This is a genomic window from Salinivibrio sp. PR932 (assembly GCF_001996125.1).
Lineage (GTDB): Bacteria > Pseudomonadota > Gammaproteobacteria > Enterobacterales > Vibrionaceae > Salinivibrio > Salinivibrio proteolyticus.
Genome location: NZ_MUFM01000007.1, coordinates 56960 through 114630, shown reverse-complemented (window position 1 = coordinate 114630; position 57671 = coordinate 56960). Strand labels below are relative to the sequence as shown.

Genomic DNA, 57671 nt, shown 5'->3' with positions numbered 1-57671 from the left:
ATATGTCGCTATGGCAAGGACGGACCGATCCTGAAGATGGCGAGCGCGGGCTACGTTTGCATCAACGTATTCAAGCACTGAGTGACGAGAGTTCGCGTGCGGGGACTGTCTTATTTGGCTTTGCGTGTGATGAAGGTGTCGCGCGCAACAAAGGCCGTCAAGGCGCGGCGCTGGCACCGGATGCTATCCGTCAATCACTCGCAAACCTCGCTTGGCATCAATGTCCGCCATTATTTGATGGTGGCACTATCGCCTGTGACGACGGTGATCTTGTCTTAGCACAGCAAAGCCTAAGCGCACAGATTGCGAATGTCCTTCCCCACCACAATGTACTGACATTGGGTGGCGGGCATGAAACCGCATGGGCAAGCTTTCAAGGCTTATCGAGTTATTTGTCGCGCCAATCGTCTGAAAACGGCCAGCGCGCTCCTAAAATTGGCATTATCAATTTTGATGCGCACTTTGACCTGCGTACGCCCCAAGGGCTGAGTCAGGAAGGTAGCTCAGGGACGCCCTTTGCACAAATTGCGCAATTTTGCCAACAACGAGACTGGCCATTCCATTATGCTTGCTTAGGCGTCAGCCGCACCAGCAATACCCAAGCCTTATTTGATAAAGCAGAGCAGCTTAATTGTTGGGTCGAAGAAGACACCCAGATGCACACTGACGCACTGCCGGCACTTAAAACCAAGCTCACACAATTTATCCAAGGGTGTGATTATCTCTACCTCACTCTCGACATGGATGTATTCCCAGCCGCAAGTGCTCCCGGCGTTAGTGCGCCTGCCGCTTATGGTGTGCCCGTTCATGTCATCGAGCCTTTGCTCCAACACATCTTTACCGATGCCCACCAGCAGGCCATCCGTATTCCTGTGTGTGACATCACCGAAGTGAACCCAAACTATGACCGCGACCAACAAACCAGCCGCCTTGCCGCACGCATGGCATGGTCAATGTTGCATGCATCGCCGAACCGTATCGACAATCAAGGAGAGTAACCATGACGGATCCACGTTTTGACTCACGGACCATCCAAGCACCAACAGGTACGAAACTAAACGCTAAAAGTTGGCTGACCGAAGCGCCTTTACGCATGTTGATGAATAACTTACATCCAGATGTCGCCGAGCATCCGCATGGACTGGTGGTTTACGGAGGTATTGGTCGAGCCGCACGCAACTGGCAATGCTATGACAAGATTGTCGAGGTGCTAAAACGCCTTGAAGATAACCAAACCTTACTCGTGCAATCCGGTAAACCCGTTGGAGTCTTTACCACTCATAAAGATGCACCTCGTGTTCTGATTGCCAACTCAAACTTGGTGCCTCATTGGGCAAATTGGGAACACTTTAACGAGCTCGATAAGCAAGGCCTGATGATGTACGGCCAAATGACTGCAGGAAGCTGGATCTACATTGGCTCGCAGGGCATTGTGCAAGGCACTTACGAAACCTTTGTTGCGGTTGCTAAAAAGCACTTTGGCGGCGACGCCAAGGGACGTTGGATCTTGACGGGGGGTCTGGGTGGCATGGGTGGCGCTCAGCCACTTGCTGCAACCATGGCGGGTTTTTCGATGATTGCGGTTGAGTGTGACGAAAGCCGTATTGATTATCGTCTGCGCACCGGCTACGTCGATCGCAAAGCAACGTCACTCGATGAAGCGCTTGGGATAATTGAAGACGCCAAACAGTCCGGTAAGCCCGTCTCTGTCGGTCTATTAGCCAATGCTGCCGATATCTTCCCTGAACTGGTAGCACGAAACATCACGCCTGATGTAGTTACCGATCAAACGTCAGCGCACGACCCTCTGAACGGCTACTTGCCGCGAGGCTGGACGATGGAGCAAGCCGTCGCACAACGAAAAGACAACGAAGCTGAGGTCGTTAAAGCGGCAAAAGCATCGATGGCCGTCCAAGTTAAAGCCATGCTTGAACTCCAATCTCGCGGCGCGGCGACGCTAGATTACGGCAACAATATTCGTCAAATGGCATTAGAAGTGGGCGTTGAAAATGCGTTTGATTTTCCGGGCTTTGTCCCTGCGTATATTCGTCCTCTGTTCTGTGAAGGTATTGGGCCATTCCGCTGGGCAGCCTTATCCGGCGATCCGGAAGATATCTATAAAACTGACCAAAAAGTAAAAGAGCTGATCCCCGATGATCCGCACCTACACAACTGGCTCGATATGGCAAAAGAGCGTATTCAATTCCAAGGGTTACCTGCGCGCATTTGTTGGGTTGGCCTTAAAGATCGGGCGCGCTTGGCGTTAGCTTTCAATGAGATGGTAAAAAATGGCGAACTCAAAGCGCCTATCGTGATTGGTCGCGACCATCTGGATTCTGGCTCGGTTGCCAGCCCTAACCGTGAAACCGAAGGCATGATGGATGGCTCTGATGCTGTCTCTGATTGGCCTTTACTCAACGCTCTTCTTAATACCGCATCAGGCGCGACCTGGGTGTCACTTCACCACGGTGGTGGCGTCGGTATGGGCTTCTCGCAACATTCAGGGGTCGTGATCGTGTGTGATGGTACCGATGACGCCCATGCACGTATTGGTCGAGTGCTCCATAACGACCCTGCAACTGGAGTGATGCGCCACGCTGACGCGGGGTATGACATCGCGATTAATTGTGCCAAAGAACAGAACCTAGATTTACCGCTGCTGGATATTCCTAACCAGCCGCTGCGCTAAGGAGAGCAAAATGACCACATTGACGTTACAACCGGGCGAGCTCACGCTTGCCCAGCTACGCCAAGTGAGCCGTGAACCGGTAAAGATTTCATTTGCAGATGGCATTGAAGCCACCATGAAAGCAAGCACAGACACAGTTGCTGAGGTCCTTGACCAAGGACGTGTGGTTTATGGCATCAACACGGGGTTTGGCTTACTTGCCAATACCCGTATCGAACTTGATGATTTGGAAACACTGCAGCGCTCCATCGTGCTATCTCACGCAGCTGGCATTGGCGAGTTTATGGATGATGCCACAGTACGATTGATGATCGTGCTCAAAATTGCCAGCCTGGCGCGTGGCTATTCGGGTATTCGCTTTAGCGTCGTCGAAGCATTGGCAGCACTGATTAATCACGAAGTGTATCCCTGTATTCCCAAGAAAGGCTCTGTTGGCGCTTCAGGCGATCTCGCGCCTTTGGCGCATATGAGTACGGTGTTACTGGGGGAAGGCCAAGCACGCTACAAAGGCGAAGTGATCTCAGGTGAAGCCGCACTCAAAATTGCTGGACTGTCCCCGATCACGCTTGGGCCTAAAGAAGGCCTTGCGCTACTTAACGGTACGCAAGCATCCACGGCATTTGCACTAGAGGGCTTGTTTGAAGCCGAAGATTTGTATGCCGCCGCCACTGTGTGTGGTGCCCTATCTGTCGAAGCGGCATTGGGAAGTCGCCGGCCGTTTGATCCTCGCATTCATGCTGTACGTGGACATCAGACGCAAATGGATGCCGCCGCTGCCTATCGTCATCTACTGGGTGAAACCAGTGAAATTGGCGATAGCCACCAAAACTGTGAAAAAGTGCAAGACCCATACTCGCTGCGCTGTCAGCCGCAAGTAATGGGCGCATGTTTACAGCAAATTCGCCACGCTGCCGACGTATTGACCACCGAAGCCAATGCAGTGTCTGATAATCCTTTGGTTTTCCCGGAAGATGGCGACATCCTCTCTGGGGGCAATTTCCATGCTGAGCCGGTGGCGATGGCAGCGGATAACCTCGCATTAGCCATTGCCGAGATTGGCAGCTTATCTGAGCGTCGCATGGCCCTGCTTATCGATAGCAATCTCAGCAAGCTACCTGCATTTTTGGTTAACAATGGTGGCGTTAACTCGGGCTTTATGATCGCGCAAGTCACCGCCGCCGCGCTTGCCAGCGAAAACAAAACCTTAGCGCACCCAGCCTCGATTGACAGCTTGCCCACATCGGCCAACCAAGAAGATCATGTATCTATGGCTACCTTTGCCGCCCGTCGCCTCAAAGACATGAGCAGTAATACACGTGGGATCCTCGCCGTTGAGTTGCTTTCTGCTTGCCAAGGTATCGACTTCCGAGCACCGCTGAAAAGCTCAGAGAAATTGGAGCAGGCGAAGGCGGAGCTACGTGGCGTCGTGCCTTTTTATGACAAGGACCGTTACTTTGCCCCTGATATTGAAAAAGCAAACGCACTCCTCCAAACAGGTACCTATAATCGTCTAATGCCTGCTGGCGCGTTGCCAAGTTTGCATCAATAAGTTGCGCGTTATCTGCATAATCTAATCATTAATAAAACGGCCCTGTCCTAACGATTCGTGTTAACACACGCATTACTAAGGATTTGGGTCGTTTTTTATATAAAGTGTCGCCATCTCCACAGATATTGGGCGAAATCATAGGCTAATATATAACCAATCGCTGTTACTTCCCCCTGACCTCGATGTAACGGAGTCGCTTATGTGGCATGCACTGTCGGTTCACCTTTCAGATCAACTCAATATTGATTTTGAAATCACAGAGAAAACGCCGGTTTCTGGCGGTGATATTCACGACGCTTATTGTGTCAGTGACGATAAAGCACAGCGGTTCTTCGTTAAAATTAACGAACGCGAGTGCCTACCCGTTTTTGAGGCCGAAGCAGAAGCACTGCGACAACTGGCTATCAGTGAACAAATACAAGTGCCACAGGTCCATTATGTTGGCCCAGTGAAAGATCAAGCGGCATTAGTATTAAGTTACCTGCCGATTAAACCTCTCGATGACACCCAAGCCTATCTACTGGGCCAACACCTCGCTCGCCATCACCGTTGGGGCGAACAGGTTGAATATGGTTTTGATGATGATAACTACATCGGCATGACGGAGCAGCGTAACTGCTGGCACCGTAAATGGTGTCAGTTTTTTGCTGAGCAACGGATTGGCTGGCAGTTGCAACTTGCTGCCGAAAAAGGCCTCCATTTCGGCGATATAGAAGCCATCATTCAAGGCGTAAAAATCGCTTTGGCGGGCCACTCTCCCAAGCCATCTCTGCTACATGGTGATTTGTGGCATGGTAATGCCGGATTATCGGTGAACGGCCCAGTCGTGTTTGATCCTGCCAGTTACTGGGGCGATCGTGAAACCGATATCGCACTGACGGAGCTGTTCGGCGGCTTCCCTGAAAGTTTCTACAATGGCTATCACGCCGAATGGCCGTTAGATGAAGGCTACCAACAGCGTAAAGACATTTATAACCTTTATCATGTACTCAACCACGTAAACCTATTCGGCGGCCCTTATTTAACGAAAACAGAGCAGTTGCTGACAAAACTGGGACTGACGGTGTAGCATGCGCTATCCATGCATACAGATAGAGGTTGGCAATGTTATCTGCCGCAGTTTTCGATATGGACGGCCTTTTGGTCGACTCAGAACCCTTCTGGCAACGCGCTCAAATCGATGTACTGAGCGAGCTAGGGGTTTCCATTAGTTTGCAAGACACCCGTGACACCACTGGTGTTCGCATCGATGAAATTGTTAAATACTATGCACGTACGCAACCTTGGCAAGGCCCTTCTAATACCGAGGTTAGAGAGCGTATCGTCGCGCGTGTGGTCGAATTGGTTCAGCAAAAAAAACCCATGATGCCGGGCGTGAAAGAGGCATTGGCCATTTGTCGCCAAGCCGGCCTTAAAATCGGGCTTGCGTCTTCGTCACCCCTGTCGCTCATTCACCCAACGCTAGATGCATTAGGGTTAAGTGATCAGTTTTCTATTATTGAATCCGCCGGTGATTTAAAGCACGGAAAGCCCCACCCAGAAGTCTACCTGAATGCCGCGCAAGCACTAGACGTTGAGCCTGAGCAATGTATCGCCTTCGAGGACTCGTTCACTGGCCTACTCGCCGCCAAAGCGGCCTCGATGAAAACCATTGTCGTACCGGCCGCCCATGAATGGAACGATCCACGCTTTGTCATTGCGGATCACAAACTTGAGAGTCTTAGCAACTTTACCCCAGAGATGCTGTAGCACCGATATCGTTCATTGGCGTTTCCATAAGGCGGCATTGGCCGCCTCTTTTATTTCCATCACTTTGCCAGCTCCCTCAGCACCTCGATACACTTTGCCCGAGGAGGGCCGCGCCTCGTCATCTCTTCTATACTTCTAGTGAAAGCCGTATGGGGAAAGAAAGTGACGTCCCATCATGAGGAGGAATAATGAAAGACATCACTGACCGGATCGTGAGCTGCCCGCATTGTGGGCACCGTTTTGATATTACGCTTGATTTAAGCGGCGGAAACCAAGAGTTCTATGAAGATTGCCCAAATTGCTGCAATGCCATTCACTACAATATGCAGATTGATGAATTGCATAAAACGGTCAATTTATTTGTCGATGCAGACGACGAGCAAATCTTTTAACTGATAAGACGCTCTCGGGCCTATCTAACGCGACACACTCAGCGTTGTCCCGTCTGTCAGAAATACAGGCGCCGTGCCGAGTTTTGCTTTCTCTTTCACCGCTCTAGCACGTATAATCTCCCTCGTATTATCTGTTCCCTCCTTCCCTTTTAGACAACCGTGTTGAGGCAGTCGTGCAGCAGTATCGTGATGAAGCGAGCGCTATAGTTAGGCTCAGTATTCCAGTGTTTATCGCGCAAATCGCGCAAACGTCGATGGGCTTTGTCGACACCGTCATGGCCGGTGGCTATAGCGCGACCGACATGGCCGCGGTCGCCGTAGCATCAAGTGTGTGGATGCCAGCTATCTTGTTTGGTATTGGTCTGTTGATGGCCATGGTCCCAATGATTGCTCAGCTTAATGGCGCAAGCAAAGACGATCAGATCCCTTATCAGTTTCAGCAAGGCCTCTATATGGCCCTATTGCTGAGTGTCCCCATTTGTTTGGTTTTGTATAAAGCCGGCGTCATTATCAACCTGATGGATGTCGAAGCCGCATTGACCGATAAAACAATTGGTTACTTGCACGCGGTTATTTGGGCGGTTCCTGCCTTTTTGGTGTTCCAAGCGATTCGTAACCTTTGCGAGGGTATGTCAATGACCATTCCCGCGATGGTCATTGGTTTTATCGGCCTTGCCGCCAACATTCCGTTAAACTGGATGTTTGTGTATGGCAAACTCGGTGCGCCTGAGCTTGGCGGTGTCGGCTGTGGGGTCGCAACCGCTATTGTGTATTGGTTGATGGCCGTATTGATGTGGCTTTATGTGGTATTCAGTAAAAAACTGAGCACTTTGCAGCTGTTTGTTTCGCTATATGCGCCCGCGCTTAAAGAGCAAGTCCGCTTGTTCCGTCTCGGTTTCCCTGTTGCCGCGGCACTCTTTTTTGAAGTGACCTTGTTTGCAGCCATTGCGATTTTGATTGCTCCACTAGGGCCGATTACCGTGGCCGCTCACCAAGTTGCGATTAACTTTTCGACCATGATTTTTATGCTACCGATGAGTCTCAGTGCAGCGGTCAGTATTCGCGTGGGTCATTTGCTGGGCAAACGCACCACGGTAGGTGCGGGCAATTCGGCCAAAATTGGTATTTGGCTTGGCGTAAGCACCGCGTGTATTACGGCTATCCTTACCGTTTGSCTCCGCGACCCCATCATCGCACTCTACTCGGACAATGTGGAAGTGGCGACACTGGCCTCATCCTTGATGTTATTGGCAGCGGTATATCAAATTACCGACTCTATTCAAGTGGTTGCCGCCGGTGCACTGCGTGGTTATAAAGATATGCGCGCCATCTTCCAACGAACATTGGTGTCTTACTGGGTGTTTGGTTTGCCACTCGGCTACGTATTAGGCATGACAGATTGGCTGGTACCGGCAATGGGCGCTCACGGTTTTTGGGTTGGGATCATTATTGGTATTTCCACCGCCGCGCTCTTGCTCGGTCTGCGATTATTTTGGATGCGAAAACAATCGCCTGAGTTTCAACTTGCGATGTCAGAGCGCTAACCCTCTCGCCCTGCTGAGGTTTTCTTTCAGCAGGGCAACCTCCTCTCCTACCTTTAACTTATCCCCAACTTAAAATCGTCCAATTGGGCTGGTCGGCTTGGGCGCGTAACTGCGAACAAGGGTTGACCAAGTAGACATAATCAGCGTACTGGCATAAAGGTAAGTCGTTAATCGAGTCAGTGAAAAAGTGAATCGCTGAATAGTCGGTTGACTGAGCATTTAGCCATGCCTTTAGACGTGCCACCTTCCCTTCTCGATAGCTTGGTACGCCGGATATGGTAGCAGTATAGCGATTGTGTTCTGTCACTAAATCAATCCCCAAGGCGTCCGGGATCCCAAGGTGGCGCCCCACCGCCTCGACAAGAAACGTAACGCTGGCTGAAATAATCACCCTATCGATGTCATCACGGTCTAACTGCGCCAGCAATGTTTTCGACTCGGCAAACTGCTTAGGTAAAATTTTGATGTGCAAACACTCTTCTACCAACGCATGGACCTGTTCGACGGATAAGTCGGTCAGGGGCGCCATCGCAAATTGAAGGTAGCTCGCCATGTCGAGCTTTCCTTGCGTATAAAGCTGCATTAAACGCTGATCTTCCTTTAAAAAATCGGCTTGCGTCACCACGCCTTTTTCTACCAAAAACGCGTTAAACAACATGGCACAGTCACCATTAATCAAGGTATCGTCCATATCAAAGACGTATAAAGGTGATGACATGGTTAGGGCCTTACCGGTTGGAGTTCATTTAGGTTAAAAAGCAGCTCGAGCTGACTACCATTTGCCAACAAACGCTCAGACGAGCGATTGAGTAGATCCACTGTGAGCTGGCAGTCATCGACCGCCACTTGATAGCGAATCACATTGCCAAGCAGTTGATGGTTATGGATCCGGCCTACCCGTGGCGCAGAAATATGCGAGCCGTATTGGCGTCCCGGCTCTTTGATATAAATAGACTCAGGGCGAATCGCCACTTTCCACTCGGTATCCAGATTAAACAGCTGTTTCGCTTTCTTGGCCTCTACCAAGTTGTAATGGCCCATAAACCCAGCGACAAACTCATTGGCCGGCTGGGTATAGATTGCTTCTGGCGTGCCCGCTTGTACGATTTCACCTTTGTCCATCAAGAAAATACGATCTGACATGATCATCGCTTCTTCTTGGTCATGGGTAACAAAGATCGTGGTCAAATCCATCTCTTTCTGAATGTCACGGATTTGTTGGCGAAGGTGTTTGCGAATTTTAGCATCCAGTGCCGAGAGTGGCTCATCCAGCAACAAAATTCGCGGTTTCACCACCAAGGCGCGAGCAAGGGCGACACGTTGACGCTGTCCGCCAGATAATTGGTGTGGATAGTGTTTTTCCTTCCCCGTCAGATCAACCAGCGCAATAACCTTAGCCACTTCACGTTGGATGTCAGCCGTCCCCCACCGCTTCATTTTCAATCCAAAAGCAATATTGGCTTCAACCGTCATATTGGGGAACAAGGCGTATGACTGAAACACCATGCCAATCCCTCGTTGCTGAGGTGTTTGGTGAGTAATATTTTCACCATTTACCCATATCTCACCATCATCAACGGGGTTCAAGCCAGCCAGGCTGCGTAGTAAGGTTGATTTACCGCAACCACTCGGTCCCAACAAGGTAATAAATTCACCTTGCTCAATCGTGAACTCAATGTCTTCAAAGACAGTATTGTCGCCAAAGCGTTTCGTCAGGTTATTGGCACGAACGTAACTCATTATTTCACCCCTCGACTAAAACGACTTGCGAGCCAAGTCAGTAAGAAAATAAACAGGAAGTAGGTCATGACCAAGGCGGAGGTAAAGTGGCCACTGGTTTGACGCATGTTGTAGAGATAGATTTGCAGTGTCTCGTAACGCGTTCCCACCAAGATATTGGCGAAAACAAACTCGCCGAGCAGAAACGAAAACGACAAGAACAGCGACGCCATGAGGCCTTTTTTTACATTCGGTAGTACGATCAGTAAAAACGCTTGGCGGGTACTCGCGCCGAGTAAATGAGCAGCATCCATCAGATCATGCAGGTGAATTGCCTCGAAGCTATTGGCTATCGCACGGTACATAAAAGGCAACGCAATGGTGAAGTAGGTGCCAATCAAAATCCAAGGGGTGCCAATCAGTGCAATCTCGCTGTCGGCATAAAGCTGAAGTAATCCCACTGAAGACACTACAGGTGGCACGGCAAAGGGCAGCAAGATCAGCACATTCATTAGCTTATCGAGGGATGGAAAGTAGTAAAACACCACAAAGATTGCCGGCAAGATCAACACCACACTGAGCGTCAACGCGGCAACACAAATAAACAGCGAGCGACCAAATGCTTCTAAAAAACGCGGATCGGTCACCAGCTTTAGGTACCAATCAAACGTAAATCCATCGGGTAACACTGTGGCGCCCCAACGCGATGAGAATGAATAGATTAAGGTCGCCAAGATCGGAACTAGCATCACGCCAACAATGCCGTAAACCACGGTTTTGTGGTATCGGGTATTCATCGTATCCATCGCTATTTTCTCCCCTTTTTGCCTGCGTAGCTTTTTGCAATAAGCCATTGGTTAACGACCGTAATAAACGCCAGTAACACCATCAAAATGACAGAAATTGCCGCAGCCAGATTGGGCTCAAGGAATAAATCGCCCGATACCAAACTGGCAATGCGCACGGTGACAAGGTTGTAATTCCCTGACGTTAGCGCATAAACACTGGCATATGCGCCGATAGCATTGGCGATGAGGATAATAAAGGTGCCAAATAACGCGGGAGAGAGAACAGGCAAGGCCACCCGAGCCCAGTATTGCGATGTGCGAGCTCCCAACAGTGCGGCGGCGGCTTGCCAGTCATCACTCAACGCATCAAACGCGGGATAGAGAAGCAACACCGCAAGTGGAATTTGAAAATAAATATAGATCGCCAACAATCCCCACTTGCCGTAAAGGTCAAACTCGCCCAGTACACCATATTGCTTGAGGAGCAAGGTAATGGCGCCATTGGTGCCCAAAATAATGATAAAGGCAAACGCCAATGGCACGCCAGCGAAGTTGCTGCTCATATTGGTAAAGGCAATCACGCCATCACGAAGTTTAGAATCGACACGACGCAGCGAAGACACCAACAGCGTTGCGATGGCCAACCCCACCACACTCGACCAAAACGCTAACCACAAGCTATTGCCAAACGCCTGAAGCATAAACGCTGAGTCGATGATTTCGACATAGTTATCGACGCTTAATGTGTCATCGTAAATAAAGCTATTAATGAACACCCAGACCATGGGCGCAATTTGAAACAGATAGAAAAAGCAGCCAAAAGGAACTAACCACAGCGCGGGTTTCAAACGTTTAAGTCGAGTCACCCAAGCTTTCTTGGTTTGGGTCGGTGTTTGGGTGTGCGAGGGGGTAAGAGAACTGTCTATCATGCTAACAATTCCTGAGTAAAAGGTTTGTGGTGGTCGAGCTGCAATAGCTGACACACAGTGCCGCACAGTTCGGTTTGTTTCACCTGACAGGCTTGATGGCTAAAACGCTCACCGATAACAAACAAAGGCACATTGCGCTCTTCTGCCAACGTACCACCGTGCGACCTGTCATTGTTCATCCCGTGATCGCTGGTGATCAGCACTTGATAACCGTCGCCTACCCAAGCTTCGATGTAATTTGAGAGCAAACTATCGATATGCCGTGCACCATTACGATATTGATGAGAGTCCAAGCCGTGTTTGTGCCCGAGGTCATCCATATTCATGGGATGAATGAGCAAAAAGTCGGGCCCGAAAGTACGACGTAAATACTCTGCGTCCAACAACAAGGCTTCATCTGGATAATGATCCCAATGGTAGAAACAGCCATGTTGAATATTGAGTGACACATCATGCGTAAAACGATCTCTGACCGGTTCAAAAGGCGCACGATTATAGAGCTCGCTGATCCAATGATACGCCGCAGCCGCGGTTACCTTGCCTTGTGCGCTCGCCAAGCTAAAAATCGAATCATGCTTGGATAAACGCACAATCGCATTGTTGACGATGCCACTTTCTATCGGGCGGATCCCAGTTAAGATGCACTCATACAAAGGGCGAGACATGGATGGCAATTCACTTTGCAGCTGATAAAGCGTGGTGCGCAGCGCTGATTGGGAATGAGGTTGTTCTACAAGACCGTTCAGATAGCCCATGCAATCACGGGCTACCTGATAATTCAGTCCGTCGAGAACAACAAGGATCACCTTATTATTCATACTAACCGACTTCTATTGCTGATGGATAAGCACACTTTCTTGCCATTGACGAGGTAGACGTCGCGCTGACTTTTCCCATGCAGAGAAGTTCGTCACTGGGCGCACATTGCTGTATTGGTCATTGGCGATCAATTTGTCTTGAATCGACTGAGGTAAGGTGACATTGGTACGAATCGGACGAGCATACCCCTCAGCAAGATTAATTTGCCCTTGGTCACTAAAAATGTACTCACGCGCCAACTTCGCCGCGTTGGGATTTTTCGCGTACTTATTGATAATGGTGGTGTAACCAGAAATCACGGAGCCATCTTGAGGAATATTTACTGTGAAACGCTCACGATCAATTTTGTCGCGGTAATTCAGCGCATTGAAGTCCCACATAATAGCCACTTCAATTTCACCTTTTTCCAAGTTCGCAATGCTTGGGTTGGTGAACGATAAGCGTCCCTGCTTGGCCAGTTTTGCAAAGAAATCGATCGCAGGTTTTAGGTTGGATTCATCACCGCCATTGGCAAATGAAGCCGCTAAGACAGCATTGTTTGCCTGAGACGCAACGCCGACATCGCCAACTGTGACCTTGTAGTCCCCTTCAAGTAGGTCCTGCCACGATGTTGGTGCATCTTTCACCAAGTTATTGTTGGCGATAAACGCGATCGTGCCGGTATAAGCCAACGCCCAGTGACCCTCTTTGTCTTTTGCCCAGTCAGGAATATCATCCCAAGTACTCGGCTTATAGGGCTGGGTGACGCCCTTTTTCACCGCTACACGCGCAAATGCAAAGCCGACGTCACCAATATCCGCGGTGGCATTTTTCTTCTCAGCTTCAAATTTGGCAATTTCTTGTGCCGAGCTCATGTCAGTGTCTTGGTGGGTTAACCCATAATTTGCCTTTAAATCCGCCCACGTGTCTTTCCAATTCGCCCAACTGTCGGGCATACCTACGCTGTAAACTGCGCCTTCTTGCTGGGCAGCCTTGGTCAAAGATTCAAGGTTGGTCTCTTTCGCCACCGTCGGAAACGCCAGTGTTGCGGCGATCAGTGCTGCTGGCACCATACGCTTCGCCGGTAAAGCAACGGAACGACTTAGCAAAGTTTTCATTGTCTCCATCCTTCTGGACTAGGTCAGTAAGTTCACTTTGAATGCTAGGGCGAGAATATGACGATTAGGCATCAGTAGATTGACATTTCCGCTTACATTTCATGTCAGTTTTATTGCAAGCACCCTATGTCCAAGCAACTGATAGCTGTCATATTTCTGTTAACTCTGTGACTTATCTTGCGGGGATACTCTTTACTGGACTAGATCACTAATGAGCGTGACGACAACTCGCCAATACGGTACGCAACTGACATACATCAAGCAGAATCTGCGAGAGCAAATCCAAGCAGGTGTGATACATCAAGGACAGAAACTCCCTTCAGAACGCGAACTCAGTGAGCTCTACGGCACCACGCGTATTACGGTCAAAGACGCCTTGGTTTCACTGGAGACTGAAGGGCTGATTTATCGCGAAGAACGGCGAGGTTGGTATGTATCGCCCGAGCGAATTGTCTATAACCCTTTATCTCGGACCCACTTCCACCAAATGATCCGCGAACAAGATCGCAGCGCGGATACTCGATTACTCAGAGTGCGCAACGAAGTCGCATCTAGCGAATATGCTCGTGCACTGGACGCAGGCTCTATGTTGCCCATTCATATCATTGAGCGGTTACGTTATATCGATGGTCGCGCGGTACTGTTTGTCGAGAATGTGCTTAAAGCCGCTTTGTTTGAAGGTATCTTAACTGAGGATTTAACCCAGTCACTGACGGGGATTTACCGAGACAAATATCACTACGAAACGAAACGCTCGCGGTTTGAAGTCATCCCCACCTCAGCCCCCGCTCACGTTGCCAAAGCATTGAACCTTGCCAACGGGCAACCCATCCTCAAAATCTGCCGAATCAACTACAAGCAAGATGGTGAGCTGATGGATTGCGAATTTGAATATTGGCGACCTGACGCGGTGGTGATCCGTATCGACAGTGTCGACCCCACTGTTCTATAGTCGGCCTTGTCGGTTCGATCTCAATGTGACGGGAATAAAGCCTTAGGACTGACATAAACTCAGTAAGTTGCGTAAACTATGAGGCAAGGCGATCGGGTTGCGGGTCGCCTTCGTATCGACTGGCATCGACGCTAAAGGAATCACCGTGTTATGCGCTTACTCGCTCCCCTTCTGATTGTTCTATCGATGAGCTTACTGACCGCTTGTGAGCCAGCCGATCCAGCTAAAGCCATGATGGCCGACTACCAACAACGCCTCGGAAATGTGTTGGATGCTGAACCCTCTCCCCTTAGCCTACCGGCACTACCTTCTTTACCTCGTAAACGGGAGCTGATACAGCCCATCGCCGATCTCCGTTTAGGGTTACTCGATGCCTATGAACTGCGCCAATGCGGGCTGTTTAATTTAATTGCCGAGCGTAATTCCTCACTGGGAAAAGTCGCCGATCGCTTTCGTCAGCTTGATTACGAACTCAGTTTTATCCGTGTCGCTAAGCAATGCCTGCCACAGGTGAAAGATGACAGCATCCAAACCGCGCTCAATGACGCCATCGTAAGCAAAACCCAGCAACTTCCCGCCGTTATCTGGAATACGCTGATTGATAGCAGCGCCTGGCAAGCACAGTGGTCATTACCGATTCACACCTTACCGGTTGAACTTCCCGCGCATAGCAATGCGGTCAGCGCGATGACACAATTCGGCCGCTTGGTTCAACAGCCATCGTCGACTCATGAAAGCATTCTTGAGTGGCAAGAAAGTATTGAAAAACAACCGATTTTAGGCGCATTATTCGTCAGTCTGACAGCGCATACGGATTGGCTTAATCAAACCAGCCAGTTGATTGCCGACAATCAATCCAAAGTGCTGTGTGGTGAAAATTTTGATACCACCCGCCTCGAGCGACTAAAAACCGTGTTTTACAAATATTATGTTGGTGAAGTGCAACCTTATTTGGCGCGCGTCGACGGCTTGTATCGTGATGTGTCACCAACATTAAACCAACTTGCCTCCTTAGAAACGCCTCCACCTTTTTCTGCGTATAAATCCGCCTACTGGCAAGGCGAGGCATACACGGCATATAAACAAGCCATTCGTCATCATGCCGATGTGTGGCAACAGCTGTTCCAACGCTGTAACGTGACTTTGGCGAGTAAGTGTCCGGCTTTCACGCCGCGATCATTAAGAAAAATGGTGAAAAACCATCAATTTGACCACCAAATCGCCAAACAGACGTCAATGTGCAAAAAAGTGCGCTCAAGCGCTTGCGTGACACAGATGAACTCGCTACTATTCATCCCGCTTTCAAGCACTGTGCGTCCGTAGCTCAGCTGGTTAGAGTATCGCCTTGACATGGCGGGGGTCGGTGGTTCGAGTCCACTCGGACGCACCACTTTGCTTGAAACACTAAATTATGCGTCTGTAACTCAGTTGGTTAGAGTGTCACCTTGACATGGTGGAAGTCGGTGGTTCGAGTCCACTCAGACGCACCACATTTTGAAATTCGCGTCCGTAGCTCAGTTGGTTAGAGTACCGCCTTGACATGGCGGGGGTCGGCAGTTCGAGTCTGCCCGGACGCACCATTTCCAGAGAGCCTGCTTTTAAGCAGGCTTTTTTGTTTTACGCAAAGACCGCTACTCGTTCCTTAAAGCGAGGCAGGCACAAACACCCACCCCATTTGTTCATGCTTGTTCGTTTTACGCTACGGCGCTATCCGCTGCTAACACAAACTTTTCAATCGCTTTGGCCACACCGTGCTCATCATTGCTCTCGGTAATGTAATCCGCGATTTGCTTGGTTGCTTCCATAGCATTCGCCATCGCAATGCCAAGGCCTGCGTATTCCAACATTGCGTGATCGTTTTCAGCATCGCCCATGCAAATCACTTCATCAGGTTGAATGCCTAGATGCGCTGCAATGGCAGCTACCCCCGCCCCTTTATTACTAGCAGGGTTTAAAAACTCGAGGAAGAAAGGCGCACTTTGCACTACCGTAAATTCCTCGCGTAGCGCGGATGGTAACGCACTGATCACTTCGTTTAACTTGCTTGGGTCTGCCACCATCAACACTTTGATAATCGGATGATCATCGCTTAGGGTCTCGAAATCCATCACGGTAATATCTAGGCCGTTGATCTTGCCTTCAATCTCGGTATACGGATTCTGTGCTGGTGTAATCAAACCGTGCTCAGTACTAAATGCATGCACATAAGCACCCAGTGCCTCGGCATGCTGAGCCAGCGCTTTGGCGGCTTTTCCGTCAAGCCCTTTTTGCAAGATCACCTCATCGGTCCCTACGTTTTTCACCATCGAGCCGTTGTAATACAGCACAAAGTCTTTATCCGACCCGATTCCCAGTTCGTCTAGCTTAGGCTGCATGCCCTCAAGCGGCCGACCAGACGCCAATACCACAGTCACGCCTTTCTCACGCGCGCGGGCAATGGCTTGTTTATTCTCAGCAGATATTGCTTTCTCGCTGTTTAACAAGGTGCCGTCCATATCTAGGGCGATTAATTTGTACATCGTTTACTCACTTCAACATCAAAATAAAATCAGAAACTGTCCCAGAACTGCAAACTAAACGCCGTGCCTACAACAACATATCGTCTTCAATCGCAATAAAGCGATCGACACTGTTCACCAAGGAATTAGCCGTTAGGGAAGGCACACCAAGCACGATCGCTTCAGTGTGATAGCGCGCGCGGATTTTGTTCATCAGCAAGTCAAAATCTCCGTCTCCTGATAACAGCACCACGGTATCAACCTCGGGCGCGGATTCCATCACATCAATGGCAATCCCCACATCCCAATCCCCTTTGGTGCTGCCATCAGCACGTTGAATATAGGGTTTTAGCTTGACGGTAAAGCCAATGTGGCGCAGGGCATCTTGAAATTTGATTTGCTGATCGTCATCGCGGCGAATGGCATAGGCATACGCAGTTACCACCTCCCCCATATCATTGAGGGTTTGCCATAACTGGCGATAGTTAAACTGACGTCCGTAGGCTTGACGTGTGGTGTAGTAGATATTTTGAACGTCGACAAAAACCGCGATTTTTTTCAAGTCAGGCTCACAGTCGGTGGGAGAATTGAAGCCAGAGAGGATACCACATCACACGACCGTGAAGATAATCACAAGCGCGGCCGCATCTAGCAAAAACAAAAAAGCCGCTGACAACAGCGGCTCTCACGAGGGTTAGTATCATTAACTCAACCCAATAATATTACCTTCATCATCGAGGTCGAGATTCATAAACGCCGGTTTTTCCGGTAGGCCGGGCATAGTCATCACGTTGCCGCATAAGGCATAGACAAATCCGGCACCCGCGCATAATTTCAACTCGCGGATCGGTACATCAAAGCCTTTGGGAGCACCTTTTATCGCACCATCGGTTGAAATAGACAGCGGCGTTTTCGCCAAACAGACTGCCAAACCGTCATACCCTTGCGCTTTAAATTGTTGCAGTTGCTGTTTCGCGGTCTCACTTAACGTCACGCTTCCCGCGCCATAACCAACTTCCGCAACCGCCATCAACTTTTCTTCCAAGCTTTGCTGGGCATGATACAAGGGCGAGAATGATGCGTTGGTTTCACATTGCGCGACCACTTGCTTCGCCAGTTCACGCGTACCCTCGCCACCTTGGGCAAAGCCTTCACTGATCGCTACTCGCACCTTGTTGGGCAGTGCTTCAATCATCGCCTTGAGTGTCGCAAGCTCCGCATCACTGTCTTGTGGAAAGCGATTAATCGCCACCACCGCCGGCACACCATATTGAGTCACGTTATTGATATGCCATTTGAGGTTTTCGAACCCTGCTGCTAATGCTTCATCATCATCCGCAAAGAGCGCGTCGGGCATAGGCTGACCAGGCTGTAAATTGTAGTGACCCGAGTTGGCTTTTAAGCCGCGCAATGTCGCCACAATCACTGCACAGTCTGGCGCTTTACCGGATGCTTGCGCTTTGATATTGCAGGCTTTTTCAAACCCCATGTCCGAGCCAAAACCGCCTTCCGTGACGGTATAATCACCCAACTTTAGCGCAATGTTATCGGCGATAATCGACGAATTGCCATGGGCAATATTCGCAAACGGACCAGCGTGAATCAGTGTAGGCACGCCTTCTAGGGTTTGCATCAAGGTGGGTTCAACCGCTTCTTTCATACTGACCGCCATCGCGCCAGCCACTTGCAAATCTTCGGTGGTGATCGGCTCACCAGTATGGCTATAAGCCAACACGATACGGCCGATGCGCTGACGCAAATCGCGAAGATCGCTCGCCAACGCCAGAATCGCCATTAGCTCAGAGGCAGCCGAGATATCAAACCCGCCCTCACGCTCGTAGCCGTTGATGGTTTTACCCGGCTCGTTTTTACCCACAGTCACCATGCGCAAGGCGCGATCGTTATGATCCATCACCCGCTTCCACACCACGCGACTTGGGTCAATTTTTAACGCTTTTAAGCCACTGCGCGCCTCAAAATCGTCATAACCTCGACGTTGCTCGTGATAGATTCGCGCATCAATAGCCGCAGCAGCCAAGTTGTGCGCCGCGGTCACCGCATGAATATCTCCCGTCAGGTGGAGGTTAAGCTCCTCCATCGGAGCCACTTGCGAATAACCACCGCCAGCTGCGCCACCTTTCACACCAAATACGGGCCCCATCGAAGGCTGACGAATACAGGCCGTTACAGAATGATTCAGCTTAGCCAAGCCTTGCGCCAGACCAATGGTGGTGACGGTTTTGCCCTCACCCAAGGGTGTGGGAGTGATGGCGGTGACCAGGACTAACTTTCCCGTTCGCTTGGGGGCAAGACGCTTTAAGCAATCGAGAGAGATTTTGGCTTTATAGCTACCTTGCGTTTTAAACTCTGAGTCAAGGAGGCCAGCTTGCTTGGCAATGGCAGATATGGGGGCGAGTGTGGTGTTACGACAGATCTCGACATCAGGCAGCATGAAACCCTCTCAATAGCGCACAATATGTTATAAGCAAACGTTTGCGTCAGCATAATACCGCTAAAATAGCTATTGTAAAGCGAAAGGACGCTTGCGGTAAGCGTCCTTTATGACTTTTTATCCCGTGTGCCGAGAATAATGATCATGCTATTGAATTAGGCGACTTTAAATTGCCCCACCAAGGTATCAAGATCTTGACCAAGCGAGCTCAGCTCTTCCGCCGCGTGTGACGATGCCTCACTTGAGGTCAACAGGCTAGCGACAATGTCGCGAATCGATACCAGATTACGATGAATATCTTCCGTGACCGTAGTTTGCTCTGACGCCGCACTGGCAATTTGCGAGGTCATATCGTTTACTTGCGAGAACGCCGCGCTCACTGAGGTGATTCGCTCGCCAATTTGCGCTGAAATCGTTGCCATGCTTTGGCACTCTTGATCGCTGTCGGCAATGGTTTTCACGGCACTATCCACATGCACATGCAGACCATCAAGCATGTCACGGATCTCATGGGTGCTGGTTTGAGTGCGACTGGCTAAAGTCCGCACTTCATCGGCCACCACCGCAAAGCCTCTGCCCTGCTCGCCCGCACGGGCGGCTTCAATCGCCGCATTTAGCGCCAGCAGATTGGTTTGCTCCGCAATTTCACCAATCACAGACAGTACTGAGGTAATTTTATCCGACTGAGCTTTAAGCTGATCCACTTGCTGACTCGACTCGCTCATTTTCGCCACCAGCCGCTCAACCGACGCGATAGATTCATGCACTTGGGTTTGCGCGTTTTGCGCATCTTGGGTGGCAGACGTAGCCGCATCGGCAACCTGCGTGGTGTTTTGTGCCACTTCTTGCGCAGCAGAGCTCATCTCTGTCACCGCGGTCACCACTTGCTCGGTTTCGTTATCGTGAGTTTGTAAGTGCTGGGCCACCGTTGCGGTCTGCCGCGCCATATCGCAGGCAGTGCTATTCACTTGCGCGGTGACCTGAGCGACTCGCTGAATGGTTTGCTGCAGCTTTTCTACAAAGCGGTTAAACGCATAACCAAGTTGCGCTATCTCATCATGGCCWTGCACGTGCAAGCGCTGGGTAAGATCACCCTCACCACTGGCAATATCATTAAGCTTATCGAGCATGTTTTTCACCGGTTCACCAATACGCTGCGCAAACCAGCTCACTAGCAACACCGTAATAATCACCGTGCCCAACCCAAGCAAGGTTAAACGCCATATTTGAACATCCAGTGCTTGCTCTGCTTCACTGCGATAAGCGGCTACCTCTCGCTCGATATCATCGATATAGGCACCGGTACCCAGCAACCATCGTCCGTTATTGATCATTACCGCATAGCCAATTTTCTCAATCAGCTGGTCAGCGCCGGGCTTGTCAAACATAAAATTGAAAAAGCCATCGCCTCGCTGTGCGGCCTCAAGCAGGCCCTGAATAACCTTGTTGCCTTTAGGATCGGTAAAATTAATCAGGTTTTTCCCTTCAAGGGCTGGTTTAACAGGGTGAAACACATTAATCCCCTGTTTGTTGTAGATAAAAAAGTAACCCGCTTCGCCAAATTTCACATCAGTAAGCGCCGTTTTAAGCGCCGCCAGACGTGCCTCACTGGCACCGGGGTTGATGCGTTTGACAATGTTCTCCGCCACCTGAGTCACTTCTTCGAGTTGTTTTTTACGCTCGTTGACTAATTTTTCCCGAAACGTGGCAATGTTCTCTTCTATTAATGTCCGCTCGTTATGTGCCGTGATCGCACTCAAAATCAATATCGAAGCAATAAGCGGCACAATGGCAAGCAGCAGTATTTTTGTTTTAAACATCAGCTTCATTAGCATTTACCCTACAGACTAATTTTGTAAGCAAATGCTACTACTTAGCTAGACAGGATAAAATATAACCAGCTGTTTTCTATGAACTAAACAACACTCAATTAGCGAAGCTGTGATACTGGTTGAAGTGTCATGTAACTGGTAGGCATCGTGTCATGTCGTGGCGTGGGTGTGATTTTTCATCCCATGATTATCTGTGGAGAGAGGAATATAGGATCAATTATCGAGCGCACTATGACTTCGCTCTGTGTTAATGACTCTATTTTTACGGTCTAGATATGCACCGACCTTAGAAGTCATGATGGTGATAAACGTTATCACGCCAGAGTGAATACCTGCTTTGTACTCGCTGAAACCCCAGTATTCGTAGTTTGAAAACAGCTTTGTGGTCCCGAAACTGACTAGAAAAGGAAGAACAACAAAGAGTATTAAGCTTTTAAGTGTTTTTAGTAATAGTGACTTCATTTTTATTTTTATCACGCTTCTATAAAAGACTCTCATCCATGCTTATAACGATTACGTCACTTCCACGCAGGAGTGGGGAGCTAAGCACGTACAAGTTGGCAATTATCCGGTGAGTTGCGCCTTAAAATCAATAGCTTGTAATTACCACCAAACCATTACCCTGCTTTTGCCGTATCTTTAATGGTTAACAAGGAGACGGTGATGAAAAGTAGCAAGGTTCCTCATGGGCGGTATTCTCGTTTAGGAGCTCTGGCTTCCCTAGCGGGGCGTGTGGCGTCGAATGTGGCGTGGGAAGGTGCGAAGCAGTTTGCACAAGGCAATCGGCCGAGCCGTAAAGATTTGGTGATGTCGCCGACTAATATTGCTCATGTAGCGGATAAACTGGCGGATTTGCGCGGCGCGGCAATGAAGGTCGGTCAGTTACTGTCAATGGATGCGGGAGATTTGATCCCACCCGAGCTCAGTGATTTATTGGCTCGATTACGCAATCATGCCACGCCTATGCCATCTACCCAGCTTAACCAAGTACTCACCGAGCAGTGGGGGCCCGAATGGAAGCAAGCTTTTACCCACTTTCGGTTTTCGCCCATCGCGTCAGCGTCGATAGGCCAAGTGCACGAAGCCTATACCGATGCCGGTGAAAAAGTAGCGGTAAAGGTGCAATACCCGCGCATCAAAGACAGCATTGATAGCGATGTGGATAATGTGATCACCCTACTGCGCTTAAGTGGCCTGATCCCCAAAGAAGCGAATTACCAAGCCTTACTCGATGAAGCGAAGCAACAGCTGCATGATGAAGCCGATTATCGTAAAGAAGCGAATGCCATGATGCGCTTTAACGAGCGGCTGAATGCTCATACGGATTTGGTAGTGCCCACTGTCCATTCAACCTTAACCACAGATCGCGTGTTGACCATGGATTATATGGCGGGAGAGCCGATTGAAACCCTAACAAAAGCCGAGCCTGCAGTGCGTCATCGTGCGGTGAGCCAACTCTTCACCCTACTCTTTGAAGAGGTGTTTGTGTTTGGGGAAGTGCAAACGGATCCTAACTTCGCCAATTATTTATACCAACCAGAAAGCGGCCGTATCGTCTTGCTCGATTTTGGTGCCACTCGTCAGTACACCTCACGATTTACTGAGGGCTACCGTAAGCTGTTCTTAGCTGCCATTGAAAAGGATGACCCCGGCATTGACGCAGCGCTGACTCAGATTGGCTTTTTTGCCGAGGCGATCTTACCGGAGCAAAAAGCCAGTGTACTTGAGCTTGTGAACACCGCCTGTGAGCCAATAGCGACGGATGCACCCTTTAATTTTGGTCAAGCCGATCTAGCCACCCGTTTACGTAACCGTGGGATGGCGCTGAGTATGGAGCAAGGCTATTGGCACACACCACCGGCGGATGCGCTATTTTTGCATCGTAAAATTGCGGGGCTATATTTGCTGGCTGCAAAATTGGATGTCACTTTAAATGTGCGAGCCCTGCTAATGCCTTACCTCACGGCAGAGCGCGTAAAAACAGCCTAATCATGCAAGCGAATTAACCATTGTCTCGCAGCGCTTCACAGTAGGCGACTAAGTCTTCGGCCACCCAATGAGAGGCCACACTGCGTGCGGTAATAGCGGCATCGATCCGACCCGTGTTGACGACCTCAAACCAGTGGGTCAACATGGCTTCAAACCCTTTACTGGCCTGCATGCCTGTCCAGTCAGGGAGAGACAATTGCGCGACTTGATTGTCTTGCATACGCTCACCGCGCGTAAATCCATCAAAGAAGTAGCACTCGTTACGATAGGCTGCGGCAATGGTTTCCTTGGTGGCGCCGTATTGGCGATTCATACTGGCTTCAAATAAGCTATTCTCGCGATGCCAACGAATATCTAAACGCGCGAGCAGTCCTTCATCAAACTGGGCAAACACATCCAAATCATCAATGTTCATGTCACCGTGCAGGTTAATACTGTCAAGCGGGTGAATAAAGTCATCGAAAATAAACCGACGGGGCGCATCTGGCAGCGCATGACGATGCTTTTCCCACCGTAACGATAACAATGGCGAGCCGAGTTCATCTTCTGGGCGCTGGCCGTTTAAATGGGCGTTTAACAACGGCAAATAACGGCGATTAAATCCTGCAAACAAAGGCGTATTATGCTTTTCTGCAAGGTTAAAGAGGGCTTCAACATCCGCCCCCGATTGGGCCACCGGTTTGTCGACAAACACGGGAATACCTGCGGCTAAGAACGGACGCACCAACGCCGGATGAGCATGAGTGGCTGCATGAATCATCACCCCATCCACGTTCAGCGCTAACACTTCTTCAACATTGGCTGCTGTGTGCGCTACCCGATACTGCTGCGCCAATTTCGCGAGTGTATCGGCTTGGCGGCTACACAAGACCCAGTCGAGATCGGGCCAGGTTGCAAGTAGTGGCAGGTATGCCTTTTGGGCGATGTCACCCAACCCTATTGAGGCAATTCTCATGTTTTCTCCTTACCGCACGCGACTTACGTTGAGGCTGGAAGTCGCTAGTAGAAATCAGTAACCTAGCAGCATTCTACAGAGTGTGACGAATTATGAATATTATTATCTCTTGGCTTGCCCAAGGCGGTGCTTGGCTAACCCCTTGGTTAAACGAAATCGCCATTGCGGTCACCGCATCTTTATTGGTGGTGTTTGGTAACGACATTAACCGTACCCTGCGTCGTTTACTGACCGGCCACAACTTTTTTGTCCGCACCTTAGTGTTTATCGGCATCAATGCATTTGGCTACGGCGCATTTATTGTGGCAGTGTCTCCTTGGCTCGCCACGAAAATGCGCGCCTGGCCTGATCAATGGCTAATGTGCGCCGTGGTAGGTATCTTTGTGTTTGTTGGCTATTGGGCGCAACGTCAACGACAGATCTAATCCTAGACCCAATTCGCTGTTTAAAACATCGGCATCCATACTTACTGATCAATCTGGATGTCGATTCTCGGCGTATTGGCGAGAAAAAGGAGATCAACATGCAACGCGGACTGATGTGGTTTCGCCACGACCTTCGAATTCATGACAACCCTGCGCTCGCCAATCTTGCTTCGAGCTGTGACGAACTTACCTGTGTGTTTGTCATTGATCCGCGCTGGTCACGCGCGGATCACTTCCAAAGTAAACACCTCGGCCCTCAGCGCGAAGCGTTTTTGTGGCAAAGCCTTATCGAACTTCATCGTGCGCTCGATGTCATGGGACAAAAGCTCATCATTAGAACAGGCACACCTTTGGAAGTGCTTGCCGACCTGTGTACCCAACACCAGATTGATGTTATTGGCGTCACCGATCACCCAGGCCCCTTTGAGCGCCAGCAAATAGATACCCTTGTTAGCCGGTTTCCACAGCGTGTGGTGGTGTCTGATGCACATACGCTGTTTAGTCAGCATCAGTTACCCTTTGATTTACCCGATATTCCTGCCACCTTTACGCAATTTAGAAAAGCGGTCGAAAAGCGCGACATTCCGCCACGTTTGCCGCTTGCGGTGCCAGAGTCCTTACCGCGCCCTATCGATGGCATAGTTACCGAGCCCGCGCCTTTATCGGATCGCCGTATTGCCCCTTATCAAGGTGGAGAGATTGCTGGTCGCGCGCAACTGAATCATTACTTGTGGGATACCCATCGTATTCAACGCTACAAAGAGACGCGAAATGGTTTGGATGGTTGGGATTTTTCATCCCGCTTATCCGCATGGCTAGCCAATGGTTGTTTGTCTGTGCGTTGGGTCGCTGCAGAGCTGGACCGTTATGAGCGCAATGTGGAGAAAAATGAGTCCACCTATTGGCTCTATTTTGAGCTCCTATGGCGGGAATATTTCCAGTGGATGTTGTATCACTACGGAGCGCGCTTTTTCCGCTTTAAGGGCATTGCCGATAAACGTCCGCTCACTACGTTTTATGCCGAAGCCTTTATGGCATGGCGTGAAGGCAATACCGATTTTCCGATCGTCAACGCTGCCATGCGCCAGCTAAAACACACAGGCTGGATGTCGAACCGGAGTCGTCAATTAGTCGCGAGCTGCTTGGTGAATGAGCTAGGTGTGGACTGGCGTTACGGCGCTGCTTACTTTGAGCAACAACTGATTGATTTCGATGTCGCCGCTAACTATGGTAATTGGCAATACCTCGCCGGTGTCGGTGCAGATCCTCGCGGCAGTCGTCGGTTTAATCTCGACAAGCAAACTGCACAATACGACCCTGAAGGAACGTTTATTGCTCGCTGGCTCGCCGATGAGGTTCCGTCACATTAGCGTTAGGGTTCAACTTGTGCGGCAGGTTCGGAAGCAGGCTGGTAGCTGTCGATAATGGCGATCACTTTATCGCTCACCCGACGAGAAAAAAGCAATGCAATGTGGGTGAGCGGAAAGATATCATGACTGCTCATGCCTTCGATTTTAGTTTCTTCGACCAGCACAGTGCCGTCGCAAACTTGGTTCTTTATCAGCAGCGATACTGGGCCCCACGGGCAATTTCCGGCAATACTGTGCAAAGGCGGTAATCCCTGCCAGGGCATCACCTCATCGGGCAATAAAATAGATTGGCTCCGTTGGAACAGCCAGCCGCCCCACCCTAAATCCTCAAATACTTTGGCCAGTGTTGCGCCTTGATGGGGGGTGCCGAGGGTAATCACCGCGTGCACCGCATCAGCAGGGTTATCGTCTAGTTGCGCACTCTGCTCCAAATAGCGGCGAATAATCAGCCCGCCCATCGAGTGGCCGATTAAAATCGTGGGCTGATGATCAATAAACGCATTGATGCGACGAGCAATTTGCTCAAAGTCCGGATCTAGGGTGTTATAAGAAAGGTTGAGCACCTCATGTCCTTGCTTTTCTAGGCGTTCACTTAGCGGGATCAAAAACACACCGTGCATGTACAGCCCATGAAGTGTCACTATTTTCATCCCATCTCCTTATTAAACCCTTACCGCTCATCATGTTGGTGATAGATGAGGGGTAACATGCCAGATAGTTCGCGCGCATTTACCATACCAAGCATAAGGTGCTACTGCATGAATTCGTGACCCAAAAAAAACGCCTCACGTTGAAAACGCGAGGCGCTTAACAGACTGTTCTTGGCCTATCGGCTTAGAAAATCAAATGTGCGACACCCGCGATCACCGGTAAGGTCACCAAGGTACGCAAAATAAAGATCACAAACAGTTCCCAGATTTTGACTGGAATTTTACTGCCTAGCAGCAAAGCACCAACTTCTGACATGTAAATCAGCTGGGTGACAGACATCGCTGCAATCACAAAGCGGGTCATTTCGTTGTCAATTTCCGCGGCAAGAATGGCAGGGATAAACATATCCGCAAAACCAATCACCATAGTTTCTGATGCTTTGACCGCCTCGGGAATATGCAGTAGCTCAAGCAAAGGAACAAACGGTGCACCCAGTACGTTAAAGATACTGGTGTACTCAGCCACCATCAATGCCGCTGTACCAATCGCCATCACAACAGGGAGTACGCCCAGCACCATATCAACCGCGTTTTGAGCCCCTTCTTTGAGCACGCTGTTCACCGAGCGAATTTTTTCAGCACGGTTAAGCGCGCACTGTAAGCCGTAGCTCAGCGTGGTATGGCCTTCAGGTAACACTTCTTCGTTCGATTGGCGGGTTGAGCCGTCAATCAACTCGTCTTTTTTCCAGCAAAGCGGCGGAAGACGAGGAACGATAATCGCTGCAGCAATCCCCGCCAGACACACTGCTAAATAGAACCAAGTAAACATGTGCATCAAGTCAACTTGGGCAATCACAACCAAGCTAAAGCTAATCGATACCGCAGAGAAGGTGGTGCCGACAACCGCAGCTTCACGCTGTGTGTAAAAACCTTGCTCGTATTGCTTGCTCGTCATCAAGATACCGACACTGCCGTCGCCTAACCAAGATGCCGCACAGTCAACCGCCGAGCGGCCAGGCAAGCCAAATAATGGACGCATCACTTTAGTGAAAACGGCGCCTAACATTTCCAGCAGGCCAAAACTGGTCAGCAATGGCAACAGCAATCCGGCAAAAATAAACACAGAAAGCAGGATAGGCAGCAAATCATTAAGCACGAACGCGCCAGTGAGCTCACCCATGATAAGTTCAGACCCGTAACCGAAGAAGGTCATGGCAACAAATACACCACCGATCACACGGGTGGCTAGCCAAATCGGTGAAACATTGAATAGGCCGTTGAGAAAACCGTGGCGAGTAATAAAGCGGGGTTTTGTTAGCGTAACAATCAATGAGGTGACCGCACTGAAAACCACCAATGCGGTGACCACAGCAGTTGCCGAGCCGCCCAATAAATCAAGAACGCTTCCGGCCATGACCGCAATGGGAATAGTGACACCATCGCCGAAGTTTACCGGCGTCATAAAGAGAAGTAAGCCAAGAAGCGATGGGATGGCGAACATCAGAATATTTCTCATCGAAGGCACCGTCGTCGAGAGAGAGTCAGTTTTTTGCATACGTCTGAATCCTGAATTTTTATTTGTATCACCGTGACAAAACGACGAATTGTCGATTAATTATTCACTCACAGTGACTATCTGCAATCGAGATTACCGAATCATGCATGCGATGTAAATGTTTATTTAGTCATAAATACTGAATAAATACATCTGTAGAGCACAACTACCACGGCTCAATTGCGTTTTATAGTTCATCAAACCTTCATTTGTGAAAAGTTTGTTACACTATTTTATTGACCAAGATCAGATTCCGTTAGCAACTTGTAGGGTATAAGGTGGGCCAGCTCACAGATTATCGTAACCACGTTTTTGGATAACGAGCTGATATACACTGCGTATTGGTCCTGCTAACCGATTTTAAAGTCAATACGTGCATATTCTTTGATCAACCAGTCACCAAAGTCATTGAGGAGCATCATAACAGCACGTTTTTTTACAGGTTTGCGATCTAGCAGGATAAAAAGTCGCTCAATTGCTTGTTGTTTAGCAGGATAATGCTTAATAAACAACTCTGCACAGTCAGGTAGTGATTCCGTCCACGTCCCTTCTTTATGCAATACCAAACCAAACGCACCACGAATTAAGGTATCGGCAATGCGCTGTGCTGCAGTCAGTTGCGTATTCCATGTCGTGGCCGCTTGTATTTTATGCTTGGCACGTGCGAGTTTACCGCTCAAATCGGGATTCATCGCTTTCGCCACTTCCCAACTCGCCTCGAAATGGCCAAAACTCTCGGAAAGATCTTGGCCATACAGGCACATTGCACGATGTTTAAAAAAGAAGCCCCAGTGAAAGATTTCGGCCAAATCACGAACTTGTGACACTGTCACTGTGTCGATATGACAGCCATCGATGACTTTGCTATGACTGGTTTTAATTCGCCACAATAAGGTATTCATGGCACTGGATTGGTCAAGCGTTAGTGGTTGGTGGCATACCACGGTTAAATGCAGGACAGACTCCCCCACTATCGCACGACGCCAGACAATATCGCCGCTCACGTAGACACTGTGAAGCCGCTTACCGATCAAAGCACGAAGCTGTTTGATCGCTTTGACCATGACAGGGATAAATTCGGGTTGTAACGGCGAGCGCCGATCCGGCTCTGGTAAATAAGCCGTTTGAGATTGCAACTGAGTCACGACTTTCACACAAGGTTGAATGCGTGCGCTATTGTTGGTCATCTGCATGGACAAATCAACGCTCTACCACCGAATCTCACCCTGTATCAACGCGCTTGCTTAAATTGAGTACAGGCGTTTGCGTAAAGTTAAGCATAATCCTTGCCAGCTGTCGCGTTGGATAATTGACGGGCTGAGAATTCGTAACCACCGTGGTATAGTCCGAGCACGCCCAGAACGAATAGAGAACACCCAATGACGCAATCAGCGCTAATGAGCTTGGATGAGATCCTCGAAACCGCCTTTGAGATCTTCGCGGAGATGGCACCAGATAATTTGGAGTATGACGATTTGGCGGCATACGAATCCCATTTTGAGGAAGACGGCGGCGCCATCGTGGTTGAAGTCGGCAGCGATTGGCCTGAGCATGTCGGGCCTGACATCAACCTCGCCCACTGTGCGGAAGTACAAATTGGGATGGCAAAAGAAGGCGCCTTGGCCGATGTGTTTGTGCGTATGCTACTCAGCCGTGATCCGGAAGAAAAATTCTGTCACTTACTATGGAAACGCAGCCCCACACAACTGCACTGATGGCAGACCTCACGTCTATGATTGACGTGGCAGCTCGCCTTTCTCGACCGCTATGGTCAGGATGAGAAATTAAAAACGGCAGCCCATGCTGCCGTTTGCATTTGTATCCTTAGTGGACTGGTGCCGAGGTGGGATCGTCCCCGTGTTGGTCCGCACGATAACTCATCATTAAGCCAATGCTCGCGAGTATGCCGAGAGCAAGCATCATTGAGCCCAGAGAAAGTTGACTCGCGACACCTAATCGACTGGCCGCTAGCGTCACAAGACCCGCAAGCAGGTTTTGAGCGCCCCCCAAGATAGCACCGGCTGTGCCCGCATGATAAGGAAATGGGCTCAGTGCCCCCGTGCTGGCCGCTGGGAATAACACGCCTGCACCGGCAAAATACACACAACCGCCACCAATTAAGCTATACACAGAAATCTCGCCCATTAGTCCTGATACAACAAGGATCCCTGCTCCCATTAATGCCATTACGCTACCCAGCGTCAATGTCGCGTAGTAGCCTATGGTATCGGCAAAGCGGCTAGATAGGCCCGATCCCACTAAATAGGCAGGCAGTGGCGCGACAAAAAGGACACTGATCAGCGTCGGTGATAATTGTAATCCATCAGACATAATCACCCCAGCGGCCGCTTCAAAGACCGACACGCCCGAGAAGACCGTAATCAAACACAATAGGTAACCTCGAAAACGCCGCGAGCTCATGACATGGCGGTAACGACCGATAAAATTACCGGGCTGACGAGCCTCTTGCGGTAACGTTTCGGTAAAACGCAGCGCCATCACTGCATAGACCACGATCGCTAGCAGCAGCAAGAAAAAGTAACTCGCCCGCCAGTTCAACACCTCGGTAAGGTATCCTCCTAATAAAGGCGCCATTAATGGTGAGAAAATAAGCCCCATACTCACCAAACTGTTGGCACGGTGCAACTTCGCGCCAGAGAAACAATCTCGGGTTAAGGTTCGCGCCATGGCGCCACCACAGCCAATCCCAGCGCCTTGCACCACACTACCCACTAAAAACCACGAATAGGAATGTGCTAACAGCGTGATCCCTGTCCCGACCAAGAATAAGGCAAGCCCGGCCAAAATAACGGGCTTACGCCCAATGCGGTCGGAGATGGGGCCATAAATAAACTGAGACAGCCCGTACGGGATCAAGTAGCACGCCATCACCGCCTGCAATAGCGCCGGTGATACCGAGAAATCTGCGGCCATCGCTGCAATCGATGGAACATACATGGTTTGAGTCATTTGACCCACCGCAGCCAGCATTACAATGAGCAGCAACAACTTACCCATAGGCATTGCCGAAGACATTCCTACACTCCTAAAAATGAATTATGCGAAATAATGATTTGATAAGTGGATGTTGCAAAGCTTTACGCTAGAAACACGAAAAACATCACAACCAAAGACAGCGCGATAATAGGCCTGAGCAGTGAGGAAAGCAATGGGCGATGAGTCGCCGCAACACGATTCTTTATCATAGTTGAGATTAGTTTTTATAATCTCAAATCCAGCGTCTGACGTGTGCCCGATATTCAGCAAATGCGTCAGGCCAATGCGCAGCGAGTCGCCGCTCTTCAGAGAAGATAAAGGTCATTGACAGGTAGGCCATATAGGCGGGAACCAAGCCCCAACACCAAAGAGAGTTAAAGTAGAATCCAGCGCTAACGATGAGCAATACCAAAGCGAGATACATCGGATTGCGCGTATAGGCATAAATGCCGGTTGTAACCAGGGCTGATGGCTCTTTGATTGGATCAACGGTGGTGTGATGACGATGAAATGCCCATTTCGCCGCCACCAGCAATCCAATGGCGAGCGTAAGAGGAAATACAGCCCAATATGGCGAACCTAATGTGAACGGAAAAGAAAAATAGTGGTTGAGCAACACACCGAAGCCCACGGTAAGTAACATCGCAATGGGCGGCAAAGGTGGGAAAATATACTGCCAAAATTGCGTTTTCATGACTCGTCCTTGAGTGAAAGCTTATATATCGCGCCGCACTGTATCGAAAAAGGGCAGTGACTGTCACTGCCCTTCCGTAAAGTTTGCGACTAAGCACAACTCACTACCACTTAGTCTTGCTCGATATTCAGACGATGTTTGCCATACTCAATTTTAGCTTTTAAATAATTGCGATTACCTTCTTTGAGGTGCGCTTTGGTGCCAATCACTTCTTTGAGGTCAATACCGGCAGCTTGGAGTTCTTCAATTTTTTTCGGGTTGTTGGTCACTAACCGAATGCGATGAATGTCCAAGGCTTTTAGCATTTGTGCGGCTTCAGTAAAGTCACGTAAATCGTCCGCAAAGCCAAGATGGTTATTGGCTTCGTAAGTAGTCATGCCTTGGCTTTGCAGCTCATAAGCATCAAGCTTATTGTATAGGCCAATTCCACGCCCTTCTTGACGAAGATAGAGGATAATCCCGCCATTTTCACCCATCTTTTGGATCGTTTCTTCGAGCTGCTCACCACAATCACACCGTGATGAATGGAATACATCGCCCGTTAAGCACTCAGAATGCATTCGCACTAGGGGAGTTTGATCGGTCACGTCCGCTTGTTTAAAAATAAGCGCAACGTGCTCCTGTCCAGACGCTAGTCCTTCAAAAGATAGAATTTCGGCAGGGATATGGCTCCCTACTCCAACGTTCAGAGGCACCCGAGCCCTTACTTTTACCATTAGAATTTGTCTCTTACTACTGACACCCGAATCAGGGCGTTAACATTACTACAGCGTTACCAGGATGCCAATTAGAAAATGTTATATTATAACATTTCCCACCCAAGTAATGGCTACCTCTATTGTAAACGCCGGACAACCTCTGCTGGATTACCTGCCACTATGGAAAAGGGTTCGATATCTGTATCCACCACCGATCCCGCCTCAATCACCACACCTTCACCAATCGCAACGCCTGCTTTGATCACACTGTTGCCTTCGATAATGACGTTATTGCCGACAATCACGCTTTGTGAGGTTTCACACTCTCCACGAGCAATGTCGAGCGGGAGTACGCGATGGCGCGTGGTATAGATACCCACATTGGGACCGATGCTGACATTATGCCCAATCCGAACATGGGCCCCATCAAGCATGGTGCAATTAGGTCCAATACTGACGTTATCGCCGATTTCGATATTCATTCCGTAGTGACAAAAAAACGGCGCATCAATATCCACATTGGATCCAATCCCTGCAAACAACTTGGTCGTTACTATCGCAAGGTTATCGGTGTCTTCAGGATCGATACGATTAAACTGTTGGCATAAGCGGCGCGCAGCATAGCGAAATAAGGTTAATTCCTCATCGGCTGGGGAATACGGTAACCCCCGCTGCATTTTTTCAAACTCCGTCATCGCCTATCCTTGGTGTGGTAACGCTATTGAGTTGGGCTCAAAAGCCTCACTTTTAACGGTTGATATGGTATTGAGAGCATCGCCGTATTGCGCCATAAACTGATTGCCAAGCGATAAGCCCAGTTGATAGTCCGCATCGAGTTGCTCAGGCTTGCTCAATAATGCACTGCTTTGTAGCGGTGCGCTCGGCGCGATTTGTAACACCTGTGCACGAGGTGGTGGCTCGGCTAAAAACTGTAATTCGTTTTGATAGCTTTGATAGTGCGTAGTGAGCATTTTGAGCATCTCGCTGCTCAGCGGTTTACCCGATAACGACTGCAACCGATAAATCGTGTCACCGCCAAAGAGCCAGCGTCCGCCGTTTTGCATCGCTTTTTCTCTCATTCCATCGCGAACACGACTCACCCATTGCTCACGGCTAGATTTGTAGCGTTCGGAGAGTTCGGCTAACTGCTTGTTCAACTCCTTTTGAAAGGTTTCAAATCGGGTTAGACGGTACTTAAATTCAAAATTAGAGAGATAGTCAGAAATCTTAAAATGCGGCTTTTTGGCTTCAAACTTGGTCCGTAATGTATCCAAAAAATGGCTCTGATCTTCTGGGCCGCCTTTGTCTTGCTCCAACGCCGGCTCAGTGCGAATCACTACAATAATATCCGCCCCACGGGCGAAGGCTTCTTTCGCCGGCACCGCGGCACTCACGCCACCGTCAACATAGCGCTTACCATTAATGCAAACAGGATGCGGATAAAGCAAAGGGATGGCACAGGTTGCTTTGAGTGCATCTGGCCAAGTGTCATCGGTAATCGAGAAAAAGGCCGGTTTCAGGGTATCAACCTCAGTCACGCACGCGTAGGCCTCTCTTCCGTTCAAGTGTAGCTTCGCTGTTTCAATGTCCAGCGCAGCCTCATGACCCGGCAATGCCGTACTAAGCGCCCAATCTAAATCCATATGGTGTTGGCGGCGCACGTACTTCATCAGGTGGAAAAAGCGCTCTTGCGTGGTGAGCTCAGTGATAAACCGATGCCCGTAGCGATGCTGCTGGCATACATACGCCGTCAAGTTGAGTGCGCCGGCAGACGTCCCTAAATAAAGTTGAAATGGATCAAATCGGACATTAAGAAATGCATCAAGCACGCCTGCGGTAAAAATCCCGCGTTGCCCGCCTCCCTGCAGTACCAGCGCGATACGCTGTGGCCGGGTAAAATGGCGCGGAGCAATTGGCATTGCCGTACCGGGAGAGTTGTCTGTCAAAGCTTGCTTACTTCTTAACACTTTCGCCCCTTATTCATCTTGCATAACGCTTTATGCGAGCAAAGCTCTTTATTAGCGTACAGCTCTTGATTAACGCATCGCTTTCAGTGTGTTAGCTCACTTCCAGCACGCTGGCCGCTGTGCATGGTAACGCTTACTGCGCAACGTAGCTACTCACAGTTAGGGCGCCAGTGTCCATTCTCGTTAACAGCGAACCGATGATAATTAAGACAACACAGCGACAGCAGCAAAAGTGAAAATCATACCCAGCGCGCAAACAGCGGTTGTCAGTGCGTATGCAAGTGTTTTATCCATGCTGATACTCCTTGTTGACATAATGATTAACCCCAAAGACGCCGCGGATCAGGTGCAATACCTATTAATCCAAGTATATACCCTCTCCTGTCAAAGCTGCACCGACGTCGACTAAGTGGGCTCTTACAAAGCTAAACTACTGATTAAAAGATGAAAAATATCGCTATTATGTAGCGAATAAAATGGCGAATCTGAGGCGATCATCATGTTTTCCCTATCCTCATCGTGAGGATCCGCGAGTAAAGATACCTGTGTGAACTTCAATTCAAGGGGGCATTTTGCTGTTTTTTTCGTCACCCAGACAGCAAATCAAAATAACGATCATTCGCCTCTATTGATAATTTTGACAGCTCAATCGTCTACATCAAAAGTAAAAGCCCAGCATGAAACACCACTTATAATTGTTTACACCAAGTTAACAAAAATTTTTGTGCTAACTGCTTGGTTTTGCGGCTATTGATTTAGGCCTGACCAGTGCTTAATCTGCCATCAATGCCCGTCCTAGATAAAAATTTCAACATACGGGCAACAGGAAGTTAAAACTTATAATTGTGGGAATGTGCTATTTCTTTCATATAAGCCATAAAACGATCTGCAGCCTCACAACACTGCGATACCTATATGGTGAAAGATGGTAGCGATTCGCAAAGGAGTAGATATGAAACGAGAACAATGGGGCTCGCGCGCTGGCTTTATTTTAGCCGCTGTCGGGTCAGCAATTGGCTTGGGGAACATTTGGCGATTCCCTTATATGGCCTACGAAAACGGTGGCGGCGCCTTTTTTATTCCATACCTTTTCGCCATGCTAACCGCCGGTATCCCCTTTATGATCATGGAGTTTGGGTTAGGCAAAAAACTCCGCGGCTCGTCGCCTGTGGTCTTTTCTAAACTCAATACCAAGTTCGAATGGTTAGGCTGGTTCCAAGTTCTGATCGCCGCAACCATCGGTATTTACTATGTTGCCGTCATTGGTTGGGCCATCTCTTATTTTGGCTTCTCGTTTGGCCAGGATTGGGGCACAGATACCAACGCGTTCTTTTTCTCTGACTATTTGAAGCTGGGAGAAAATTCACCCACCAACTTAGGCGATTGGCAATGGCATATTGCTATTCCGATGATCATCGCATGGGCAATCACTTATGCAGCCGTCTATCGTGGCGTCAAAGGCGGGATTGAAAAAGCCAGCAAGATTATGATGCCACTGCTATTCATCATGGTGATCTTGCTGATTGGCCGCGTAGTGATGCTGCCGGGTGCCCTCGATGGCTTGAACTACTTATTTGCGCCTGACTTTAGCAAGTTGTTAGATGCAAAAGTGTGGTCGGCCGCCTATGGGCAGATTTTCTTCACCTTGTCCGTTGGGTTTGCCATCATGCTGGCCTACTCCAGCTACCTGCCTGAAAAATCGGACGTAAACAACAACGCCTTGATGACAGTGCTGATCAACTGTGGCTTCTCCATTGTGGCGGGGGTATTGATCTTCTCCATTTTGGGCTACATGGCGGCAGAGCAAAGCAAAGGCATTACCGATGTTGTCAGTGGCGGCGTAGGACTTGCCTTTGTCACGCTACCAGCGGCGATCAACTTACTGCCGATCCCCTACATCCTCGGGCCATTGTTCTTCCTTGCGCTCGTCGTCGCTGGGCTGAGCTCACACATTTCGATTATCGAAGCAGTGACTGCATCGATCATGGATAAGCTGAACCTTGCACGTGAAAAGGCAGCGACAGCCGTCTGCGGCGTTGGCTTCGTGGTTTCGATGGCCTTTGCAACTAACGGCGGCTTGTTGCTTCTCGATTTAGTGGACTACTTCGTCAACAACGTAGCGCTGCTAGCAAGCTGTTTGATTGAGCTCATTGTCGTCGGCTGGTTGGTGAAACTTTCCGATATTCGCCAATACGTTAACCGCGTATCTGAGTTTAGTGTTGGCCAGTGGATGGAAGTGTGTATCCGCTTTGTCAGCCCAATTATGTTGGCCGTGATCATCACCAAAAACTTGATCAACACGGTTAATGAAGGATACGGCGGCTATGCACAGTTCGAACTCATCACCCTAGGTTGGGGGCTCGTCGCAGCCATGGTTGTGGTTGGCATCATCGTGAATTCAACCACAACGCCCGCACGCGATATGGAGACAGAATCATGACCACAGGCGCAATTGTAATGATGATCATTGGTTTCGCGGTCACATGGGGTGGCGCGGCACTGTGTATTCACAAAGCGATGCACAGCGATAGCGAGTAATCCTGTCTGGCATCTCACTAAGGTTTCTAAAGCCCTCTTCGGAGGGCTTTTTCGTTTCCAGCGATTTTATTCTTCGTTTGCCTGCATTCTCGTTCGTCCTGTCTAGGGTATGTGGTCTGACCTTGATCAAGTCGCTGATTAATTATGCAAAGTGCGTCATTGTCAGTAGCATCACAGGCCCAAACCACCGATAATGGCGCTCATTGATGTTGGTAAGAAAGGGTATCGGCGCTATGGCTGCAGCCAAACGCATTTTAGTGGTTGATGACGATGTAGAAATTCGCGAGCTTTTGCAGGCCTATCTGTCCAAAGCAGGATATGAAGTGACCACCGCGCAAAATGGTCATGAAATGCGCTCGAAGCTTGCGGTCCAATACCCAGACCTTATCTTACTTGACGTGATGCTTCCCGGTGATGATGGGTTTACCTTATGTAAAGCCATTCGCAAAGACTCCAGCGTGCCAATCATTATGCTCACCGCGGTGTCTGATGAAACCGATCAAATCGTTGGCTTAGAGCTGGGCGCGGATGATTATATTGCCAAACCCTTTAGTCCTCGCCAGCTCATTGCGCGTATTCGTGCTTTGCTTCGCCGCACCCAACAATTGCAAGAAACGACCTTATCGCGGCCGAAAGCGATTCGGTTTGGGCAATGGCGCTTGGAGCCGGCGACACAACAGCTCCATCAAGTGGTCACCGGCATGGAGATTGAACTCTCGGCATCGGATTATGCGCTGCTGATGTTGTTTATAGATAACCCCCACCAATTGTTAGATCGCAACGCGATTAGCCAAGCCACCCGAGGCCGCGACGCTCAGCCACAAGAACGAGGCATAGATGTCCAAGTAAGCCGCCTACGACAGCGCCTGCGTGATAATGGTAAAGCAAACCTAATCAAAACCGTCCGCGGTGCGGGCTATATGTTTGTCGCTGAGATCCAATATGAATCATGAGTGGTTACAACGGCTCGTGCCGCGCTCTCTCCTCTCGCGTACGCTGCTCCTTACCCTATTGTCCGTCGTGCTCGCACAGGTGATCGCGACATCAATTTGGTACACCCAATCCAAACGCACGCAGCTGGCGGGGTTAGAGTCCGCGTCAGCCAGCTTGGCGAATATGTTCGCGTCGACAACCACCTTTTTTCAGTCCTTGCCCGTCGCGTACCGCCATATCGCATTAAATCAACTACGCAATATGGGCGGAACCCGTTTTTTTGTCTCTTTCAACAAAGAAAAAATCAACATCACCCCTATAGAAGAGACCCAAGCGAAACAGGTAGCGGTCAATACCGTCTCGCAAGTGCTAGAGGCGCAACTGCCCGCGCTGAGCACCATTGACGTGGAATTTTCCCGCCCCGAGACGCTGCGCGTCTTAAACAACGACATATTACTCCGCGACCTACCCAAATCATGGGCGCATCATACTCTGAGCCTTGAGCCACTTAATCCCCCTATTTTGGTGGTGCAAATGGAGCTCAAAAGCAATGAGTGGATTTACATCGCAGCCCTGCTCCCCGCGCCGTATGTCACCTTAGACGATACGTTGATCACGGCGGATCAGGTGGTCTTTATTGTGGTGATCACCGCGTTACTGTTGTTGTTTACTTACAGTTTAATTCGTCAACAAGCGCGGCCACTCAAACGCTTAGCGAAAGCGGCGAACCTGTTTAGTACAGACATTGAACAACCACCACTCAAAGAAGAAGGCGCTGCAGAGATCGCGATTGTGACGCGCGCATTCAACCGTATGCAGCGTCGATTACAACGGCATTTGCGAGAGCGTGAAACCCTGTTTCGCTCGATGTCACATGATTTAAAAACCCCGATAACCCGATTACGTCTGCGGGCAGAATTGATTGATGATGACATCCAAGCCGCCAAAATGAACAAAGACTTGGATGAGCTCGAAATCATGGTAAAAGGCGCCGTTCAAACCGTGCGTGATACCGACATTCACGAAAACATGGCCGAGATTGATGTGATTGATTTCTTGGCGGTAATTGCCGAGCCCCACAATCAAGATCGGGTGCGTGTCACCATCGAATGTGAGGCAGTGAAAGGCTTTACCTGTAAACCTCTGGCGTTTAAACGCTGCCTATCTAATTTGATTGATAACGGCGTTAAATACGGCGAACAAGTCACCATCTATGTGATGGATGCCGAACATACGCTGGATATCACCCTAATCGACCAAGGGCCAGGGATCCCGGAAGAAGAGCTCGACTCGGTATTTGACCCCTACGTGCGCCTTCACACCGATAACGAGGGCTCAGGGTTAGGGCTTGGCATTGCGCGTGATATTATTCATGCCCACGGCGGTGACATGGTACTCAGCAACCGCAATGAAGGTGGCCTGCAAGTCGATATTAGTTTTCCACGGGTAGAAGAATAATGCGATTGACTCTTAAAACACTGTGCGCCAGCGTCATTCAATCGACACTGCTGTATATTACGCCTGCCGCCCATGCCAGCGAGGTGGAAGTGCTCCATTGGTGGACATCGGCGGGAGAAGCCAAAGCGGCCTCCGTTTTACGCGCCGGGATCGAGCAACGCGGTCATCAGTGGCGTGATTTTGCGGTCGGCGGACAAGCGGGGATCAGCGCGATGAATACCTTAAGGATCCGCGCAATCAGTGGTAATCCTCCCCTCGCCGCACAAATTAAAGGACCAGAGATTACCGAATGGGCGCGTTTAGGCTTTTTACGCAACCTCAATGACATTGCGGAAGCAGAACACTGGGAAGACAAAATTCCAGCCCCGCTTCGTGACGTGATGCAATACCAAGGGGATTATGTCGCGGCCCCAATTAATATTCACCGCGTCAACTGGCTCTGGATCAATCTACGTGCCTTCAAGGACGCGGGGGCTGCCATTCCCCATGATTTTGRAAGCTTTTTTACCGCTGCCGATAAACTACAACAGGCTGGCTATATCCCACTGGCATTAGGCGGAGAACCTTGGCAGGTAGCGACCTTATTCGACACACTCGCCTTATCCGTGATGGGGCCTGAACATTATCAACAAGCCTTTCTCGACTTTGATCGCGAGGCGCTATTAAGTGACGGTGTCACAAAATCATTTTCTCTATTGGCCAAAATGCGCCCCTACACCGACTCCGACAATCTCGGCCGGAATTGGAGTGACACCACACGATTATTGATCGATAACCGAGCAGGCATGCAAGTGATGGGCGATTGGGCGAAAGGTGAATTTCTTGCAGCAAATCAGCAAGAAGGAAAAAACTTTACCTGTGTCGCGGTCCCCGGTACGGAGCAAGCGTTTAGCTATAACATAGATAGCTTTGTCTTTTTTAAGCCAAACAATGCCGAAGAGCGACAAAGCCAAACGGATATGGCTGAATACTTGTTAACACCACAGTTTCAGCGCGATTTCAATCGCTACAAAGGCTCACTACCAATTCGCCTTGATATCCCACTTCCGAACGGGGACACCTGTGCCGAAAAATCGCGTCAGGCCTTTCTCTACGCCGAGCAGCACAACACACTTAGCCCAAGCATGTCGCATGGATTGTCGACCACCCGCTACGTCCAAAGTGCGATTTTTGATGTGATTAATGAGTTCTTTTATAACCCTAAGCAAACACCCGAGGAGGCGACCCAAGCCCTCTATCGCGCCATTTTATCTGCGCAGGCCTAATTCAACAGATTAGGCCTCATCCGTTGGCCCATCATGCTGACACAGTACGCGGGGAATGGTGTCATCCAATCCGGTGTAATTGGTAAAGACACAATCAAACGTCGCAAGCGATGTCACACGAACCGGCGCTTGGCGTTGCCATTTTGAGCGGTCTGCCACCAGCCACCGCGCGGTTGCATTGGCTAAAATCGTCTCACTCACCGCCGCTTCGTCGGGAGTAAACTCGCACGCCCACCCTTGTTCACTGACAGCCGCACAGCCAATAATGGCAATATCAGGCTGAAAACGAGACAAAAATTGGATTACCGAATGGCCAACCATATCTTGATCATTGGCGCGTAGTTTTCCCCCAGCTAACCATACATCAATATGCGGATTCGCCCCCAACCGATGCGCCACCTTAAGGTTATTAGTCACCACCCGCAGATCTTTGCGAGAAAGCAACTGATCCGCCACCGCCGACGCTGTGGTGCCGATACCTAACATCACGGTGACACCATCAGGGATACGCGCAGCAACCGCCTGAGCAATGGCTTCTTTTTCGCGTGAATGGCTTTGTAAGCGTCGCTGATAGTCGGTATTGGCCAACGCTGCCGGCACACTGATCCCGCCATGATGGCGTCGCGCTAACCCGAGTGCGCACAGTTGATTGATATCACGACGAATAGTTTGGGTAGTCACCGAAAACTGGGCCGCCAAGGTATCCGTTTCTAAGTGTTCTACCTCATTGAGCTGGCGCATAATCGCCTGCTGACGTCGGTTTAAATCGGCCACGTCTGTCAACGTATTCCTCTCCTAGATTCGCTCATTCCGTTGGCGCAGAACCTAAATAGTTAGATGGCGCGTCAGTGATCATCATATCGACCCCCCACTCCCAAAGGTGCGCAACCTCTTCAGGGTGATTAGGGGTGTAACACTTAATCTTTAAACCGCACGCTTTAATCGCTTTGGCTTGTAACTCTGTTATGCCGCGATAGTGACAATGGATACTGTAGGTCGCGAGATCTTGATAACGGTGCCAGTCTTCGGGCACCACATCCCATAAAATCGCTCTTGCCACGCTCGGCATCGCCGTTTGACAGTAGGCAAGCGCCTCGAGAGAGAATGAAGAAAGCAGTACCCGCTCGAGTGGGAAACCGGTTTCACTCAGCGTGGCGGCAACCGCATCACACAAACGCGGAATATCTGTTTCAGGGTAAGTTTTTATTTCGATATTGATGTGCAATTCATCGGCAGCCACTTGGGCTAGCACGGCTGCTAGGGTAGGAACGCGCTCGCCTTGATAATTCGTATCAAAATATCCGCCAGCATCGAGCTGCGCAAGCTGGGCATAAGGTGTTTCCCCTAGCCGACCCACACCATTGGTGCAACGACTCAGTGTGTCATCATGAAACACAACGGGTACCCCGTCTTGTGTTAGTTGGACATCGATTTCAACCCATTCCATTTCCCACAAGCGCACTTGGCGAATCGACGCCAAGGTATTTTCAGGAGCATCCGCGGCGACCCCCCGGTGGCCACAGAGTTGTTTGGGGCTAATTTTCATTTGAACATTTCTCTTTAGTCAGTAATGGCAGCGCCAATTTGGCACGCAGTGGACGCATTGTCGCCGAACTAGCTTACAGTTTTGTTACTTACAGGTGTCAGATATTTCAGTGTTTTCATGCACAAAGTCTGCGCCTGTTAACAGAGGTTTAACCTTAAGTGCGACCCCAGTCAAAAGTCATCAAATCGTCATCTCCCTTTTCACACCCGTTCATATTATGTTCACTTCTGTTCATTAAGTTGCGTCATGTTCACACCCACTCAAAAGGAGTTATGCATGAAAACCCAACGCTTAACCGCGATCTCTTCGGCCCTTCTGTTGGCCTCTTTTTCTGCCAACGCAGCAACCGAAATTGAATGGTGGCACGCGATGGGCGGGAACCTAGGCGAAAAAGTGAATGAAATCGCTGAAAAGTTCAATGCCAGTCAGGATGACTATGTTGTTAAACCGGTATACAAAGGCAACTATACCGAAACCATGACCGGCGCCGTCTCCGCGTTCCGCGCCAACAAACAACCTCATATCGTGCAGGTGTTTGAAGTTGGCACCGCGACCATGATGTCAGCAAAAGGCGCCGTCTATCCGGTGTACAAGCTGATGAAAGATGCCAACGAGCCCTTCGATCAATCTGATTATCTTTCGTCTGTCACCGGCTATTATTCGGATGAAGACGGCAACATGCTGTCAATGCCTTTCAATAGTTCAACGCCCGTCCTGTATTACAACAAAGACTTGTTTAAACAAGCCGGTGTTCAGCCTCCTAAAACCTGGGAAGAAGTTGAAACCGCATCGAAAAAGCTCCTCGCGAACGGCGCGAAATGTGGCTTTACCACAGGTTGGCAATCGTGGGTACAAATCGAAAACCTAGGCGCTCGTCACAACGCACCGATTGCGACCAATGACAACGGCTTTGCCGGTATCGACAACAAAATGTTGATCAACAAAGCACCTTTTGTCGATCACATTCAGAAGATGGCCGATTGGCAGCAAGCTGGCATTTTCGAATACGGTGGCCGCCGCTCTGACAGTGCACCACTGTTTTATAGCGGTGAGTGTGCCATGTACATGAACTCATCGGCCTCTTATGCCGGTGTGAAAGAAAGCGTCAAGGACTTCGAGTTTGGCGTTGCAAAACTGCCGTACTGGAACAAAGCGGTCGAGCAGCCACGCAATACCATTATCGGTGGTGCCACTCTATGGGTTCTGCAAGGCCACGAGTCTGAAGAATACAAAGGTGTCGCCCAGTTCTTCTCTTTCCTCTCAAAGCCTGAGATCCAAGCTGATTGGCACCAGTTTACTGGCTACTTACCCATCACCCATGCAGCGTACGAGCTGAGCAAGAAACAAGGCTTCTATGCGCAGAACCCAGGGACTGACATTGCTATCAAGCAAATGACAGAAGTCGAGCCAACCCCTGCATCAAAAGGGATTCGCTTGGGCAACTTCGTGCAGATCCGCGATGTGATCAACGAAGAGCTTGAAACGGTTTGGTCTGGCGACAAATCGGCACAAGAAGCGCTCGACGAAGCGGTTGAGCGTGCCAATGGTCTGCTGTCTAAATTCGCGAAAGCGAACAAATAAGTTAGTTGTTGTATGAAGGAGCGGTGCCTTAGGCCCGCTCCTGTTATTGAGAAAGCCTATGTCCAATAAACCCACATTTAACCATTGTGCGTTTCCAATACTGCTCCTCACGCCTCAGTTATTGATTACGTTTATCTTCTTTTTATGGCCCGCCGCACAGGCCATTTGGCAATCAACCTTATTAGAGGATCCATTCGGCCTGAGCACCGAATTTGTCGGGGTGGAAAACTTTATCGAACTGCTCGGTGATTCAAGCTACTACGGCTCCTTTTTTAACACGCTGTTTTTTAGTTTTGCCGTCGCAGGCACCGCGTTGATCTCTGCCCTTATCCTCGCAGTCATGGCCGACCGTGTGATTAAAGGCGCCACAGGCTACAAAACATTATTAGTATGGCCCTATGCCGTCGCACCAGCTGTCGCTGGGGTACTGTGGCTCTTTATGTTTAACCCGACCGTCGGTGTATTGGCACATGCGCTGAAAGCGCTGGGGCTAGACTGGAACCCGTTTACCCACTCGGGAGACGCAATGACCATGGTGATCATTGCCGCAACATGGAAGCAGATAAGCTACAACTTTCTGTTTTTCCTCGCAGGGTTGCAGTCTATTCCTCGCTCCTTGATTGAAGCGGCTGCCATTGATGGCGCCGGCCCGGGTAAACGGTTTTTTACCATTATCTTCCCGCTGCTCTCGCCCACCTCTTTCTTCTTACTGGTGGTCAACTTGGTGTATGCCTTTTTCGAAACCTTTGGCGTGATCCATGCCATGACACAAGGTGGCCCGGGACAGTCCACCACCACCTTGGTTTACAAAGTCTACTCCGATGGGTTTGTCGGCCTAAATCTGGGCTCATCAGCAGCGCAATCTGTGGTGCTCATGCTCTTGGTCGGTGCGCTGACCGTTATCCAATTTAAATACGTTGAAAAGAAGGTGGCTTACTGATGGTTGAACGTCGCCCTTGGTTAACTTTTTTCTCGCACTTGGTATTGATGCTGGGTGTTGCGTCAGTGGCCTTGCCAGTATGGCTTGCCCTTACTGCCGCTACGCACGATAGCAGTGCGTTTGTCAGTGGCATGACGCCGCTGTGGTTTGGGGACAAAGGTTTGTCGGTGTTTCAAGAGGTCCTTACTGAAGGCACTTCGCGCGAACTCAAGATCTCGGTCGCTGGCATGTTGTGGAATTCCTTTTTAATGGCGATGGGAATTTCACTGGGCAAGCTGGCCATTTCTATTTTATCGGCCTATGCGGTGGTGTACTTTCGTTTTCCCGGTCGCATGCTGGCTTTTTGGGTGATCTTTATGACCCTGATGCTGCCTGTTGAAGTCCGCATTATGCCCACGTTTCAGGTGATTGCTGACCTCAATATGCTCAACTCAATGCCAGGATTAACCATTCCGTTAATTGCCAGCGCCACTGCCACTTTCTTATTTCGTCAGTTTTTTATGACGGTCCCGGGAGAAATGCTGGAAGCGGCTCGCATCGATGGTGCAGGCCCCTTTAAGTTTTTCAAAGACATTTTATTGCCGCTTTCGCGAACGAATATCGCGGCCTTGTTTGTAATTACCTTTATCTATGGATGGAACCAATACCTTTGGCCCATTTTGATCACCACCGACGATCAGTACTACACCATTGTGATGAGTATTCAACGCATGCTTTCAGTCGGTGATGGTGAAGTGGAATGGAACCGCGTAATGGCGACCACATTGATGGCCATGCTTCCCCCCGTTCTAGTCGTGTTGGGGATGCAAAAGTTGTTTGTAAAAGGTTTGGTGGAGACGGAGAAGTAAATGGCGACGGTAACCCTGAATAACATTAAGAAAACGTACCCAAACGGGTTTAAAGCAATTCATGGCATTGATTTAGCCATAGACGATGGCGAGATGATCGTGCTCGTCGGTCCGAGTGGGTGCGGTAAATCGACCTTGCTACGCATGATTGCCGGTCTGGAAGGGATCTCGCAAGGCGATCTGATTATCGACCAGAAAAAGGTCAACGACTTGGAGCCCGGCGAACGTGATATCGCAATGGTGTTTCAAAACTACGCGCTCTATCCGCATATGAGTGTGTTCGACAACATGGCCTATGGCTTGCGTAACCGCGGAACACCAAAGGACAAAATCCAGCAATTGGTCCAAGAAGTTGCGACCATGCTTGAACTCGACCACTTACTAGACAGACGCCCAAATCAACTCTCTGGCGGCCAACGCCAACGTGTTGCCATGGGCCGCGCCATTGTGCGTCGACCAAAAGTCTTCTTGTTCGATGAGCCGCTGTCAAACCTGGATGCAAAACTGCGGGTACAAATGCGGCTCGAGATCAAAAGCCTACAACGTAAGCTGAATACCACGGCGGTGTACGTCACCCACGATCAGGTCGAAGCCATGACGTTAGCCGACCGCTTGGTGGTCCTTAATGGTGGCAACGTCGAGCAAATTGGTACGCCAATCGAGGTTTATGACGCACCGGCAAGCTTGTTTGTCGCCACCTTTATTGGCTCACCCGCCATGAACATTGTTGCTGGAAGCCTCGAGCACGGTCAGCTCAATATCGGCGCACACACACTGGCAACCTGTGATGTGGTAGGTCATCAATCCGTCTCTGTTGGGTTACGGCCAGAACACTTGAAAGTAGTCGATGCGAGCAAAGCATTGTTCACCATGACGGTAACCCTCACCGAGTCACTCGGTGCAGATTTACTGGTTTATGGACACATACGTGACACCAACAGCTTGCTGACGCTCCGCCTTGAAGGCCATACCAAAGTGAAAGAAGGCGATCAGTTGCCGCTGACGATAGCTGCTCACAACCTGCATGTATTCGACGGTGAGCATGGCAAGCGACTGGATGTCACCTTACAACAACCAGAACGTCAGATTGAGACGGTATCCTAACATCGGAGTATCCCCATGACCGCCCCTTTGCCGATTGCTCAATTGTCACAGTCTGCTGCAGACTGGCGTGATCTGCGTTGGTTGCTAACAGACGTGGACGACACGCTCACTTGGCAGGGGGCGCTGCCTTGGCAAACGTTACAAGCACTCACCCAACTTCGCGATGCGGGAATCCGCGTGATACCGGTAACGGGGGCATGTGCAGGATGGTGTGATCATATTGCGAATGCATGGCCCGTTGACGCCGTGATTGGAGAAAATGGTGCATTCGTGATGCAGCGTCAAAACGGAACCTTAAACACCACCATCAATCGCGCGGCCCAGCAAGCACAGGCAGAATTACTCGCTTTCGTACAAACGCTTTTATCTCAGTATCCGGCACGGTGCATTGCCAGCGATCAAGCCTACCGTGTCGCAGAAGTGGCGATTGATATAGGTCAGCACACTCCGGCTGCGCCAAAGGATGAAATCCGAGCCCTTCTTGATGCGCTCCACGCCTATGGTGCCAATGCGACAGCAAGCTCCATTCATATCAATGCCTGGGTGGGTGATCACAGTAAGAAGGTATCGAGTTTTTGCTATTTAGCCGAGCAAGGCTTATCCGGTAAACAATACAGTGAACAGGTTGCGTTTATTGGCGACTCGCTAAATGACAGCCAAATGTTCGCTTCGTTTCCCTTGAGCGTCGGCGTCGCGAATATCGCGCACCATTTACCCTCACTGTCCCATCCCCCGCAGTGGATCACCACCCAACCGGGCGGTTTTGGCTTCGCGGAATTTGCGCACCAACTTCTCACTCTCAAGCGTCAATAACCGGCTAACCGAAGGCGCGCTATGTCGGGATAATAGGACGCAATTTGATATCGTTCGGACGAAAAATCACCACTAAATCTGCGACCTGCCTCATACCTAGCTCGACAGATGACTTTTTATATCAATGTTTTATTTAACTTTAACAAAGGCTCGTTCTACAATGTCGCCCGTTAACGTTTAAACTAACGCCCAAAACCTCACGTATCGCTCGCGGTTATGTCGCCCTGTCACCACCAACTGTGGCAGTGAAATGCATAGAGCGATGATAATAACGATAAGGATAATGTTATGAAACGCTATGCCCTAGCGCTGTTAGCAGCGGTAATGCCAGCGATGTCACAGGCGGCTCCCGTCGAGAATGCGGATTGTTATACCGCCAAATACCACGATTACGTTGACGCCTCGATCAACTGGTACCAAGATTTAGTATCCTTGACCGTCAGTAAAGACGAGTCGTTAAAAGACGTTGCCGATTGGTTCTTACGTGGCCGAGAAAACCATTTTAAGCTCAACGCACAAGCCTTTGACTATTATCTCAGCAACGATACCGCCAAGCTAAGCCTCGATGCCCCGGTTGAATCTTGGCTGCAACTCACGCAAGAAGACGTCAAAGCCCTTTCACAATCATCATTGCCACCGGCTAAGCTCGCCAAAGAAGTCTTTGAGTTTCGCCAAGGCGAGGCCATGGAAGGGAACTATGCGCTGCGCAGTGCACTTGCTGACTTGCTCAGCCATCCCAAAGAAATTGATACCGCGCTTAATCAGTACAACAACCAAATGGCCGCGATTAATCAGCGCCAGTGTAAATAGTCTGTACGCTTAAACGCCACCTAGTTTTGAATGGTTGCAGGCAGAGCCGGTTCACTCCGGCTCTTTGTCCATCTACCGGTGAACAAAGCACGACGTCATTTCGCTTTCACTCCCCTACGCATTAGGGATAACACCTTGCTGACTGATAAAAAAAGCCTGATGCTAGCCGGTTTTTTTGCTATGTTGTGGCCATTTCTCAGCAAGTGCTCTCGTGACCATCAGTGACCCTGTCACTTAATGATGGCCAATCTTGAACTGCGAAGCAGATACAAAAGAAGAATTCCATGGCAACACAAAACAAAGCTGCGGACGCCACACCGGAAACGCTGCACCGGATTTTTACTGTTCCAGAAGCGCCCGATTCAACACTGAGCAAAATCGAGCAAGAGATCTCGCAAAACCTCAATCGATTTTTGCAAAACCATATTGCCGCCAGCGATCGCTCTTTGGCAGATATTGAAAGTGACTTTAGTGATCCGACGATCCCTGAAGATCCTGCGTTTGTGTCCGACCATACCCAGTTTTTGCTCGATAAATTGGTCGCACAGTCTGTACATACTTCCTCGCCGCGATTTATCGGTCACATGACATCGGCGCTGCCGTACTTTTTGATGCCGTTATCTAAAATTATGATCGGGCTAAATCAAAATACGGTGAAAATCGAAACATCGAAGGCCTTTACGCCATTGGAGCGTCAAGTCTTGGGCATGTTGCATAACTTGATTTACGGCCAAGACGATGCCTTCTACCAAAGCTGGATGCACAGTGCTAACCACTCTTTAGGGGCATTTTGTTCGGGAGGCACCATTGCCAATATGACCGCCCTTTGGGTCGCCCGTAACAATGTATTGAAACCAGACGGTGATTTTCCCGGCATTCATAAAGCGGGACTATTCAGTGCCATGCGCCATTATGGCTACCAAGATCTGGCCATATTGGTGTCTGAGCGCGGTCATTATTCTCTCGGCAAAGCCGCCGACGTATTAGGCATCGGTCGAGACCAGCTGATTTCTATTCCTGCTGATGGCAATAACCGCATTTGCATTGATGCACTGGAAGAGAAAATTGTTGAGCTTAACCAAGCCAATATCAAGCCAATTGCGATTGTCGGTGTCGCAGGGACCACAGAAACAGGCAACATTGATCCGCTTAATGCCCTCGCAGATATTGCCGAACGTGAAGGGATCCACTTCCACGTCGATGCGGCTTGGGGAGGTGCGACCTTGATGTCAAATAATCAGCGACATAAGTTAGCGGGCATTGAACGGGCCGACTCCGTCACCATTGATGCGCATAAGCAACTCTATGCGCCTATGGGTGCCGGTATGGTGCTGTTTAAAGACCCGTCTCTCGTCGCATCGATTGAGCATCACGCTGAATACATTTTGCGTAAGGGTTCAAAAGATTTGGGCAGCCACACGCTTGAGGGCTCACGGAGTGGAATGGCGATGCTGGTGTTCGCATGTATGAACATTATCTCGCGACGTGGTTATGAGTTGTTGATCGATCAGAGCATCGATAAAGCCTCTCATTTTGCACGCATGATTGACGCTCACTCTGACTATGAGCTGATTTCTGAGCCCGAGTTATGCCTACTCACCTATCGTTTTGTGCCTCAACGTGTTCAAGCGGCGCTTGCGATTGCCAGTGATGAACAGGTCGATTTGATGCACGACCTGCTCAACGATCTGACCCAATTTATTCAAAAACGTCAGCGCGAGTGCGGCAACACCTTTGTGTCACGGACGCGTCTCACCCCAGAGCAGTGGCAACGTCGCACCACCACGGTTTTCCGCGTGGTATTGGCCAACCCTCTTACGACCCATGACATTCTCCATGAGGTGTTAGAAGAGCAAGCCCGCATTGCAAAGCAGAGCGAATTTGCCTATCCGCGCCTGATGACACTGGCCGAAAGCATTCTCAAAGCGTGTTAACCCATTGCAATGATGCTGGGTAAGAGACAAAAGGCAGTCATCGACTGCCTTTTGTTATTTGAGCGGTCCCGTTTTCGGGGGATCGGTCGATTGTAAACAGTGTGTTTGGCCCAAGGCTAACTCCCGCTCATGTTCAATTTGCAGTCTCGCTTGCCGCCATTGCATCAGCACTTGCGATTCGTTCATGGCCTTGCCGGGCTCAGAAAACAAAAAGCGCTGCAGGGTGTGATTGAACTCATGCGTGTTTTCCTGTTCATCATAGGTCACCCCCATTAGCTCAAATGCACGCGCTTTCTCTCTGTCTGTGCCGATCACAGTATACCGCTGCGCAATATCTAAAGTGTTGTCGTATCGACAATGGACCAGAGCTTGTTGCGCACCACGCAATTCTTCATTAAGGCCAATGGTGCTGTAATTACGCCATAAGTCAGAAAACTGCGGTACCGCGCAGCCGGTTACGGCCAGCGATACACTTAAAATAATCACCTTTTTAATCATGACCTGTCCCTGATTGACCCTGACTTCACTGATGACCTAAAACAATGCAATTTAAATGCCGACTAAGACTGGCGCGTTCCGATAACCACCTCTCCCGATTGCTCAAACATGGCCACCTCTTTACGGCGGCGGCCAAGCAAGATGGGTTTATCATCATAGAATAGAAAGTTCTTCCAGTATTTTTTAAAGATTCCCCAGCGAGACTCCACAACATTGTGTTTGTCATAGCAAAAATAGATCACAATGTTGTCCTCCCAGGGGAAATGCGCCAAGAACTCATCAGGAAGATCCTCATCATTATCCCATGCGCTCTGCCATACCAAGCGGTTTTTCCAAACGCTTTGGTGAGTTGGCCAATCTTGTTTGCCAAAATGATCGGGCGTAGGACTGTCTTTACTGACAAATTCTTGCCATAGCTGTCCAGCACGGGCCTCCGTCATGGGTTTAATTTCGGCGAGATCGCTCTCTGCAATCGGTAATGATTGATGGGTGAAGATCCACTTGCGCTTATAGTCGGATAAAGGGATGTAGTTCATGGTGTTGTTCGTTATCACATTGGCGTAAGACGCCACTTTACCATATCCACGGATCGGTTGTTACTGACGCGCTCGCATACAAAAACGGCAATGCGCGAGGCATTGCCGTGAATGACTAAATAGCAGTGGTTAATGTTAACTGTTTACCGCAATCTCGTCGGTTGATTTAATGTCTTCATCGCTACCCACTTTGCGGTGGCCTTGATCAAGGTGAACCATTCCCACTAAATCATCATTGCTCACTTGGAACGCTTGACCAAACCCTTTTACGTACAAGCCATTTTCTGGCACCAAGCGGAATAAGCGAAAGTCTTCCAACCCACTTAAGTTACCAATAATGTCACCAAAGCGTGCTTTCAATGCCTCAATACCTGCATGCCACGCCTCAGTATTGCGCGTCACCATCTCGGCTTGAGCGTCAAAGCTGAGTCGTTGACGAGCAAAAATCTGCTTCGCGCTGCCCTCATCTTCGATCATCATCAAAGACAGGTTGGGGTTTTCTTGCAGGTTACGGGCATGACGAGCAATTTCACTGATCAAGATATAAAAGCCATCTTCGCGCTGGGCAAAAGGGGCATAACTGACATTGGGTTTGCCTTGCGCGTCGAGTGTTGCAAGCTGCAGGGTACGGCAGTTTGCACGAAATTCTTTAATTTCAGGGCCAAGACGGTTTTGTAGGCGCTCTTGTTTAGTAGCTTGATCCATGATTATTGCTCCGATTCTGTCAATTGAGAGGTTGCCAACTGCGTTTTTAGTTGATTGAAGGCTTCAATCTGATGTTCGAGAAGCTGACGCTTTTCGTCACGCCCCAAGTAAATTTTGAAAATTGACTCACCTTGTTCGGTGAAAAAGCCGATGTAGTGGGTTACTTTGCCGCGAAAAGGCTTACTGACAAATGCAATACCCGCCATGCGCTCTAGCTTTAGGTGGCCATGCATTTCGCCCGGCTTTCCCATTAAGTTGTAGTAGCCATAAGCGATCTTGCCTTTAGGGAAAGGCGCCTTCACTTCAAATATCGAGCCGCCAGAATGCACGATCGCGGTCACCGGACCGCCCCACTCGGCCACTTGACTTAACACCGTTTCGGCGTGTTGCCCATCTACCCAGGTTTGATACTCGGATGGCATCGCGCGTACCACCTCACCTTCACTGACACCCAGCGTATTCGCCATATCCGCGGGCAGCATGGAGGCGTTCTCGGTGAGTAAGGCATTGACTTGCTCGGTCAATGTAGTTGTCATGGTTTACTCCCAGCCTATTGTTATCGTTTTCTGTTGGGCAGGGACAACCCTGCCCATGTTTAGTGTTTGATTAAAATTGATAGCGAACGTTGAGTTTAATATCCCGACCCGGTGATGCGACTTCAGACCACGCCGTGGTGTAATACTCATCGGTGAGGTTTTCGATCGCGAGATCAAATTTCACACCATCCCAAGCACCGTTAGGGCTATAGCTTGCATACAGGTCCCACAAGGTATAACCGTCATAGCTCTTCTGATCGGGGTTCTCGTCTTGATCCGCGTAATGAGACACTCGCGCACCCAAGTTCACCGGTAACGTCGCTAAACGATAATCCGTTTCCGCGACCAGTTTATGTGCGGGAATTTGCTCCAAGTAACGGCCATCCGCTTTATCCTTGCCTTCCATTTGGCTATAGCTCAAATCGTTTTTAAACTGACCATATTCATGATGGAAGCTCAGCTCTACCCCCTCCAATTTGGCATTGCTTACATTCTGGCGGGTGGTGGTCGCTCCCATAAAATCCACGTTCATTTCGATAAAATCTTCGACATCATTGCGGAAAACACGCGCATCGATATAGCCACTATCCAGATAAGCCATCGGAGCAAACTGATAGGTCAGCGCTAATTCTTTGTTTGCACTGTGTTCAGGCTTAAGGTTTGGATTAGGGACAAAACGGTTAATCAGTTTTGAAGGTCCCATCGGCACCACAAAATGGGTTCCACTGGCATACATTTCCTCTAAACTTGGCGCGCGAAAAGCTTCCTGATAGCTTGCCGTCAACGCCAACTGTTCGGTCACATTCCACGTCAGTGCAGTAGATGGTGACCATTGGCTGTCACTGGCATCCTCAATGGTTGATGTTGCTCGCGTGTCTTCATTTTTGTAATCGTCAAATCGCAGACCGGCAGTCCATTGCCAAGCTTCTGCAAGCGGAATCTCTAGCTGACCAAACACGCCAATGCTTCGCGCTTTCGCATCTTGTCCCTCAGGGCGCTCTCCCGGCGCACTTTTATCGTCACGCTGAGTTTGGTAGTGATCGAGATAACCATCAAATCCTGCGATAAATTCAATATCGTTGAATTGAGCACGATTGGTGAGTGACAATCCTAAGGTTTGCATTTGGTTGTCATCATGCTCATCGGTTGCGACACGATATTCTTGCATTTGCGTATCGTTCCAATAGACACGAGATGAAAGGTCAACCCAATCATTCATTGGTGTGTATTGATACGCTACAGCAAGGCTTTGGTCTTGAGTTTGGCGATGCACCAATGGATAGTTACTTGACGGGTCTTGAACCGAGGGATTCGACGGTGACATGGCATCACGGTCGCCTTGGCGCGCCGAGAAAGTCCACTGGTGCACAAGAGACGGTGTATAAGTGACCTTCGCAAGTCCTCCTTTCTCACGACTCGCGGAGTAGGATAAAGCTTTACCATTGCCCAGTTGATTGTCATCAGCATCGTGATAATAGCTCTGCACTAGCCAATCAATCTTATCCGTGCGCCCAAATACAGCGCCACTCGTACGCGATGCATTGTCGTTACTGTGGAAACCTTGCTTCAAGTAGCCACCAATATCTTGGTCAGCATCCAAGAAGTCTTGAGCAGATTTGGTGTTTTGCGCAACAATCCCACCAATCGCTCCTGAACCCCACACTGTGCTCGCGGGACCGCGAACAACATCAACAGTCTTGAGTAACTCCGGGTCGATAAACAAGCTTGAGCGATGCCCCAGAGAGAAATTCTGGCGTACACCATCAATCAGTTGGACCACGCGTCCGTTATCACTACTGAGCCCTCTAATCACTATGGCTTGTGATTCATCTCGCCCGCCACCGGCAATGGTTACATTGGGCAAATGGCGAATCAGATCCGCCACACTGGTTCCCTGCCGCTTTTCAATCTCTTCGAGTGATACCGTGCTCACAGCAGCAGCGCCGTTCGCTTTTTGTGCGTCAATGCGGCTCGCATACACCGATATAACGTCTGATGACGAATCCTCCGTGTTTTGCGTATCCGCAAACGCCGAAGGAATAAATGCCAATGTGCCAAGGGCAGCACCAATAGCAAGTTTGATCGCAGAAGGCATGAATAGGTTTGAGACATCCGTTTTTACCAGCATGGGTCTTCCTGTGCGTTAATTACAAATGAGAATCATGAACAATTTGGCAGGATTGTATTGATCATTAATGGCAATGTAAACGATAATTGCTCGTAATTAGGTTTGTAACTCATAATTACATTCCTGTTCGCTAACAGTGTGTAATGGACAGACGTCGAGCATTGCACTCACATTGACTGGTTTAATAAATAAAGGAATTCATCATGGCAACTGCCGCGGTTAGACTGCTTGCCCTCGTCTCTGCACTACTCTCACTCTCAGTCACAGCATCACCACGCATAGTCAGCGCAGGGGCTGGTGTAACAGACTTACTGGTTGAATTAGGCGCGACAGAACAGATAGTTGGCATTGATGTCACCAGCCATCTTCCGAACAAAGAAGTGCCGAATGTCGGCTACCACCGCCAACTTGCCGTCGAAGGTGTGCTGTCTTTATCACCGACTCTAGTCGTAGGCTCAGATGAAATGGGCCCTACCCCGGTTTTGGAGAAAATCGAAGCGTCAGGGGTAACCGTGGCTCGACTGTCTAGTGAACCCAGCGTCGAGACACTCAAAACACGGATTAAAAAAGTCGCGAGCCTGACTCATACAGAGTCCAAAGCCGCAGCCTTACTGGCCGATATAGACACCAAGCTTGCGACATTGAGAGCGCATGCCCCTAAAACCTCGCTCAAAGGTGTCTTTCTTTTGGTTCACCAAGGACGTCCTGCCAGTGTCGCGGGAGCCAATACCTCACCGGATACCTTGTTGTCGCTGATGGGTGCGACTAACCCTGCCGCCGCGGCGCTCAGTAGCTATAAACCACTGTCGCCAGAAGCGTTACTTGGCTTTGATCCAGACTTTATCTTGGTCATGCAGCGTTCTCTCGACCAGCTAGGCGGTGTTGAAGGGCTCGCTGATGCCGTGCCTTTACTCAATGCCACGCGCGCATTCCAACAGCAGCGAATTATTCCAATTGACGGCAGTGTATTAGTGGGAGGGCTTAGCTTGAAATCACTGGATGAAGCCATTCGTATTCAGCGCGCTGTCGTTGGAGAGAACGACTAATGCAAGCGTCTTTTCGATCCTCACAGTCGCATGTTTTTCCGGCGCTCATCGTCGCACTTGTCGTCGTAGGGATAACATCTATTGCGGTGGGACAATGGCAACTTGGCTGGCTGACCAGTTTACAGAGCTTAACCCCTTGGCATGACAATATTGAGCCGCATGTGCTCGCCATCGTTCAACAAGTTCGATTACCTCGAACCTTGCTGTGTATTTTTATCGGTGCATTGCTCGCCGTTTGCGGCACTTTGATGCAGGGGCTTTTCCGCAACCCGCTCGCTGACCCGGGTATTATCGGTGTCTCTGGCGGCGCATCATTAGGAGGCGCACTGGGCTTGCTATTGCTCTCTTGGGGCAGTATCGAGGCCAGCTTTGTGTTTTCGGTGCCTGCCTTTGCGTTTATCGGTGCACTACTGGCAACCCTATTTGTATACAGAATTGGCACAACGGCCATGGGCAGTTCGGTAACCATCATGTTGCTAGCGGGCATTGCGATCAGTGCTTTGTCCGGCGCTGCATTAGGCTTGATTAACTATGTTGCGGATAATCAAACGTTACGAGACATCGCCCTTTGGTCGATGGGGTCACTGACCGGTGCGACTTGGGGACAGATTGTTCTCACTGGCATCGCTGCATGCTTACTCACGGTATTTGCCTACCAGCGCGCACGCCACTTAAATGCCCTTTTGCTCGGTGAAAACGAAGCGGCGTATTTGGGCATTGATGTACACCATTTAAAACGCCTACTCATTGTTGTGACTGCGGCGGGAATGGGCATTGCGGTAAGTGCTGCCGGTCTTATCGGCTTTGTGGGTCTAGTGATCCCACACATTGGACGTTTAATTGCCGGCCCGGATCATCGCACACTGGTGCCCTTATCAGCCATTCTTGGTGCCCTGTTACTGACCTTGGCCGACATTGTTGCCCGTGTCATTGTCGCACCCGCCGAATTGCCGGTTGGCATTATTACCGCCCTAATGGGGGCTCCTTTCTTTCTATGGCTTCTTATTCAACAACGAAAAGCAGTGGTTCACGAATGACAGATTCTGCCCTTCAAATCTCCAAGCTCAGCTATGCGCTTAACGGCCGTCAACTGCTAAGCGAGATTAATCTCGCCTTTACTGCCGGCCAGTTACACGTTTTACTCGGGCCGAATGGTGCGGGGAAAAGTACACTGTTAAAGCAATTGATTAGCGACAAACATCAACATGGCAGTGTGCAGTTTTGGCAACAGCCAAAGAGCCAGTGGCAAGGCGAAGAATTTGCCCGACGAGTTGCCTTCCTGCCCCAACATAGCGGGCTCACGTTTGCATTCTCAGCACAAGAAGTGGTCGAGATGGGGGCGACACCACTAAAGGCAAACCGAGAACAGATCGCGGCCCTGGCTAACGAGCAACTAACGGCATGGGATATTAGCCATCTTGCTCATCGACCGTATCCGATTTTGTCTGGCGGTGAAAAACAACGCGTACACATGGCGCGCGTGTCATTACAGCTGGCACAAACCGCACCGGATCAAGCGATTCTGATGCTGGATGAACCCACTTCGGCCTTAGATATTACCCATCAACATTACACCCTAAAGCGCTGTCGAGCACTCGCTGACCAAGGAATGACAGTACTCGTAGTGTTGCACGACCTGAATTTGGCGGCGCAATACGCCGATCAACTGCATTTTCTGAAAGCAGGTCGAATCGTCCTATCCGGCGATCCGTGGCAGTGTTTTAGTAGTGATAGAGTGGCAGACATCTACCAATACCCGCTGACCGTATTGACGCACCCAGAGCATAACTGCCCACTGATCGTGTCTTAATTGACAAATACATCATAGCTGGCTCACAAAACCGCCTGTTGGTCCGTTTTCGCTGATCAGACCAATTGCGAGTGTGCGCCAACCTAAGTAAACTGAGAGCGCAACCGATTAGCTATGAGAATGGATGAAATCGGATTCGTTACCTTCGCAACCGTCTGATGTGCCGGGATTGTGAAAGACATCGCCGCTGAGAAACAGCGGCGTTTTTCTGTAAGGTCGCGAGTAACGATCCCTACGCATTACTACAAAGAAGAATCAAGATGGCAACGATTAAAGATGTCGCGCGTCTCGCCGGTGTATCGACCACGACGGTGTCGCACGTGATAAACAAAA

55 protein-coding genes and 3 tRNA genes (2 of these 58 running past the window's edge) are annotated in these 57671 nt (G+C 49.7%); 32 read left to right on the top strand and 26 right to left on the bottom strand.

What is annotated here, in order from left to right; translation table 11 throughout:
- From hutG to BZG84_RS05345, 7 genes are all read left to right on the top strand, one after another.
- Positions 1-998, top strand: partial view of a formimidoylglutamase gene (gene hutG / locus BZG84_RS05375; protein ID WP_077480519.1) — the 3' portion only. 19 nt of this gene lie to the left of the window's left edge; only the last 998 of its 1017 coding nucleotides appear in the window; its start codon lies beyond the left edge, outside the window; its stop codon occupies positions 996-998.
- Positions 999-1000: 2 nt separating this feature from the next.
- Positions 1001-2689: a urocanate hydratase gene (gene hutU, locus BZG84_RS05370; protein WP_077480521.1), complete on the top strand. Its 1689-nt coding sequence runs from the start codon at positions 1001-1003 to the stop codon at positions 2687-2689.
- Positions 2690-2699: 10 nt separating this feature from the next.
- Positions 2700-4238, top strand: a complete 1539-nt coding sequence (hutH, locus tag BZG84_RS05365) for a histidine ammonia-lyase (RefSeq protein WP_077480523.1) — start codon at positions 2700-2702, stop codon at positions 4236-4238.
- Between the two features lie 199 nt (positions 4239-4437).
- Entirely contained in the window at positions 4438-5307 is an 870-nt protein-coding gene (locus tag BZG84_RS05360) for a fructosamine kinase family protein (protein ID WP_077480525.1), read from the top strand.
- 35 nt (positions 5308-5342) lie between these two features.
- Entirely contained in the window at positions 5343-5987 is a 645-nt protein-coding gene (hxpB, locus tag BZG84_RS05355; RefSeq protein WP_077480527.1) for a hexitol phosphatase HxpB, read from the top strand.
- 188 nt (positions 5988-6175) lie between these two features.
- Complete coding sequence (locus BZG84_RS05350) at positions 6176-6379, top strand: CPXCG motif-containing cysteine-rich protein (RefSeq protein WP_069587628.1); 204 nt, start codon at positions 6176-6178, stop codon at positions 6377-6379.
- 173 nt (positions 6380-6552) lie between these two features.
- Positions 6553-7923 carry an MATE family efflux transporter gene (locus BZG84_RS05345; protein ID WP_077678019.1) on the top strand — a complete coding sequence of 457 codons (1371 nt, stop codon included), beginning with the start codon at positions 6553-6555 and terminating at the stop codon, positions 7921-7923.
- A gap of 58 nt (positions 7924-7981) precedes the next feature.
- Here BZG84_RS05345 and BZG84_RS05340 read toward each other — a convergent pair whose 3' ends face one another.
- The 6 genes from BZG84_RS05340 to BZG84_RS05315 are packed head-to-tail and all read right to left on the bottom strand — an operon-like array spanning position 7982 to position 13275.
- Positions 7982-8641 carry an HAD family hydrolase gene (locus tag BZG84_RS05340; RefSeq protein ID WP_077480531.1) on the bottom strand — a complete coding sequence of 220 codons (660 nt, stop codon included), beginning with the start codon at positions 8639-8641 and terminating at the stop codon, positions 7982-7984.
- A gap of 2 nt (positions 8642-8643) precedes the next feature.
- Positions 8644-9663: an ABC transporter ATP-binding protein gene (locus BZG84_RS05335; protein WP_077480533.1), complete on the bottom strand. Its 1020-nt coding sequence runs from the start codon at positions 9661-9663 to the stop codon at positions 8644-8646.
- Entirely contained in the window at positions 9663-10448 is a 786-nt protein-coding gene (locus tag BZG84_RS05330) for an ABC transporter permease (protein WP_077480535.1), read from the bottom strand. Before BZG84_RS05330 ends, BZG84_RS05335 begins: the two co-directional genes overlap by 1 nt.
- A gap of 2 nt (positions 10449-10450) precedes the next feature.
- Positions 10451-11359, bottom strand: a complete 909-nt coding sequence (locus BZG84_RS05325) for an ABC transporter permease (RefSeq protein ID WP_077480537.1) — start codon at positions 11357-11359, stop codon at positions 10451-10453.
- Entirely contained in the window at positions 11356-12177 is an 822-nt protein-coding gene (locus BZG84_RS05320) for an alkaline phosphatase family protein (RefSeq protein ID WP_077480539.1), read from the bottom strand. Before BZG84_RS05320 ends, BZG84_RS05325 begins: the two co-directional genes overlap by 4 nt.
- 12 nt (positions 12178-12189) lie before the next feature.
- Positions 12190-13275 (bottom strand): ABC transporter substrate-binding protein, encoded by a 1086-nt coding sequence (locus BZG84_RS05315; protein ID WP_077480541.1) that lies wholly within the window; start codon positions 13273-13275, stop codon positions 12190-12192.
- Positions 13276-13486: 211 nt separating this feature from the next.
- On the opposite strand from BZG84_RS05315, the gene BZG84_RS05310 reads away from it, so the two are divergent.
- The 5 genes from BZG84_RS05310 to BZG84_RS05290 all read left to right on the top strand — a co-directional run bounded on the left by BZG84_RS05310 (position 13487) and on the right by BZG84_RS05290 (position 15807).
- The gene (locus tag BZG84_RS05310) at positions 13487-14227 is read left to right on the top strand and encodes a UTRA domain-containing protein (RefSeq protein WP_077480543.1); all 741 of its coding nucleotides are present in this window, start codon (positions 13487-13489) and stop codon (positions 14225-14227) included.
- A gap of 150 nt (positions 14228-14377) precedes the next feature.
- A complete protein-coding gene (locus BZG84_RS05305) occupies positions 14378-15550 on the top strand; it encodes a DUF3080 domain-containing protein (protein ID WP_077678018.1) in 1173 nt (390 codons plus the stop codon).
- Positions 15541-15617, top strand: a tRNA-Val gene (locus BZG84_RS05300). The genes BZG84_RS05305 and BZG84_RS05300 overlap by 10 nt, the downstream gene beginning before the upstream one ends.
- 23 nt (positions 15618-15640) lie before the next feature.
- Positions 15641-15717: transfer RNA gene (locus tag BZG84_RS05295), tRNA-Val, on the top strand.
- A gap of 13 nt (positions 15718-15730) precedes the next feature.
- Positions 15731-15807, top strand: a tRNA-Val gene (locus BZG84_RS05290).
- A gap of 114 nt (positions 15808-15921) precedes the next feature.
- Here BZG84_RS05290 and BZG84_RS05285 read toward each other — a convergent pair.
- From BZG84_RS05285 to BZG84_RS05270, 4 genes are all read right to left on the bottom strand, one after another.
- On the bottom strand, positions 15922-16746 hold the full coding sequence (locus BZG84_RS05285) for a Cof-type HAD-IIB family hydrolase (RefSeq protein ID WP_077480547.1): 825 nt from the start codon (positions 16744-16746) through the stop codon (positions 15922-15924).
- Positions 16747-16813: 67 nt separating this feature from the next.
- Entirely contained in the window at positions 16814-17287 is a 474-nt protein-coding gene (locus BZG84_RS05280) for an NYN domain-containing protein (protein WP_077480549.1), read from the bottom strand.
- 141 nt (positions 17288-17428) lie between these two features.
- A complete protein-coding gene (locus tag BZG84_RS05275) occupies positions 17429-19177 on the bottom strand; it encodes a formate--tetrahydrofolate ligase (protein WP_077480551.1) in 1749 nt (582 codons plus the stop codon).
- A 155-nt stretch (positions 19178-19332) separates the two neighbouring features.
- A complete protein-coding gene (locus tag BZG84_RS05270; RefSeq protein WP_198536713.1) occupies positions 19333-21006 on the bottom strand; it encodes a methyl-accepting chemotaxis protein in 1674 nt (557 codons plus the stop codon).
- Between the two features lie 666 nt (positions 21007-21672).
- Between BZG84_RS05270 and BZG84_RS05260 the strand changes: the two genes are divergently transcribed.
- Positions 21673-22998, top strand: a complete 1326-nt coding sequence (locus BZG84_RS05260; protein WP_198536712.1) for an ABC1 kinase family protein — start codon at positions 21673-21675, stop codon at positions 22996-22998.
- A 13-nt stretch (positions 22999-23011) separates the two neighbouring features.
- On the opposite strand, the gene BZG84_RS05255 is transcribed toward BZG84_RS05260, so the two are convergent.
- Entirely contained in the window at positions 23012-23953 is a 942-nt protein-coding gene (locus tag BZG84_RS05255; protein ID WP_077678016.1) for a Gfo/Idh/MocA family protein, read from the bottom strand.
- A 92-nt stretch (positions 23954-24045) separates the two neighbouring features.
- Here BZG84_RS05255 and BZG84_RS05250 point away from each other — a divergent pair, with 92 nt between their 5' ends.
- Together BZG84_RS05250 and BZG84_RS05245 are read left to right on the top strand one after the other, a co-directional pair.
- The gene (locus BZG84_RS05250) at positions 24046-24378 is read left to right on the top strand and encodes a DUF3392 domain-containing protein (protein WP_077479366.1); all 333 of its coding nucleotides are present in this window, start codon (positions 24046-24048) and stop codon (positions 24376-24378) included.
- Positions 24379-24476: 98 nt separating this feature from the next.
- Positions 24477-25748 carry a DASH family cryptochrome gene (locus tag BZG84_RS05245; RefSeq protein WP_077663127.1) on the top strand — a complete coding sequence of 424 codons (1272 nt, stop codon included), beginning with the start codon at positions 24477-24479 and terminating at the stop codon, positions 25746-25748.
- Between the two features lie 2 nt (positions 25749-25750).
- Here the strand turns inward: BZG84_RS05245 and BZG84_RS05240 are convergent, their stop codons facing one another.
- From BZG84_RS05240 to BZG84_RS05230, 3 genes are all read right to left on the bottom strand, one after another.
- Complete coding sequence (locus BZG84_RS05240; RefSeq protein ID WP_077479364.1) at positions 25751-26398, bottom strand: esterase/lipase family protein; 648 nt, start codon at positions 26396-26398, stop codon at positions 25751-25753.
- A 184-nt stretch (positions 26399-26582) separates the two neighbouring features.
- The gene (locus BZG84_RS05235) at positions 26583-27953 is read right to left on the bottom strand and encodes a YjiH family protein (protein ID WP_235608149.1); all 1371 of its coding nucleotides are present in this window, start codon (positions 27951-27953) and stop codon (positions 26583-26585) included.
- 350 nt (positions 27954-28303) lie between these two features.
- Positions 28304-29146, bottom strand: a complete 843-nt coding sequence (locus BZG84_RS05230; protein ID WP_241825755.1) for a hypothetical protein — start codon at positions 29144-29146, stop codon at positions 28304-28306.
- 186 nt (positions 29147-29332) lie between these two features.
- Here BZG84_RS05230 and BZG84_RS05225 point away from each other — a divergent pair, with 186 nt between their 5' ends.
- A complete protein-coding gene (locus BZG84_RS05225; protein ID WP_077479363.1) occupies positions 29333-29668 on the top strand; it encodes a DUF440 family protein in 336 nt (111 codons plus the stop codon).
- 109 nt (positions 29669-29777) lie between these two features.
- Here the strand turns inward: BZG84_RS05225 and emrD are convergent, their stop codons facing one another.
- The 5 genes from emrD to BZG84_RS05200 all read right to left on the bottom strand — a co-directional run bounded on the left by emrD (position 29778) and on the right by BZG84_RS05200 (position 34309).
- Complete coding sequence (gene emrD / locus BZG84_RS05220) at positions 29778-30989, bottom strand: multidrug efflux MFS transporter EmrD (protein ID WP_077678015.1); 1212 nt, start codon at positions 30987-30989, stop codon at positions 29778-29780.
- Between the two features lie 193 nt (positions 30990-31182).
- Positions 31183-31644, bottom strand: a complete 462-nt coding sequence (locus BZG84_RS05215) for a methyltransferase family protein (RefSeq protein WP_077479361.1) — start codon at positions 31642-31644, stop codon at positions 31183-31185.
- Positions 31645-31754: 110 nt separating this feature from the next.
- Positions 31755-32360: a GTP cyclohydrolase II gene (locus tag BZG84_RS05210; protein WP_077479360.1), complete on the bottom strand. Its 606-nt coding sequence runs from the start codon at positions 32358-32360 to the stop codon at positions 31755-31757.
- Between the two features lie 119 nt (positions 32361-32479).
- Positions 32480-33037, bottom strand: a complete 558-nt coding sequence (locus BZG84_RS05205; protein ID WP_077479359.1) for a sugar O-acetyltransferase — start codon at positions 33035-33037, stop codon at positions 32480-32482.
- A 3-nt stretch (positions 33038-33040) separates the two neighbouring features.
- Positions 33041-34309: a patatin-like phospholipase family protein gene (locus BZG84_RS05200; protein ID WP_241825754.1), complete on the bottom strand. Its 1269-nt coding sequence runs from the start codon at positions 34307-34309 to the stop codon at positions 33041-33043.
- A gap of 952 nt (positions 34310-35261) precedes the next feature.
- Here BZG84_RS05200 and BZG84_RS05195 point away from each other — a divergent pair.
- The 5 genes from BZG84_RS05195 to BZG84_RS05180 all read left to right on the top strand — a co-directional run bounded on the left by BZG84_RS05195 (position 35262) and on the right by BZG84_RS05180 (position 40503).
- A complete protein-coding gene (locus BZG84_RS05195) occupies positions 35262-36749 on the top strand; it encodes a sodium-dependent transporter (protein ID WP_069587598.1) in 1488 nt (495 codons plus the stop codon).
- Complete coding sequence (locus BZG84_RS16180) at positions 36746-36847, top strand: MetS family NSS transporter small subunit (RefSeq protein ID WP_096628241.1); 102 nt, start codon at positions 36746-36748, stop codon at positions 36845-36847. Before BZG84_RS05195 ends, BZG84_RS16180 begins: the two co-directional genes overlap by 4 nt.
- A gap of 233 nt (positions 36848-37080) precedes the next feature.
- Positions 37081-37800 carry a response regulator gene (locus BZG84_RS05190; protein WP_069587752.1) on the top strand — a complete coding sequence of 240 codons (720 nt, stop codon included), beginning with the start codon at positions 37081-37083 and terminating at the stop codon, positions 37798-37800.
- Positions 37790-39238, top strand: coding sequence for an ATP-binding protein (locus BZG84_RS05185; protein ID WP_077456085.1), 1449 nt, complete (start codon positions 37790-37792; stop codon positions 39236-39238). Before BZG84_RS05190 ends, BZG84_RS05185 begins: the two co-directional genes overlap by 11 nt.
- Positions 39238-40503 carry an ABC transporter substrate-binding protein gene (locus BZG84_RS05180; protein ID WP_077678014.1) on the top strand — a complete coding sequence of 422 codons (1266 nt, stop codon included), beginning with the start codon at positions 39238-39240 and terminating at the stop codon, positions 40501-40503. The genes BZG84_RS05185 and BZG84_RS05180 overlap by 1 nt, the downstream gene beginning before the upstream one ends.
- A 9-nt stretch (positions 40504-40512) precedes the next feature.
- Here BZG84_RS05180 and BZG84_RS05175 read toward each other — a convergent pair whose 3' ends face one another.
- On the bottom strand, positions 40513-41277 hold the full coding sequence (locus BZG84_RS05175; protein ID WP_274532431.1) for a DeoR/GlpR family DNA-binding transcription regulator: 765 nt from the start codon (positions 41275-41277) through the stop codon (positions 40513-40515).
- Positions 41278-41308: 31 nt separating this feature from the next.
- A complete protein-coding gene (locus BZG84_RS05170) occupies positions 41309-42049 on the bottom strand; it encodes a glycerophosphodiester phosphodiesterase family protein (protein ID WP_077479356.1) in 741 nt (246 codons plus the stop codon).
- Positions 42050-42325: 276 nt separating this feature from the next.
- Here BZG84_RS05170 and ugpB point away from each other — a divergent pair, with 276 nt between their 5' ends.
- The 7 genes from ugpB to panP all read left to right on the top strand — a co-directional run bounded on the left by ugpB (position 42326) and on the right by panP (position 50079).
- Positions 42326-43630 (top strand): sn-glycerol-3-phosphate ABC transporter substrate-binding protein UgpB, encoded by a 1305-nt coding sequence (gene ugpB / locus BZG84_RS05165; RefSeq protein ID WP_077479355.1) that lies wholly within the window; start codon positions 42326-42328, stop codon positions 43628-43630.
- 58 nt (positions 43631-43688) lie between these two features.
- Positions 43689-44570 carry a sn-glycerol-3-phosphate ABC transporter permease UgpA gene (ugpA, locus tag BZG84_RS05160; protein ID WP_077479354.1) on the top strand — a complete coding sequence of 294 codons (882 nt, stop codon included), beginning with the start codon at positions 43689-43691 and terminating at the stop codon, positions 44568-44570.
- Positions 44570-45418 carry a sn-glycerol-3-phosphate ABC transporter permease UgpE gene (gene ugpE / locus BZG84_RS05155; protein WP_077479353.1) on the top strand — a complete coding sequence of 283 codons (849 nt, stop codon included), beginning with the start codon at positions 44570-44572 and terminating at the stop codon, positions 45416-45418. The genes ugpA and ugpE overlap by 1 nt, the downstream gene beginning before the upstream one ends.
- Complete coding sequence (gene ugpC / locus BZG84_RS05150) at positions 45419-46522, top strand: sn-glycerol-3-phosphate ABC transporter ATP-binding protein UgpC (RefSeq protein ID WP_077479352.1); 1104 nt, start codon at positions 45419-45421, stop codon at positions 46520-46522.
- A 15-nt stretch (positions 46523-46537) separates the two neighbouring features.
- Positions 46538-47335, top strand: coding sequence for an HAD family hydrolase (locus tag BZG84_RS05145; protein ID WP_077479351.1), 798 nt, complete (start codon positions 46538-46540; stop codon positions 47333-47335).
- Positions 47336-47623: 288 nt separating this feature from the next.
- Positions 47624-48145 (top strand): hypothetical protein, encoded by a 522-nt coding sequence (locus BZG84_RS05140; RefSeq protein WP_069587589.1) that lies wholly within the window; start codon positions 47624-47626, stop codon positions 48143-48145.
- Between the two features lie 284 nt (positions 48146-48429).
- Positions 48430-50079, top strand: a complete 1650-nt coding sequence (panP, locus tag BZG84_RS05135) for a pyridoxal-dependent aspartate 1-decarboxylase PanP (RefSeq protein WP_077479349.1) — start codon at positions 48430-48432, stop codon at positions 50077-50079.
- Positions 50080-50133: 54 nt separating this feature from the next.
- On the opposite strand, the gene BZG84_RS05130 is transcribed toward panP, so the two are convergent.
- From BZG84_RS05130 to BZG84_RS05110, 5 genes are all read right to left on the bottom strand, one after another.
- Complete coding sequence (locus BZG84_RS05130) at positions 50134-50577, bottom strand: hypothetical protein (protein WP_077479348.1); 444 nt, start codon at positions 50575-50577, stop codon at positions 50134-50136.
- A 62-nt stretch (positions 50578-50639) separates the two neighbouring features.
- Entirely contained in the window at positions 50640-51113 is a 474-nt protein-coding gene (locus BZG84_RS05125) for a DUF2947 domain-containing protein (protein WP_077479347.1), read from the bottom strand.
- A 135-nt stretch (positions 51114-51248) separates the two neighbouring features.
- Positions 51249-51818 carry a heme utilization protein HutZ gene (gene hutZ / locus BZG84_RS05120; RefSeq protein WP_077479346.1) on the bottom strand — a complete coding sequence of 190 codons (570 nt, stop codon included), beginning with the start codon at positions 51816-51818 and terminating at the stop codon, positions 51249-51251.
- A 2-nt stretch (positions 51819-51820) separates the two neighbouring features.
- Complete coding sequence (gene hutX, locus BZG84_RS05115; protein WP_077479345.1) at positions 51821-52354, bottom strand: heme utilization cystosolic carrier protein HutX; 534 nt, start codon at positions 52352-52354, stop codon at positions 51821-51823.
- A 70-nt stretch (positions 52355-52424) separates the two neighbouring features.
- Positions 52425-54482, bottom strand: a complete 2058-nt coding sequence (locus tag BZG84_RS05110) for a TonB-dependent hemoglobin/transferrin/lactoferrin family receptor (protein WP_077479344.1) — start codon at positions 54480-54482, stop codon at positions 52425-52427.
- Positions 54483-54685: 203 nt separating this feature from the next.
- Between BZG84_RS05110 and BZG84_RS05105 the strand changes: the two genes are divergently transcribed.
- The 4 genes from BZG84_RS05105 to purR form a co-directional block, all read left to right on the top strand.
- Positions 54686-55528, top strand: coding sequence for a heme/hemin ABC transporter substrate-binding protein (locus BZG84_RS05105; RefSeq protein ID WP_077479343.1), 843 nt, complete (start codon positions 54686-54688; stop codon positions 55526-55528).
- The gene (locus BZG84_RS05100; RefSeq protein ID WP_077663110.1) at positions 55528-56565 is read left to right on the top strand and encodes a FecCD family ABC transporter permease; all 1038 of its coding nucleotides are present in this window, start codon (positions 55528-55530) and stop codon (positions 56563-56565) included. The genes BZG84_RS05105 and BZG84_RS05100 overlap by 1 nt, the downstream gene beginning before the upstream one ends.
- The gene (locus tag BZG84_RS05095; RefSeq protein ID WP_077479341.1) at positions 56562-57338 is read left to right on the top strand and encodes a heme ABC transporter ATP-binding protein; all 777 of its coding nucleotides are present in this window, start codon (positions 56562-56564) and stop codon (positions 57336-57338) included. The genes BZG84_RS05100 and BZG84_RS05095 overlap by 4 nt, the downstream gene beginning before the upstream one ends.
- 260 nt (positions 57339-57598) lie before the next feature.
- On the top strand, positions 57599-57671 hold the 5' portion of the coding sequence (gene purR / locus BZG84_RS05090) for an HTH-type transcriptional repressor PurR (protein ID WP_077663108.1). 932 nt of this gene lie beyond the right edge of the window; 73 of the gene's 1005 nt are visible here — the first part of the coding sequence; the start codon lies at positions 57599-57601; its stop codon lies off the right edge, out of view.

What these genes read in the sequence shown, in the direction of transcription:
- hutU (WP_077480521.1), top strand. Translation starts at nt 1,001, where the DNA reads ATGACGGATCCACGTTTTGACTCACGGACCATCCAAGCACCAACAGGT.
- hutH (WP_077480523.1), top strand. Translation starts at nt 2,700, where the DNA reads ATGACCACATTGACGTTACAACCGGGCGAGCTCACGCTTGCCCAGCTA.
- BZG84_RS05360 (WP_077480525.1), top strand. Translation starts at nt 4,438, where the DNA reads ATGTGGCATGCACTGTCGGTTCACCTTTCAGATCAACTCAATATTGAT.
- hxpB (WP_077480527.1), top strand. Translation starts at nt 5,343, where the DNA reads ATGTTATCTGCCGCAGTTTTCGATATGGACGGCCTTTTGGTCGACTCA.
- BZG84_RS05350 (WP_069587628.1), top strand. Translation starts at nt 6,176, where the DNA reads ATGAAAGACATCACTGACCGGATCGTGAGCTGCCCGCATTGTGGGCAC.
- BZG84_RS05340 (WP_077480531.1), bottom strand. Translation starts at nt 8,641, where the DNA reads ATGTCATCACCTTTATACGTCTTTGATATGGACGATACCTTGATTAAT.
- BZG84_RS05335 (WP_077480533.1), bottom strand. Translation starts at nt 9,663, where the DNA reads ATGAGTTACGTTCGTGCCAATAACCTGACGAAACGCTTTGGCGACAAT.
- BZG84_RS05330 (WP_077480535.1), bottom strand. Translation starts at nt 10,448, where the DNA reads ATGGATACGATGAATACCCGATACCACAAAACCGTGGTTTACGGCATT.
- BZG84_RS05325 (WP_077480537.1), bottom strand. Translation starts at nt 11,359, where the DNA reads ATGATAGACAGTTCTCTTACCCCCTCGCACACCCAAACACCGACCCAA.
- BZG84_RS05320 (WP_077480539.1), bottom strand. Translation starts at nt 12,177, where the DNA reads ATGAATAATAAGGTGATCCTTGTTGTTCTCGACGGACTGAATTATCAG.
- BZG84_RS05315 (WP_077480541.1), bottom strand. Translation starts at nt 13,275, where the DNA reads ATGAAAACTTTGCTAAGTCGTTCCGTTGCTTTACCGGCGAAGCGTATG.
- BZG84_RS05310 (WP_077480543.1), top strand. Translation starts at nt 13,487, where the DNA reads ATGAGCGTGACGACAACTCGCCAATACGGTACGCAACTGACATACATC.
- BZG84_RS05305 (WP_077678018.1), top strand. Translation starts at nt 14,378, where the DNA reads ATGCGCTTACTCGCTCCCCTTCTGATTGTTCTATCGATGAGCTTACTG.
- BZG84_RS05285 (WP_077480547.1), bottom strand. Translation starts at nt 16,746, where the DNA reads ATGTACAAATTAATCGCCCTAGATATGGACGGCACCTTGTTAAACAGC.
- BZG84_RS05275 (WP_077480551.1), bottom strand. Translation starts at nt 19,177, where the DNA reads ATGCTGCCTGATGTCGAGATCTGTCGTAACACCACACTCGCCCCCATA.
- BZG84_RS05260 (WP_198536712.1), top strand. Translation starts at nt 21,673, where the DNA reads ATGAAAAGTAGCAAGGTTCCTCATGGGCGGTATTCTCGTTTAGGAGCT.
- BZG84_RS05255 (WP_077678016.1), bottom strand. Translation starts at nt 23,953, where the DNA reads ATGAGAATTGCCTCAATAGGGTTGGGTGACATCGCCCAAAAGGCATAC.
- BZG84_RS05250 (WP_077479366.1), top strand. Translation starts at nt 24,046, where the DNA reads ATGAATATTATTATCTCTTGGCTTGCCCAAGGCGGTGCTTGGCTAACC.
- BZG84_RS05245 (WP_077663127.1), top strand. Translation starts at nt 24,477, where the DNA reads ATGCAACGCGGACTGATGTGGTTTCGCCACGACCTTCGAATTCATGAC.
- BZG84_RS05240 (WP_077479364.1), bottom strand. Translation starts at nt 26,398, where the DNA reads ATGAAAATAGTGACACTTCATGGGCTGTACATGCACGGTGTGTTTTTG.
- BZG84_RS05235 (WP_235608149.1), bottom strand. Translation starts at nt 27,953, where the DNA reads ATGCAAAAAACTGACTCTCTCTCGACGACGGTGCCTTCGATGAGAAAT.
- BZG84_RS05230 (WP_241825755.1), bottom strand. Translation starts at nt 29,146, where the DNA reads ATGCAGATGACCAACAATAGCGCACGCATTCAACCTTGTGTGAAAGTC.
- BZG84_RS05225 (WP_077479363.1), top strand. Translation starts at nt 29,333, where the DNA reads ATGACGCAATCAGCGCTAATGAGCTTGGATGAGATCCTCGAAACCGCC.
- emrD (WP_077678015.1), bottom strand. Translation starts at nt 30,989, where the DNA reads ATGTCTTCGGCAATGCCTATGGGTAAGTTGTTGCTGCTCATTGTAATG.
- BZG84_RS05215 (WP_077479361.1), bottom strand. Translation starts at nt 31,644, where the DNA reads ATGAAAACGCAATTTTGGCAGTATATTTTCCCACCTTTGCCGCCCATT.
- BZG84_RS05210 (WP_077479360.1), bottom strand. Translation starts at nt 32,360, where the DNA reads ATGGTAAAAGTAAGGGCTCGGGTGCCTCTGAACGTTGGAGTAGGGAGC.
- BZG84_RS05205 (WP_077479359.1), bottom strand. Translation starts at nt 33,037, where the DNA reads ATGACGGAGTTTGAAAAAATGCAGCGGGGGTTACCGTATTCCCCAGCC.
- BZG84_RS05195 (WP_069587598.1), top strand. Translation starts at nt 35,262, where the DNA reads ATGAAACGAGAACAATGGGGCTCGCGCGCTGGCTTTATTTTAGCCGCT.
- BZG84_RS16180 (WP_096628241.1), top strand. Translation starts at nt 36,746, where the DNA reads ATGACCACAGGCGCAATTGTAATGATGATCATTGGTTTCGCGGTCACA.
- BZG84_RS05190 (WP_069587752.1), top strand. Translation starts at nt 37,081, where the DNA reads ATGGCTGCAGCCAAACGCATTTTAGTGGTTGATGACGATGTAGAAATT.
- BZG84_RS05185 (WP_077456085.1), top strand. Translation starts at nt 37,790, where the DNA reads ATGAATCATGAGTGGTTACAACGGCTCGTGCCGCGCTCTCTCCTCTCG.
- BZG84_RS05170 (WP_077479356.1), bottom strand. Translation starts at nt 42,049, where the DNA reads ATGAAAATTAGCCCCAAACAACTCTGTGGCCACCGGGGGGTCGCCGCG.
- ugpB (WP_077479355.1), top strand. Translation starts at nt 42,326, where the DNA reads ATGAAAACCCAACGCTTAACCGCGATCTCTTCGGCCCTTCTGTTGGCC.
- ugpA (WP_077479354.1), top strand. Translation starts at nt 43,689, where the DNA reads ATGTCCAATAAACCCACATTTAACCATTGTGCGTTTCCAATACTGCTC.
- ugpE (WP_077479353.1), top strand. Translation starts at nt 44,570, where the DNA reads ATGGTTGAACGTCGCCCTTGGTTAACTTTTTTCTCGCACTTGGTATTG.
- ugpC (WP_077479352.1), top strand. Translation starts at nt 45,419, where the DNA reads ATGGCGACGGTAACCCTGAATAACATTAAGAAAACGTACCCAAACGGG.
- BZG84_RS05145 (WP_077479351.1), top strand. Translation starts at nt 46,538, where the DNA reads ATGACCGCCCCTTTGCCGATTGCTCAATTGTCACAGTCTGCTGCAGAC.
- BZG84_RS05140 (WP_069587589.1), top strand. Translation starts at nt 47,624, where the DNA reads ATGAAACGCTATGCCCTAGCGCTGTTAGCAGCGGTAATGCCAGCGATG.
- panP (WP_077479349.1), top strand. Translation starts at nt 48,430, where the DNA reads ATGGCAACACAAAACAAAGCTGCGGACGCCACACCGGAAACGCTGCAC.
- BZG84_RS05130 (WP_077479348.1), bottom strand. Translation starts at nt 50,577, where the DNA reads ATGATTAAAAAGGTGATTATTTTAAGTGTATCGCTGGCCGTAACCGGC.
- BZG84_RS05125 (WP_077479347.1), bottom strand. Translation starts at nt 51,113, where the DNA reads ATGAACTACATCCCTTTATCCGACTATAAGCGCAAGTGGATCTTCACC.
- hutZ (WP_077479346.1), bottom strand. Translation starts at nt 51,818, where the DNA reads ATGGATCAAGCTACTAAACAAGAGCGCCTACAAAACCGTCTTGGCCCT.
- hutX (WP_077479345.1), bottom strand. Translation starts at nt 52,354, where the DNA reads ATGACAACTACATTGACCGAGCAAGTCAATGCCTTACTCACCGAGAAC.
- BZG84_RS05110 (WP_077479344.1), bottom strand. Translation starts at nt 54,482, where the DNA reads ATGCTGGTAAAAACGGATGTCTCAAACCTATTCATGCCTTCTGCGATC.
- BZG84_RS05105 (WP_077479343.1), top strand. Translation starts at nt 54,686, where the DNA reads ATGGCAACTGCCGCGGTTAGACTGCTTGCCCTCGTCTCTGCACTACTC.
- BZG84_RS05100 (WP_077663110.1), top strand. Translation starts at nt 55,528, where the DNA reads ATGCAAGCGTCTTTTCGATCCTCACAGTCGCATGTTTTTCCGGCGCTC.
- BZG84_RS05095 (WP_077479341.1), top strand. Translation starts at nt 56,562, where the DNA reads ATGACAGATTCTGCCCTTCAAATCTCCAAGCTCAGCTATGCGCTTAAC.